36 protein-coding genes (1 of these 36 running past the window's edge) are annotated in these 45972 nt (G+C 42.7%); 10 read left to right on the top strand and 26 right to left on the bottom strand.

What is annotated here, in order from left to right:
* From HMPREF9189_RS03025 to HMPREF9189_RS02990, 7 genes are all read right to left on the bottom strand, one after another.
* A partial coding sequence (locus HMPREF9189_RS03025) for an isopeptide-forming domain-containing fimbrial protein (RefSeq protein ID WP_000597490.1) occupies positions 1–1611 on the bottom strand: 1611 nt, incomplete at its 3' end.
* Positions 1612–2201: 590 nt separating this feature from the next.
* A complete protein-coding gene (gene glnA, locus HMPREF9189_RS03020) occupies positions 2202–3548 on the bottom strand; it encodes a type I glutamate--ammonia ligase (RefSeq protein ID WP_001122895.1) in 1347 nt (448 codons plus the stop codon).
* A gap of 36 nt (positions 3549–3584) precedes the next feature.
* Entirely contained in the window at positions 3585–3941 is a 357-nt protein-coding gene (gene glnR, locus HMPREF9189_RS03015; protein WP_000664336.1) for a transcriptional repressor GlnR, read from the bottom strand.
* Positions 3942–4017: 76 nt separating this feature from the next.
* Complete coding sequence (locus tag HMPREF9189_RS03010; protein ID WP_000119889.1) at positions 4018–4545, bottom strand: aromatic acid exporter family protein; 528 nt, start codon at positions 4543–4545, stop codon at positions 4018–4020.
* A gap of 132 nt (positions 4546–4677) precedes the next feature.
* Positions 4678–9354, bottom strand: coding sequence for an antigen I/II family LPXTG-anchored adhesin (locus HMPREF9189_RS03005; protein ID WP_000791196.1), 4677 nt, complete (start codon positions 9352–9354; stop codon positions 4678–4680).
* A gap of 167 nt (positions 9355–9521) precedes the next feature.
* A complete protein-coding gene (gene pgk / locus HMPREF9189_RS03000; protein WP_001096767.1) occupies positions 9522–10721 on the bottom strand; it encodes a phosphoglycerate kinase in 1200 nt (399 codons plus the stop codon).
* A gap of 242 nt (positions 10722–10963) precedes the next feature.
* Positions 10964–15694, bottom strand: a complete 4731-nt coding sequence (locus HMPREF9189_RS02990) for a bacterial Ig-like domain-containing protein (RefSeq protein WP_000653738.1) — start codon at positions 15692–15694, stop codon at positions 10964–10966.
* A 308-nt stretch (positions 15695–16002) separates the two neighbouring features.
* Here HMPREF9189_RS02990 and HMPREF9189_RS02985 point away from each other — a divergent pair, with 308 nt between their 5' ends.
* The gene (locus HMPREF9189_RS02985; protein WP_000026623.1) at positions 16003–17634 is read left to right on the top strand and encodes a Na/Pi cotransporter family protein; all 1632 of its coding nucleotides are present in this window, start codon (positions 16003–16005) and stop codon (positions 17632–17634) included.
* Positions 17635–17730: 96 nt separating this feature from the next.
* Here the strand turns inward: HMPREF9189_RS02985 and HMPREF9189_RS02980 are convergent, their stop codons facing one another.
* Positions 17731–18027, bottom strand: a complete 297-nt coding sequence (locus HMPREF9189_RS02980; RefSeq protein WP_000840149.1) for a bacteriocin immunity protein — start codon at positions 18025–18027, stop codon at positions 17731–17733.
* Positions 18028–18047: 20 nt separating this feature from the next.
* Positions 18048–19112, bottom strand: coding sequence for a glutamyl aminopeptidase (gene pepA, locus HMPREF9189_RS02975; protein WP_000209164.1), 1065 nt, complete (start codon positions 19110–19112; stop codon positions 18048–18050).
* Between the two features lie 236 nt (positions 19113–19348).
* On the opposite strand from pepA, the gene HMPREF9189_RS02970 reads away from it, so the two are divergent.
* The 4 genes from HMPREF9189_RS02970 (at position 19349) to HMPREF9189_RS02955 (ending at position 23072) form a co-directional block, all read left to right on the top strand.
* Positions 19349–20308 (top strand): ABC transporter permease, encoded by a 960-nt coding sequence (locus HMPREF9189_RS02970; RefSeq protein ID WP_000777215.1) that lies wholly within the window; start codon positions 19349–19351, stop codon positions 20306–20308.
* Positions 20298–21254 (top strand): iron chelate uptake ABC transporter family permease subunit, encoded by a 957-nt coding sequence (locus HMPREF9189_RS02965; protein ID WP_001159835.1) that lies wholly within the window; start codon positions 20298–20300, stop codon positions 21252–21254. Before HMPREF9189_RS02970 ends, HMPREF9189_RS02965 begins: the two co-directional genes overlap by 11 nt.
* Complete coding sequence (locus tag HMPREF9189_RS02960; protein ID WP_000764287.1) at positions 21251–22003, top strand: ABC transporter ATP-binding protein; 753 nt, start codon at positions 21251–21253, stop codon at positions 22001–22003. The genes HMPREF9189_RS02965 and HMPREF9189_RS02960 overlap by 4 nt, the downstream gene beginning before the upstream one ends.
* Before the next feature lie 97 nt (positions 22004–22100).
* Positions 22101–23072 carry a siderophore ABC transporter substrate-binding protein gene (locus tag HMPREF9189_RS02955; RefSeq protein ID WP_000858271.1) on the top strand — a complete coding sequence of 324 codons (972 nt, stop codon included), beginning with the start codon at positions 22101–22103 and terminating at the stop codon, positions 23070–23072.
* 32 nt (positions 23073–23104) lie between these two features.
* On the opposite strand, the gene yidD is transcribed toward HMPREF9189_RS02955, so the two are convergent.
* The 12 genes from yidD to treP all read right to left on the bottom strand — a co-directional run bounded on the left by yidD (position 23105) and on the right by treP (position 33073).
* The gene (gene yidD / locus HMPREF9189_RS0101955; protein WP_000821635.1) at positions 23105–23347 is read right to left on the bottom strand and encodes a membrane protein insertion efficiency factor YidD; all 243 of its coding nucleotides are present in this window, start codon (positions 23345–23347) and stop codon (positions 23105–23107) included.
* On the bottom strand, positions 23347–24069 hold the full coding sequence (locus HMPREF9189_RS02950) for a pseudouridine synthase (RefSeq protein WP_001222211.1): 723 nt from the start codon (positions 24067–24069) through the stop codon (positions 23347–23349). Before HMPREF9189_RS02950 ends, yidD begins: the two co-directional genes overlap by 1 nt.
* Positions 24056–24625 carry an SMC-Scp complex subunit ScpB gene (scpB, locus tag HMPREF9189_RS02945; RefSeq protein WP_000105288.1) on the bottom strand — a complete coding sequence of 190 codons (570 nt, stop codon included), beginning with the start codon at positions 24623–24625 and terminating at the stop codon, positions 24056–24058. Before scpB ends, HMPREF9189_RS02950 begins: the two co-directional genes overlap by 14 nt.
* A gap of 18 nt (positions 24626–24643) precedes the next feature.
* On the bottom strand, positions 24644–25372 hold the full coding sequence (locus tag HMPREF9189_RS02940; protein ID WP_000351883.1) for a segregation/condensation protein A: 729 nt from the start codon (positions 25370–25372) through the stop codon (positions 24644–24646).
* On the bottom strand, positions 25372–26106 hold the full coding sequence (gene xerD, locus HMPREF9189_RS02935) for a site-specific tyrosine recombinase XerD (protein ID WP_303660075.1): 735 nt from the start codon (positions 26104–26106) through the stop codon (positions 25372–25374). Before xerD ends, HMPREF9189_RS02940 begins: the two co-directional genes overlap by 1 nt.
* Entirely contained in the window at positions 26103–26564 is a 462-nt protein-coding gene (gene cbpB / locus HMPREF9189_RS02930) for a cyclic-di-AMP-binding protein CbpB (RefSeq protein ID WP_000560730.1), read from the bottom strand. Before cbpB ends, xerD begins: the two co-directional genes overlap by 4 nt.
* Positions 26561–27082, bottom strand: a complete 522-nt coding sequence (locus HMPREF9189_RS02925) for a metallophosphoesterase (RefSeq protein ID WP_001118942.1) — start codon at positions 27080–27082, stop codon at positions 26561–26563. Before HMPREF9189_RS02925 ends, cbpB begins: the two co-directional genes overlap by 4 nt.
* Positions 27058–28029: a nucleoside-triphosphate diphosphatase gene (locus HMPREF9189_RS02920; protein ID WP_000182426.1), complete on the bottom strand. Its 972-nt coding sequence runs from the start codon at positions 28027–28029 to the stop codon at positions 27058–27060. The genes HMPREF9189_RS02925 and HMPREF9189_RS02920 overlap by 25 nt, the downstream gene beginning before the upstream one ends.
* On the bottom strand, positions 28026–28820 hold the full coding sequence (gene racE / locus HMPREF9189_RS02915; RefSeq protein WP_000370379.1) for a glutamate racemase: 795 nt from the start codon (positions 28818–28820) through the stop codon (positions 28026–28028). Before racE ends, HMPREF9189_RS02920 begins: the two co-directional genes overlap by 4 nt.
* A 206-nt stretch (positions 28821–29026) precedes the next feature.
* A complete protein-coding gene (locus HMPREF9189_RS02910; protein WP_000364986.1) occupies positions 29027–29272 on the bottom strand; it encodes a YneF family protein in 246 nt (81 codons plus the stop codon).
* Positions 29273–29416: 144 nt separating this feature from the next.
* Positions 29417–31042: an alpha,alpha-phosphotrehalase gene (treC, locus tag HMPREF9189_RS02905; RefSeq protein ID WP_000242139.1), complete on the bottom strand. Its 1626-nt coding sequence runs from the start codon at positions 31040–31042 to the stop codon at positions 29417–29419.
* Between the two features lie 63 nt (positions 31043–31105).
* Positions 31106–33073: a PTS system trehalose-specific EIIBC component gene (treP, locus tag HMPREF9189_RS02900; RefSeq protein WP_000514343.1), complete on the bottom strand. Its 1968-nt coding sequence runs from the start codon at positions 33071–33073 to the stop codon at positions 31106–31108.
* Positions 33074–33257: 184 nt separating this feature from the next.
* Between treP and treR the strand changes: the two genes are divergently transcribed.
* Together treR and HMPREF9189_RS11930 are read left to right on the top strand one after the other, a co-directional pair.
* Positions 33258–33971 carry a trehalose operon repressor gene (gene treR / locus HMPREF9189_RS02895; RefSeq protein ID WP_000760676.1) on the top strand — a complete coding sequence of 238 codons (714 nt, stop codon included), beginning with the start codon at positions 33258–33260 and terminating at the stop codon, positions 33969–33971.
* 246 nt (positions 33972–34217) lie between these two features.
* Positions 34218–39341: an SIALI-17 repeat-containing surface protein gene (locus HMPREF9189_RS11930; protein ID WP_000361158.1), complete on the top strand. Its 5124-nt coding sequence runs from the start codon at positions 34218–34220 to the stop codon at positions 39339–39341.
* A gap of 69 nt (positions 39342–39410) precedes the next feature.
* On the opposite strand, the gene mraY is transcribed toward HMPREF9189_RS11930, so the two are convergent.
* From mraY to rsmH, 4 genes are read right to left on the bottom strand one after another with little or no spacing between them, the layout of a single operon-like run.
* Positions 39411–40391, bottom strand: a complete 981-nt coding sequence (gene mraY, locus HMPREF9189_RS02890) for a phospho-N-acetylmuramoyl-pentapeptide-transferase (RefSeq protein ID WP_000625779.1) — start codon at positions 40389–40391, stop codon at positions 39411–39413.
* Position 40392: 1 nt separating this feature from the next.
* On the bottom strand, positions 40393–42648 hold the full coding sequence (gene pbp2X / locus HMPREF9189_RS02885) for a penicillin-binding protein PBP2X (protein WP_000816031.1): 2256 nt from the start codon (positions 42646–42648) through the stop codon (positions 40393–40395).
* 3 nt (positions 42649–42651) lie between these two features.
* Positions 42652–42969: a cell division protein FtsL gene (gene ftsL / locus HMPREF9189_RS02880; protein ID WP_000840799.1), complete on the bottom strand. Its 318-nt coding sequence runs from the start codon at positions 42967–42969 to the stop codon at positions 42652–42654.
* Positions 42970–42979: 10 nt separating this feature from the next.
* Positions 42980–43930 (bottom strand): 16S rRNA (cytosine(1402)-N(4))-methyltransferase RsmH, encoded by a 951-nt coding sequence (rsmH, locus tag HMPREF9189_RS02875; protein ID WP_000159389.1) that lies wholly within the window; start codon positions 43928–43930, stop codon positions 42980–42982.
* Positions 43931–44093: 163 nt separating this feature from the next.
* On the opposite strand from rsmH, the gene HMPREF9189_RS02870 reads away from it, so the two are divergent.
* Genes HMPREF9189_RS02870 through HMPREF9189_RS02860 form a run of 3 tightly spaced genes read left to right on the top strand, consistent with a single transcriptional unit; the run spans position 44094 to position 45192 of the window.
* On the top strand, positions 44094–44288 hold the full coding sequence (locus HMPREF9189_RS02870) for a helix-turn-helix transcriptional regulator (RefSeq protein WP_001082467.1): 195 nt from the start codon (positions 44094–44096) through the stop codon (positions 44286–44288).
* Positions 44289–44303: 15 nt separating this feature from the next.
* Positions 44304–44846, top strand: coding sequence for a DUF3278 domain-containing protein (locus HMPREF9189_RS11925; protein ID WP_000712407.1), 543 nt, complete (start codon positions 44304–44306; stop codon positions 44844–44846).
* 10 nt (positions 44847–44856) lie between these two features.
* A complete protein-coding gene (locus tag HMPREF9189_RS02860) occupies positions 44857–45192 on the top strand; it encodes a hypothetical protein (RefSeq protein ID WP_000838122.1) in 336 nt (111 codons plus the stop codon).
* A gap of 110 nt (positions 45193–45302) precedes the next feature.
* On the opposite strand, the gene HMPREF9189_RS02855 is transcribed toward HMPREF9189_RS02860, so the two are convergent.
* A protein-coding gene (locus HMPREF9189_RS02855; protein WP_000412460.1) for a LacI family DNA-binding transcriptional regulator crosses the window boundary here: on the bottom strand, positions 45303–45972 show its 3' portion. Its footprint extends 332 nt past the window's final position; 670 of the gene's 1002 nt are visible here — the last part of the coding sequence; its start codon lies off the right edge, out of view; its stop codon occupies positions 45303–45305.

Genomic DNA, 45972 nt, shown 5'->3' with positions numbered 1-45972 from the left:
CGCTGGAGTGAATTCCCATTTACCGATGAATTTCACATCTCCATTTTCAACAACTTCTGAATCCTTGTCGTAACCTTTGAATACCCAGTTACCTTCTGGAACAGATACTTTGGTAGTTGTTGGTTGAGTAGGATTTACAGTCGTTCCATTTGCAAGACCTGATACTTTAGCTGGTAACAAGTTTGTAACTTCTTGTGGAAGGGTCTTACCAGGTGTACCGCTCTCAAATTCATGAATCTTGTTGTAAAGTAAGGTCGTTGTTACCTTGTTTGATGCGAAATAAAGGTTATCGGGTTGCATAGCTACAATGTTTTCGATAGGTCCTGAAGCTTTGTCACCAACCTTATTATTTGTTACTGTATTATAAGTAATACGAATAGGTGTTCCGGCCTTATCTTTGTTCAAGTAGGCAGCAGCCATCTTGACAGTTACTTTTTGACCTGACTTCTCAACAGTATAGTCTGTATCCTTTGCCAACACAACACCATCTGCATCAACTGTAAGATCTTTGAAATCTAAACGATCATCAAAGGTATCAACGAAATCAAGGCTTGATAAAGCTGCAATGATTTCTTTACCTGGTTTTGGAATCTTGAAAAGAGTTTTATAAGTAACTGCCTCTCCTGCTTGTGCTGGGATTTGAGCTGGATCTACCTCCTTTTCTGGGGCAAACTGTACTTGTTCCATGTAAAGAGAGAAAGTTGCAGAGGCATAGTTCGCTGAACGGTAACCAAAGTTCATGGTGTTGTTAACTGAGCGTAGGGCTAAACCGGAAATATTATTTTCGGCCTCCGCACCACTTGTACCACCACCTGGGCCTGCATTCCAAACAGTTTTATCACCTTCTTGAACCGCTTCCAAATTATTGCGGTTGTTCATCACTCGCTTGTCAACGCTAGTGTTGTAATTGGTAACATAGAAAGCTTCCTTGGTATTCCATAGACCATTTGCATCAATATCAGTTGGTTTCATCACCAATTTCATGTCAGGTTCTGAACCATCTGAATACTTAAGTTCTGCTGTTATATCTGCATCAACCGTAAAGGTATTTTTCATGACATCGTCATGTGCCTCATCAACATATGCGATATTCCCAATTTCAAATTGGTTTGCTCCCCATAAATTAGAAACGTTGAAAAAGTTAACTGTTTTCTTATTAACATCAGCCATTTGAGCCGGAGCTTCTGAGTTGTTGATATAATGAAGAGTAACTTTATTAATCGTTAAATAAGCATCTACTTGCTTACCATTGACTGTTCCAGCATTGGTAAATTTCAAAGACAAAGGTTTATCAAAGGTTTGATCTTCCTTTTTGGTTTTATCTACCTTGAGGGTGAAATTTTCCATTGGATAACCAGGATATTTATGTTGTAGATCTCCAAAACCTGGAGCATCCATATGGTATTGCTGCACGGCAGATGACTTAGATACAACACTCATGTTATCCGTAGTTAACTGAAACTGGTAAAGACTTAGTGCAGAAAGATCTGTGTCATCCTTTATTTCTTGCGGTGCCGCAAAAAGGCCTTGAAACGGCAGTAAGAAAAACGCTAAAACAAAGGTTATCATTCCAACGATTGTCTTTTTAAGCCTGTTTTTCGACTTTATCATTCTTTTTCTCCTTATTAAATTTCTTTTTACTTTTTATGATTACACATAAAAAGAAATTTATTGCCATTCTCCATATGGTAAGAACTCCGTTATTAGTACCCAAATTAGTAGTTTTCCCAGCTAACCTACCAATTCTTATCAAAAGAGCTTGTCAATAAATGCTTTTTAGTTTAGCACTCAAAGTAAAAGTTAAAGACAAGAGTTATAGCTCTCAGAGAGACTAGTAACCCACACTCAATTATATCATTAATCAAGCATTTTGGGCAAGCACTTCATTAAATTTTTCTTAAACAAAAAAAGGTCAATTAAAAGCAGATATAAAAAATATTTACTTTTTTTGTAGTGTTACAATAGATGTGAGACAAAGTAGAAAATCGCCATTAAATACCATCGTTATAAAGAAAATCTAAACATAAACTTGATATCGCTTTCTGATATTTGTCAGAATATTCCCATTCTGATGCATAATTGTAAGCTAGATAAAAAATATGAATTACCTATATTTTCTATACTAAAATCTGTATCAAAATACATTTATAACTTTGCAAACGAAAAAAGATTGCCCATTCGGACAACCTCTTTTCTACTATTTAATACAAATCTAGATAATTATCAACTTCCCATTGCGACACAAAGGTTGCATAGCTAGCCCACTCGATACGTTTGGCTTCAAGGAAGCTCGTATAGATGTGCTCACCTAGGGCAGCCTTGACTACTTCGTCCTCAGTCAAAGCTTTCAAAGCGTTATGAAGCGTTGATGGAAGGTCTGTGATTCCAGCTTCCTTACGTTCATCAGCTGTCATGATGTAGATGTTTTCTTCGATCGGAGCTGGTGCTTCGATTTTGTTTTCAATACCGTGCAAACCAACTTCCAGAAGAACTGCCATCGCGATGTATGGGTTTGCCATTGGGTCTACCGAGCGCAATTCAAGGCGAGTTCCCATACCACGTGAAGCAGGTACGCGCACAAGCGGTGAACGATTACGTCCAGCCCATGCAATATAAACTGGCGCTTCATAACCAGGAACCAAACGTTTGTAGGAGTTAACAGTTGGGTTCATGATGGCAGTATAGTTGTAGGCATGCTTGATCAAACCACCAAGGAAATGATAGGCCGTTTCAGACAACTGCATTCCTTTTGGATCATTTGGATCAAAGAAGGCATTGTTTCCTTCTGCATCAAACAAGGACATATTACAGTGCATACCTGATCCAGCAATACCAAATTTTGGTTTCGCCATAAAGGTTGCGTACAAACCGTGTTTACGAGCAATCGTTTTAACAACGAGTTTAAAGATTTGAATCTTATCACAAGCGCGAAGCACTTCATCATACTTGAAATCAATTTCATGTTGTCCAACCGCAACCTCGTGGTGACTTGCTTCTACTTCAAATCCCATTTTGGTCAAGACATTCACAATCTCACGACGCGTATTGTCTGCAAGGTCAGTAGGCGCCAAATCAAAGTAGCCACCTTTGTCATTTACCTCAAGAGTCGGATCCCCATTTTCATCTAGCTTAAATAGGAAGAATTCTGGCTCTGGTCCAAGGTTGAAGGATTTGAATCCTACTTCTTCCATATGGCGAAGAGCACGTTTCAAATTGCCACGAGGGTCACCTGCAAATGGTTTACCTTCTGTTGTATAGACATCACAGATCAAACCTGCAACACTTCCGTTTTCATCTCCCCAAGGGAAGACTGTCCATGTATCCAAGTCTGGGTACAAGTACATATCTGACTCATTGATACGTACAAAACCTTCAATAGAAGATCCATCAAACATAGCCTTGTTTGACAAGACTTTATCTAACTGTTCATCTGTAGCAGGAATTTCGACGTTTTTCATCGTTCCCAAAATATCTGAGAACATGAGACGAATAAAGGTAACATTTTTTTCCTTGACTTCACGACGAATATCTGCAGCTGTGATTGGCATGGTTTTTCTCCTTAATATATGACTACTTGCGGTTGCCTAACCGCGACCAAAAGGTGACCGTACTGAAGCAAAGCGACCTTGTTGGAGGAGTTCATTATGAAGTGCGCGACGCACCTCCGTCTGACTCACCACTTTCTTGGACTTCGCCTCACGTTCAGCATATTTTTTCTTAATGGCAGCGATATTGTAGCCTTCAGAGATATAATCTTTGATCTCAAGCAAACGATCCATGTCATTCAACGAATACATGCGACGGTTTCCTTCGTTTCGATCAGGTTTAATCAACTCTTGATCTTCATAATAACGAATCTGACGCGCTGATAGATCGGTCAACTTCATCACACTACCGATAGGAAAAACAGCCATATTTCGGCGAAATTCTCTTTCCTTCATTTACAATTTCCTTCTTTCTGTCTATTATAGTCTAAAAAAATACATACGTCAATCGATAATGTTATAAAATGTAACATTATTTTTCTTTTTTCTCTAAAAAGAGATGAATACGATCAATATCATAATTTACGAGAATTGCGACAAAAACTCCCATGAAAGTTTCCGATACACGCGCAAACACGTACAAAATTGTTTCACCGCTCGGTATTGAGAGGGTAATGATTAACATAGCTGCTACACCACCAATAACCCCCGATTTATTATTCATGGCCACATTTGTCATAATGGTTAACATAGTGCAGATTGGAACAACCACCAAGGTCACCCAAAAGGCTCCGTGAAATAAGGTATTTAAGAGAAAAAAGATAAGGGCGTAGAAACCACCGATACTATTTCCTAGAATACGTGAAGTCCCAAAATGAACACTCTTATCAAAACTCTCCCTCAGACTAAAAACCGCTGTCAGAGCGCCGATTTGAAGACCTTTCCAGCCAAAAAAGTCAAAAATCAAAAGAACTAAAAAAACGGCAATTCCCGTTTTAAAAGTCCGCATACCAAGTTTGAACTGTGACTTATCAAATTTATATTTTTTAAAATAACTCATAATCTCAACTTTCTACTACCATTTTAACATAAATTAGTTGATTTTATGAGCCAAAATCAATAGGAAACGTTTTTAATTTAGGCTATAAAAAAGAGGAAGCAGAGTTCCTCTTTTCTATTTAACTTCCAGAAATTAGTTGCTTTCGTCTTCTTTTCGTTTCAACTGACCAAGTCCTAAAACTCCTACTAAAGCTGCTAAACCAAGATACGGCATGTAGCTTGAATCATTTGTACCTGTTTGAGGTAGAGTAGGGTTTCCTTTTGGATTTGGATTAGAATTAGGGGTTGTTGGCTCCTCTGGTTTCTTAGGTTCTGGTGTTGTCGTGCGAACTGTATTTGAAGCGTAAGCGACTTTGTTCACAGTATTTACATAGGTATTTTCAAAGGTTCCAACAGCAATTCGTTTCATTTGAATATAAGTCTCAGCCTGGAATGGAGAATCCAACTGAATCTCTTGAAGGAATTCTTCCTTGAAGCGAATTGTAATCATTCCCTTATCTTGATCATGTTCAACCTGTGTTTCAGCTGTTAAGTCTGTTCCTGCCTTAATAACACGACCGTCTTTCAATCGGATATCAACCTTAGCAAGAACTTTATAGTTTCCAGTGTATTGATCACCTTTTTGGTCATAATCATCTACAAAACTATAGTCATTCAAGTCCTCAGAATGATTTTGTGGAATCAAACCTCCGATTAAACGATAATTGAAGTATTGGTTCAACGGAATTGTTTGGCCATCTATATTGTCACTGCTTGGATCCATACTGATTGTCACATCTTTTTTCGGTGTGATTTTCGGTACGTTGTTGACAACTACTTCTGTAGCATAGCCATTTCCAAAATCAATTTGGTAGGCTTTGTTTTCATACTTACCACCCGTTTGACCAAATTCAGGTTTAACTGTCATCGGATCTGTGATTAGCAATGATTTTCCTGCTGCCACATAGTTCTTGTAGAATTCGGCTGGATTATCAGCTGAGAAGAGTTGGAAAGCACCTTTAACAGTGATGTTTGCTTTCTTCAACAGCTCTTGAACCTTCTTAGGCGCAGCTTCTAAACTATCAAATTGTTGAACACTGATACCTGATACAAGATTGCCCTCTAGATCACGAATCTTAACCAATTCTGGTTGAAGGGTTAAGGCTTCTTCTGGATAATCATCCACATAGTAGAAACCATTTTGAATTGCTTCTTTAGAAGATTTATCTCCCTTGTATTGGTCCAAATCCCATGTGAGTTCATAGTAGTTGGTTGAACCAGCTAGAACTTCTTTGCCATCAATATTCACACCTTGCTTGTTCTTGTTAACTTTCAAAGGCTTGATGTAGTTGTTGTTTGGATTGTCAGGATCATTTGGTTTACCTGGAGTCGTTACACGAACAATATTTGACTTAACACCGTAGGCATCGTTAACTGTCAATGTAAAGTTATTTGTATAAGTTGCCCCATCATTCAAGACACGACCAACAACCGTTGGATAAAGAGTTTCAACAGGTTTAGTTAAATCAGCATTGTATGTTGCCAATGTCTCATCAGTCGCCTTAAAGGTTACAGTGTGACTAGCTTTGTCATAGCTTGTTTCAAAACCTTTGCTTGCAGCCTTGGTCGCTTCTAAATCAAACTGATAGCCAGTTGGAAGTGGATCTACCAATACAAACGAAGTTGTTTTTGGACGCCCTGCAGTTAAAGCTTCCGTTTTCAGCTCAAACTTCACTACAGACTGCTTAGCAACTAGAGTACGATCGATATCTACTCCATCTTCATTCTTAATTTCTTTATTAATCTGAGGTTGTGCAAATAGACGATTGTAATGGAAGTGAACTGTTGGCACCGCTGGTGGTGTCGGCAACTGCTTAGGAGTTGGTGCTACAGGCGGAGTTGGCAATGGATCATAATTTGGCTCTTCTGGTTTTGATGGCTCTGGTTGATCTGGAGTCTTAACTGGTGGAGTTGGCTCATTTTCATAGCTTGGTGCTACTGGAGCTGGTTCCAATGGTTTCTCTGTCTCATATGTTGGCTCTTCTGGTTTTGATGGCTCTGGTTGATCTGGAGTTTTTACCGGTGGTGTTGGCTCATTTTCATAGCTTGGCGCTACTGGAGCTGGTTCCAATGGTTTCTCCGTCTCATATGTTGGCTCTTCCGGTTTTGATGGTTCCGGTTGATCTGGAGTTTTTACCGGTGGTGTTGGCTCATTTTCATAGCTTGGTGCTACTGGAGCAGGATCCAATGGTTTCTCTGTCTCATAAGTAGGAGCTTGTGGTGCAGTTGGTGCTACCGGTGGAGTTGGTTTTTCTTTTGTAATTTTCGGAACGTTAACGGCACGAATCTTACCATTGAGTGAGTACCAGATGTTTGGTCTTTTACCTGTATCAACCGCCATAACTGGATCAGAAGGAACTACTAAAGTAGCTGAAATGGCACCGACAGTAACACGGTTAGTTGAACCAGACATGCTAATTGCTCCTGCACCATACCAAGAGTTTGGAGCATCTGATGAATCCCAACCTGAACCAGGTTGACTATTTTTATACATGGTCCAACGAGATCCACCTTGGCCTTGTTTAAAGTTCAAGGTTTCAGTAGCATAAATCTTTCCGTCTTTTTCTCCAACAGAGGAACCAGAAATTTTAATAAAGTTACCAGTGTAATCCTTGGCCATCTCAATAGAATTATTTTCTCTATTTAGAGATGCTACTGAAAGAAGGGCATTGTCGAAATTAATTGGTTGGTCATTTTCATCATAGAAGGTAAATTCATTTTTAATGAAAATTGAAGTCCCTTTTTCAACATCACCAGTGTAAGCAGAAGCAAAGACTCCCAAAGTTGGATCACTAAAGATTCCCAACCAAACTTTCCCACTAGGATTTTGGAATTTTGAAGATGGATCTACAGTATATTTGTAAACAATCTTCGAAATCTTTTTACCATTGTAGTAGGAATTTTGAAGGTTGGTATAAGTTGCAGTTACGCTTTGTCCACGTTCTAGAAGAACTGAGCCCCATTTAACTTCAGTTTTATTCCCTACATTGGTGGTCCAGTCAGATTTGTCTCCAATATTACCATACAATTCCACTGAAGAAGTAGTCGCACCGTTCTCCAAGTTCTTGACATTGAGATTGTCTAACTGAAGATTTTTCTTGCCATATTTTACTGTGTCTTTCTTAAAGGCTTCATCAACTGCTGCTGCTGTAAGAAGTTTTCCTTCTGTTTTAAGGTCCAGTTGAGCTTTCGATTCTAAATCATAAACCAAGCTCTGAGCAGATGGCTTAGACAAGTACCCGTCCTGATCCTTGTTTTTTTCAAGTTCTACAAGGGCCGCCTTAATTTTGGCCTGCTCATCTTCATACGCCTTTAATTTAGCCGGATACTCTGCCAACTCTTTCCTATACTTGGCAAGATCTGCTTCATATTTTGCTAATTTAGCTTCATAATCTGTTTTAGCCGTGGCATTACGTTGCTTGATTTCTTCGTTTTCAGCTTTAAGCGCAGCATTTTTTGCCTTGTTGTCTTCAACTGCCTTCTCATAAGCTGCTTTTGCATCGGCATTCGCTTTTTGAACGCGAGCTAGTTCTGTCTGGTATTTGGCTAGCTTAGCTTGGTAGTCAGCTTCACTGTCTTCGTTGGCTTTCTTTACTACTGCCAAATCTGCTTCATATTGCTTCAATGCTGCTTCATAAGTCGCTTTAGCTGTCTCATTACGTTGCTTAATGGCTTCATTTTCAGCTTGAATTGCTGTGTTTTTAGCTGTGTTGTCTTCAACGGCCTTTTCATAGGCTGCCTTAGCATCAGCATTAGCTTTTTGTACTCGAGCTAATTCTGTCTGGTAAGTTGCTAATTTAGCCTGATAATCAGCATCATTATCTTCGTTGGCTTTCTTAATAGCTGCAAGATCTGCTTCATACTGCTTCATCGCTGCGTCATAGTTTGCTTTGGCAGTTTCATTACGTTGCTTAATCGCTTCATTTTCAGCTTGGAGTGCAGCATTTTTAGCAGTATTTTCCTTTACTGCTTTTTCATAAGCATTTTTAGCAGTATTTTCCTTTACTGCTTTTTCATAAGCTTCTTTAGCATCAGCATTTGCCTTTTGTACTCGAGCTAATTCTGTCTGGTAAGCTGAAAGTTTATTTTGATAATCCTGTTGGCTATCTTCATTTGCTTTTTTGACAGTTGCTAAATCTTTTTGATATTGTGCTAGCTTAGCCTCATATTCTGCTTTAGCTGTTGCATTGGCAGTGTTGATTTTTTCAACTTCTTCTTGATGATTTTTTAGATCTTTTTGATACTTGTCATCCGCTGCTTTGTTTTCAGCATTGATTTTATCTGTTTCTGCCTGATGAGCTGCGACTTCTTTTTTATATGCTTCAGTTGTTGTCTTTATTTCTTTAGCCCGTTTAGCATAGTCGCTTTTGATCTCATCTTGTTTTTGAGCATTCTCTGTAGCAGTTGTGGCTGTTCCTTTGTCTTTTGTTTCATCTTGAACTACCTTAACTCCTGCAGATTTTGCATCGGCAACTGTTTTATCCAAATCAGCTGATGATACTTCTACTGGCAAAGCTGAGTCTTTAGAACCAGCCTTAGCTTGGCTCTCTTTAGCAACTTGGCTCATTTCACCCTGAGCTTCAGGTAGATTTGTGGCTGGGTTTCCTGTAGTAGCCACCTCAACTGTACTTGTGCTCTTCGTCTCTGTGACTTCATCAGCAAAAACTGCCTGATCTGCAAAAGCAATCAAAGCAGTTCCTAAAACAGCACCACACAAAGTTTTCGCAACTTTGCTTTTACGAAATCCATAGACTTCTTTTTTATTTTTCATTATAAGCCATTTCCTTATCTAAATTTAGTCGTTACTTCCTATACTAACATTTTACAAGGAAAGATGCAAATATTTGCTCTACCCCCTTCATTTATCGATAAATCTAACATATTTATAAATGAAATTAAAAAGAAGATGGTTAAACCATCTTCTTTTAGTTAAACTATTTATTTTTCAGTCAAGGCTGCAAGTCCTGGAAGAACTTTACCTTCGAGGAGCTCCATTGAAGCTCCACCACCAGTAGAGATCCATGAGAACTTGTCTGCACGTCCAAGGTTGATCGCTGCGGCAGCTGAGTCACCACCACCGATGATTGATTTCACACCTGGTTGTTTCACGATAGCATCCATGACACCGATTGTACCAGCTTGGAAGTCTGGGTTTTCAAACACACCCATAGGTCCGTTCCATACAACTGTTTTGGCACCAGTCAATTCTTGATCGAATTTAGCGATAGATTTTGGACCGATATCCAAACCAAGGAAACCTGGATCTACTGCTTCACCTTCAGTGTCTTTCACTTCAGTGTAGTCAGCAAATGCGTTTGCTTCTTTTGAGTCAACTGGCAAGATCAATTTGCCGTTTGCTTTTTCAAGAAGAGCTTTAGCGACATCCAATTTGTCTTCTTCTACAAGTGAGTTACCGATTTCGATACCTTGAGCTTTGTAGAATGTGTAAGTCATCCCACCACCGATAAGAACTTTATCAGCTTTTTCAAGCAAGTTTTCGATAACACCGATCTTGTCTGAAACTTTTGAACCGCCAAGAATCGCTACGAATGGACGTTCTGGAGCTTCAACAGCTTCTTGGATGTAAGCAATTTCGTTTTCAAGAAGGAAACCAGCAACAGCTTTTTCAACGTTTGCTGAGATACCAACGTTAGATGCGTGTGCACGGTGAGCTGTACCGAATGCATCGTTTACGAAGATACCATCTCCAAGTGATGCCCAGTATTTACCAAGTTCAGGATCATTTTTAGATTCTTTCTTGCCATCAACATCTTCGAAACGAGTGTTTTCAACCAAGAGAACTTGTCCATCTTCAAGAGCGTTGATTGCTGCTTCCAATTCAGCACCACGTGTAACACCCGGGATAAATTTAACTTCTTGTCCCAATTTAGCAGCCAAGTCAGCAGCTACAGGAGCGAGTGATTTACCTTCTTTGTCTGCTTCTTCTTTTACACGTCCAAGGTGAGAGAAGAGGATTGCACGTCCACCTTGTTCAAGGATGTACTTGATAGTTGGAAGAGCTGCAGTGATACGGTTGTCATTAGTAATCACGCCATCTTTAACAGGTACGTTGAAGTCAACACGAACGAGAACTTTTTTCCCTTTCAAGTCAACGTCTTTAACAGTCAATTTTGCCATTAGATATGACTCCTTCTTTTTTTATACGTGTTAATTATATCACAAAATCAACAAAAGAGATAGAAAAACCCTAAACTTTTCTTGTTCTTTCTTATAATTAAAACTAGCATTTTTTAAAATCAAATCTAGAAAAACCTTATCAAATAAGTAATCAATGCGAGATAAAATAATCAAAACAAGGTTTGACTGCAGCCAAACCTTGTTTTTAGTTTTTATGAGGAAATCCAAGAATTCTAAATCGATTAGTCTTCTTTCTTCTTTCTAGCAAGCAAGCCATAACCACTCATTGCTCCGAGAAGTCCCAGAGCTACTAGACTGGCATCTGTTTCTACACCAGTATTTGGAAGTTGATTTGTTGCCTTTTCTGCTTTGACTGGTGTTTCCACCATTGAATTGTCTGTACTTGGTACTAGCTGTTCAACTTTTTCCTTGGTACCAATTTCAACAATTTCTGGGACAGCTTCCTTGAGAACTTCAGTCGAAAGAAGAGTCCGTTTGCCCTGACCATCAACTTCTACAAAGCGACGAACTTGACCTTCCACACCTGCTTGGATTAGCTGGCGTTGACCTTTTAGAAGGCTTGCATTTGGTCGCTCTTGACGATCGAAGGCCACTGTGTCCTCTTCAATTTCTAGTTTCGGAATTTCTAAAACTAGGTCTTTTACTCCCTCAGCTGGTTGGTTGCTTGATAGAACTTTTGTTCCAACTTCTGTGATTTCTGGGATTGCTTCCTTGACTACCTCAGTCGAACGAAGAGTGCGTTTGCCTTGGGCATCTACTTCTACTAGACGACGATTTTGCCCTTCTTCTCCTTTTTGGACAAGTTGACGTTGACCTTTCAGAAGATCCATATTTTGTCTCTCTTGACGTTCATAGGCTGTTGTTTCAGTTTCAACAACTAGTTCAGGGAGGGCTTCAACTGTTGGGGCTACTTCACTTGGATTCATGCTTCCAACGTGGTGACTTTCTTCTGCAGGGGCTAGTTTCTTATTCAGCTTTTCTTTCATGTCCGCAAAAGCTTGTGGAGTTGGTGTTTGTGAAGACAATAAAGCTTCAGCTTGGGCAATCAACTCATCTTGAGAATCTTTTTCACGGACGGATTCGAGCAAGCCTTCCAATTCTTCTCTAGCAGTTTGGTAACGCTGAGTACCATCCAAGTCCGCACCCGCTTGTTTCAACTCATTCAAGGCTTTGTTGACTTCTTCTTGACTGGCATCATGGTTTTCTACAACAGCTTTCGCAGCATTGAGCTTCTCTACTAACGCTCCTTGTTTGTCCTCACTTGAGAAGGTATAGGCGAGGGTTGACTGACGACCTTGGGCAGCAGTAATTTCTTGTTTGAGGTACTCATCATTGACTGCAGCCTTTGGAGAAACCAAGACATCAAACTCAGCTGTGTGCCCCTTGTAATGCAAGGTCAAGGTTTGACGGCCGGTCTTTTGAGCATCGTAGCCCGTAATTTCAACACCTTTATCAGTAAAGCCGTGAGTCTCTTCTGTCTCATCATCATAGAGAACTCCAAAGCGACCTTCAGAGAGTTCCAGTTGATCTCCTACCAAATAGTCTGTTTTTGGTTTCTGAGTAAGGTACAAGCCTGCTACTTCCTTTGGTTTTCCTTCATCTTGACCAGTCACTTGTACCTTCAAGTCACCAGTAACTGGAAGTCCAAGGTAGCTGACTGTGAGCTTTTGTTCCCCTTTTTGATGAGCGTCGTAGCCAGATACTGTCACACCTGAGTGAGTAAGGTTGATCAGCTCATCGGCTTGCCCCCCTTCGTATTGAACACGGAGGGTTCCGCCTCTGAGGTCGAGATTTTCACCTTCTTTATAAACTGTCTTCTTAGGTCCTTTTTCAAGGCTAACTGCAGCAATTTTTCTTTCATCCTGCGGAATCGCTACTGCCAAGGTGTTACTGATTTCTTTGCCAGGTAGTTGGGTACGATAATAGAGGAGATTTGGTTGCTTGTCAAAGGCCAATGGTGCAGTTGCCAGGTCGCCACCAGTTTCAGTCTTCAAGGTTGCAATTGGTGTTTGTGAATCTGCCCTGTCGTAAACGGTGATGGTTGCGCCTGCTGGAACATCAGAGAAGCCTAGTTGAACTTGGTGGTTTCCAAGTGAACGAGCAGCTACCTTAGCCATTGAAATATTTTGACTTTCTGTGTCCAAGGTTTCGTACATCTTCCAGTTGTAGATACGAATGGCTTTCCAAGGTGTTCCGTTATCAGATGTGATAACTTTTAGACGCCAGTCTTGAGCGGTGATTGGTTTATCAAGGGTGATATCCGTCACGTGCGCTTTATTGCCACGAACTTCCTTAGCTAGCTTCCACTCACCATCTGTATCCTTGTAGTAAAGATCAAAGTCCTTGGTGTTCATCAAACCATCGTTAACAGACTCACCTCCAGCTCCTGCATGATCCATGACCCATCTAACAACACGGCGTGGTTGGGTCAAGCGAATATCCACACTACCGCTCAACTGAGCTGAAGACCACTTATCTGACAAGCTAGTAATGGTACCGTTCAACATACCTTCAATGCCTTCTCCACCTTCAGTATTTGGGAAAGTGCTACCAATAACCGTTGCCCCTGGAACAATATTTTCAGCCAAAGGTCTTGGGAGAGTTGTATCCTGAACTGTCATCCCCCAGTTGAAGGATGCCGTCCCCGCTTCAGAACGAAGGCCATTTTTACCAACTGTAACGACTTTCAATTCCTGAGTCGTACCAGTCGCATTAGCAGAGCGGCTAACTTTTGGCAAGTAGATAGTGGAAGCAGATGATCCTGTCAATAAGCGCCAGTTATCTCCATCTTTTTCGTAGACTTCATAGAAATCTGCATCTTGGTTACCCGCAAACTGGACCACTGCTTCAGCTTCTTGGGCATTCTTAAGAGATTGCTTCACCACAGAGAGACCTGTAGGTGCTTGTGGCGCTTGGTGATTGTCCGTGATAGTTAATTGTCCTAGGTTGAACTGATAATCTTTTACAGCACCTCCATGTTCGAAGAAGAGTTTAACTGCATAGATGGTTTTACCTGCTAGTGAGCTAAGGTCAATTTCTTCATTTGTCCAGTTGTCAGAAAGAGTCAGTTCTTTCCATGCCTCCGCATCCTCAAATTTGTAGTCTGGAGTCGTAGAGAAGGCCATATAAACTTTGGAGCCTTTTCCTCCCTTGTGGGCAACCCGAAGTTTGGTTTTCTCCGTTACTTCTAGTTTAGTAGAATACAAATTCACATCCTGGTCCGTCTTACCAGCTACATCACCTGAGAATTTAAGAGAATTTCCGCCATTGTAGGCATCTGTAAAGTCATATTCTGCACGAAGTTTCCCCCCCGTTGAAGTCTGCCACCAACGCCATGTTGGTAAAACACCTGAAACAGAACGGTAGTTCCATTCAGAATCCTTAGAAACTTTGCCGTCTACAAACCACTTTCTACCATGACCTGTATTAAAAGAGGTAGTGAAGGTGCGTCCTACTGCTGGTGTGCGGTCCGCAACTAAATTGGCAATTCCATACCACTCTTTATCACCTGGTTTTTGAGCCGTTGGATCTCCTTGGTAACCTGTGAAAAAGATGTCTTCGTTCTTGTGGTAGTCTTCACCCGTTTTTCCTAGACTGGTAATCGTATCTGGCGCAAAAAGTCCAAGAGACAAGCGCAACTTGCCATTTTCATCTAAAAGAGCATCCCAGTTGACTTTGGTCTTATAAGAACCACCTTGTTGCAATTCCAAACCTGCAAAGACATCATATTGGCTACGTTCTAGCCATTTTGCCATCTCTACGGAGTGGTCATTCTTTTCCTTGTTCCAGTTGAAATTGGCAAAGAATTGATCCGCAGGTACCTTGTCTCCTTCTTTTTGCATGAACTGGTAGTTGTAATCGCCTAGACCATCTTCGTGGTAACGGCCATATTTGTAGGTCATAGCATCGTACCAAGCATACTTGATTGGGTGGTTGACCTTAGCCGCGTATTCTTTTGTATAGAGCATGAATTGGCGCATTTTTTCACCAAGAGGTGCTACCAATTCCCCTGTTGTTTCTTGGTTGATGAAATAGCCATCAAAGCCATAGTATTTAGCGAGATCAACGAGTTTGCGTGCAATTGGGAAAGTGCCATCCTCATCTTGTTTCAAGGCAGCGGCAAATTTCTCTTGGTCGGCAATACTGTTTGACCAGTTGAAAAAGAGGGTTCCATAAACGGGAACTCCGTTGCGGTGGCCTGCATCAATGACATCTGGAGTAGGGACTAGACCTTCCCAGAAGACCATTGAATCTAAGTATTGCCAGTAGTCAAAGGCGTAAGCCTTGAATTCTTCTCCACCAACAGAAGCGTGGTCTTTAGCTTTCGAGTTGGTGTTTGCTAGCGCCTGAACCTTGGCTCTTCTGCTTGCTTTTTCGTTAACCAACTGGCCCCTATGGCGCTTGGCGAGTTCAACTGATGAACGGTTAATGGGATCATCCTCACGCGCACCCGGTTCCCATTTCAACAAATCTTCCCATGTATCAAATTTGATTTCTTTTGGTCGGAGACTCTTTTCTTCATTTTTAGGAACGTCTGCTAGAGTCGGTTTGTTCGCTTTCTTTTCAGCTACTTGAGGAGCTTCCTCTGATTTGACTTCTTCTTTATCAGTTGGTTGAGCAGGTTTTTCAGCTTTATCTGCCGGAGCGGGTTTTGCTTCTTCTTTTTCATTAACCAGATCCGTTATTGCTGGAGGGTTTTCTGAAATAGGTTGCTCAGCTACTTTGTTTTCAGTTTCCGATAATTGTTTTTCGAGAGCTGTTGTGTCTGGATTAGCAGTTTCACTCGCACTTGTCGCTTGAGCTCTCGTGTTTGCGGCTGTTTCAGGGACAGCGACCTGTTCGGCAAGAGCTGGGCTTGCGAATAGAGCTGAACCAATCATCAAGGAACAAGCTCCGATTGACAGCTTTCGAATACTGTAACGGCAACGTTTTTCAAAAAATAGATCTTTCATCTTATCCTCCTAATAGAACAAAAAAAGTAACTGTTCTCAGTGCACAACACCAGAACAGGATCATCTTCATTTTATCTAACATGAAAGCGTTGTCAATATACTTGACACAAAAACTATAACTAGGATAATAATCAGTAAAATTTGGACACAATCCTCTAAATCGACTATCTCAAAGGGAATCTATCTCTCATTTTAAAAGAAAGTTCTTGTTTCTTATGAAAACTTCAGCTAAACACTTGTGAGATTTACTTTTATCCTTTAAAATAGAATAGGAGAAATTCCGCGATTATTTTTCGGAGGAAAAAGAAATGTCCATTAATTGGCAGGAAATTTTATTTCACTTTTTAGGTGGTCTGGGGCTATTCTTATATAGTATCAAGACCATGGGGGACGGTTTGCAACAAGCTGCTGGAGATCGCCTTCGTTTTTACATTGACAAATATACCAGCAATCCCTTCTTTGGTGTGCTGGTTGGTATCGGTATGACGGCGCTGATTCAATCAAGTTCTGGTGTTACAGTCATTACAGTAGGACTAGTCAGTGCAGGACTATTGACCTTGCGTCAGGCTATCGGTATTGTCATGGGTGCCAATATTGGAACCACCGTTACATCCTTTATCATCGGTTTTAAGCTAGGAGATTACGCCTTACCTATGCTCTTTATCGGAGCGGTCTGTCTTTTCTTCACCAAGAATCGCTCCATCAATAACATCGGACGGATTATCTTTGGTGTAGGAGGTATCTTCTTCGCTCTCAATCTTATGAGCGGTGCAATGGAACCCCTAAAAGACCTGCAAGTCTTTAGAGACTACATGGTTGAACTAAGTAAGAGTCCTATTCTAGGTGTCTTTGTCGGAACTGGACTGACCCTACTCATTCAAGCTTCATCCGCAACTATCGGTATCTTACAGAACTTATACGCAAGTGGTTTGATTGACCTACAAGGTGCCCTACCGGTCTTGTTTGGTGATAATATCGGAACGACCATTACAGCCATCATTGCTTCTCTTGGAGCCAATATCGCTGCCAAACGTGTTGCCGGTGCCCACGTTGCCTTTAATGTGATTGGTACGGTTATCTGTATTGTCTTCCTTGTACCTTTCACTGGCTTGATTCAATGGTTTGAATCTGCACTCAATCTAGCTCCAGAAATGACCATTGCCTTTGCCCACGGAACCTTTAATATTACAAATACCATTATCCAGTTCCCATTCATCGGCGCCTTGGCTTACATTGTGACCAAGCTCATTCCTGGTGAAGATGAAGTTGTTAAATACGAGGCTCTCTACTTGGATGAACAACTCATCAAACAGGCGCCTTCTATCGCTCTAGGAAATGCCAAAAAAGAACTTCTTCACTTGGGGAACTATGCTGCAAAAGCTTTTGACCTTTCCTACGACTACATCGTCAATCTAGATGAAAAACTAGCTGAGAAAGGCCATAAGACTGAGGAAGCAATTAACACAATTGACGAAAAACTCACTCGTTACCTGATTAGCCTTTCAAGCGAATCCTTGAGTCAAAAGGAAAGTGAAATTTTAACCAATATTCTTGACTCATCACGTGATTTGGAACGGATTGGAGACCACGCAGAAGGGTTAATCAACCTAACAGACTATCTCCAACGCAAGAATGTTCAGTTCTCTGAGGCCGCTTTGGAAGAGCTAGCTGAGATTTATCACGCTACCACTGAGTTCATCAAAGATGCTCTTGATAGTGTGGAAAACAATGATATTGAAAAAGCTCAAAGGCTGATTGAACGTCATAAAGAAATCAACAATATGGAACGCGTTCTCAGAAAGACCCACATCAAACGCCTTAACAAGGGTGAGTGTTCTACACAAGCTGGAGTCAACTTCATCGACATTATTTCCCACTATACTCGTGTATCTGACCACGCTATGAATCTAGCTGAAAAGGTTATCGCTGAACAAATCTAATAAACAAGAAGCTATCCTGAATGGGATGGCTTTTTTCGTCTCCTCATTAAGAATTTCTTTTGGAGCATATAAAAAATACTTTGATTCACAATGGAATCAAAGCATCTTAAAGAGTTCTCCAAACATGATAGCAGAAACTGCAGTGCCTCTGTACTTGGCCTCTTCTCTTTTGATAAAGCGCGCCAAGTTGAGCAACTCAGGTGCTGGGTGTTTGGGATTGGTGAGCAATTCACGGGTGACCAGTCCTGAGAGTCGGACTGCTAGTAATTGCTCATTTGTAGTAGGTAGTTTTTTAGCAGTCTCTAGGAGAGCAGCAACTAAATCTTCACTCAAACCCTGACGAGCATGGTTGTAGAGATCTCTTATAAGGCTTTCTAGGTTTGGTTCTGCCATCCTGACCACCTCCCTTATGTTTAATAATTTTTAATCAAATCAACCGTTGAACGGTCCAATTTTTTCACCAAGGCTTGCAAGAAAGCTTGAGCTTCTAGGAAGTCATCCATCGCGTAGAGAGTTTGGTGAGAATGGATATAACGAGCACAGACACCGATAGTTGTAGATGGGACACCACCATTTTTCAGATGAGCTGCTCCAGCGTCTGTTCCGCCTTTTCCACAGTAGTATTGGTACTTGATGCCAGCTTCTTCAGCCGTTGTCAAAAGGAAATCCTTCATACCTGGGAGGAGCAAGTGACCTGGATCGTAGAAGCGAATCAAGGTTCCATCCCCAATCTTACCTTGGCCACCGTAGACATCACCAGCAGGTGAACAGTCAACTGCTAGGAAGACTTCTGGGTCAAACTTAGTTGTAGAAGTATGAGCGCCACGAAGACCAACCTCTTCTTGGACATTGGCACCAAGATAGAGTTCATTTCCGAGTTTTTGACCTGAAAGGGCTTCTGCTAGCTCACTTACCATGAGGACACCGTAGCGGTTGTCCCAGGCTTTTGAAATGATATTCTTTTCATTTGCTGTAAGAATTGCGCTACTATCAGGGACAATCGTGTCACCAGGACGGATGCCAAAACTTTCTGCCTCAGCCTTGTCTGCAAAACCACCATCAAAGACGATATCTGCGATAGCAAGCATGGTTGGTCCACCTGTTCCACGTGTCAAATGTGGAGGGACAGAACCTGAAATCACAGGAATTTCACGACCGTCACGAGTAAAGAGTTTGAAACGTTGGCTGCTGACCACCATTGGATTCCAGCCACCGATTTCAACGACACGGAAGGTACCATCTGGCTTAATCTCGCTGACCATAAAACCAACTTCGTCCATATGAGAAGCGACCAAAACACGGGGCGCATCGGCAGCTTCTGAATGCTTGATACCAAAAATACCACCCAAGCCATCTGTCACCACTTCATCCACATGCGGAGTCAACTTCTCACGAAGATAGGCACGGACAGGCGCTTCATGTCCTGAGATTGCAGCAAGCTCTGTTACTTCTTTGATTTTTGAAAATAATGTTGTCATATCAGTTCCTTCCTTCTGTCCTCCATTTTACCACTTTTTATAGGAGAAGGATAGTGGGAAGGTAGATTGGTTTTTACTCAGTTTTCCAATAAAAGAGAGGGCCAGATGTAATTTCAGGAATTTTTCTTTCTTTTTACATTAAATTGTCAGAAAATTTATTGACAGATTAAAGAAATCATGTTACATTTATATCCGCAGGTATCTTTCGGTACCAAATCTACACGAAAGGACGGGGTATGAAACTCTCTCATATTTTAACAGGCTTACTTCTACTCCTAGTCTTTCTCTCCATTACCATTGGAACCAGTGATTTTTCTTGGGAAAAATTCTTTGCTTTTGACCAACAGACTTGGCTTCTCTTTCAAGAGTCGCGTCTTCCAAGAACCATCAGTATTCTGCTTGCAGCCTCTAGTATGAGCATGGCAGGGCTCCTCATGCAGACCATTACCCAAAATCAGTTTGCTGCTCCGAGTACAGTCGGAACGACCGAAGCCGCCAAACTGGGAATGGTGTTGAGCCTCTTTGTCTTTCCATCTGCGAGTCTGACCCAAAAGATGCTCTTTGCTTTTGGCTCATCTATTTTATTTACCCTCTTCTTCCTGGCCTTTATAACTATTTTTTCTATAAAGGAAAGGTGGATGTTGCCCTTGATCGGGATCATCTATAGTGGGATTATCGGTTCTATCACAGAAGTTATCGCCTATCGTTTCAATCTGGTTCAGAGTATGACTGCTTGGACCCAGGGCTCCTTCTCCATGATTCAGACCCATCAGTATGAGTGGCTCTTCTTAGGCCTCATCATCCTGATAGCCGTTTGGAAATTGTCCCAAACTTTTACCATCATGAATCTAGGGAAAGAAACCAGTGAAAGTTTGGGGATTTCTTATTCCCTACTGGAAAAACTGGCCCTCTTTCTGGTGGCGCTAACGACAAGCGTCACCATGATTACCGTGGGTGCCTTGCCTTTTCTCGGGGTCATCGTTCCCAATCTGGTCCGCAAGCGCTATGGAGATAACCTGAGCCAAACCAAACTCATCGTCGCACTGGTCGGAGCCAATCTGGTTCTGGCCTGCGATATCCTCTCTCGAGTTCTCATTCGGCCCTATGAGCTGTCTGTCAGTCTCTTGCTAGGAATCATCGGTAGCCTCGTCTTTATTCTACTTCTCTGGAGAGGGGGACGAAAAGATGCAGTTTAAAAGCAAACATACCAAGCTCTTCTGCCTTCTCATTATTCTGGCCATCGGAGCTTGTCTCCTCTACTTTTGGCCTATTAGTCACCTATCTGTCTTTGCTTGGAAACTTCGTTCTCAAAAGATTGTCGTTTATCTCTTGGTAGCTATCGCGACAGGAATTTCGACCATTAGTTTTCAAACCCTGACGGAAAATCGCTTCCTAACGCCAAGTATTTTGGGAATCGAATCCTTCTATGTCTTGCTACAGACCCTGCTACTGGTTTTTGAAAGCAAATTTCTACAGCTTGAAAAGTCTCCTATCTTAGAATTTCTAGTCTTGCTTCTGCTTCAATCCCTCTTCTTTCTTGCCTTACAAGGCTACTTGAAGACACTGATGAAACAAGACCTGGTCTTCATCCTGCTAATCTGTCTAGCACTCGGAAGTCTCTTTCGAAATATCAGTACCTTCCTCCAAGTCCTGATGAATCCAAATGAATACGATAAACTACAGAACAGTCTCTTCGCCTCCTTTCAGCATCTCAACACTTCCATCCTAGCCATCGGTTCTCTGATCATCCTCGCTTTGACAATCTTTTTCTTTCGAAAAGCAGTTATTCTGGATGTCCTACACCTGCAAAGAGAAACGGCTCAGATACTGGGACTCGATGTTGAAAAAGAACAGAGAGAGCTCCTTTGGGGCATCGTGCTTTTGACCTCAACAGCCACTGCCTTGGTAGGGCCTATGGCTTTCTTCGGCTTTATGCTTGCTAACCTCACCTACCTAATCATCAAAGATTATCGGCACAAGTTGCTCTTTATCGTAGCCATTCTGATTGGATTTATTAGTTTGACCTTGGGGCAAGCCCTAATCGAACGAGTCTTTGCGCTGGAAATTCGCATCAGTATGATCATCGAGAGTGTGGGTGGCTTCTTATTCTTTATCTTACTTTATAGGAGGGCGCGTCGGTGAAACTGGAAAACATTGACAAATCCATTCAAAAACAGGATATTTTGCAAGACATTTCGCTTGAAGTCAGTCCTCAGAAACTGACAGCCTTTATTGGTCCAAATGGTGCTGGAAAATCAACTCTCCTCTCCATTATGAGCAGACTAACCAAGAAGGATCAGGGAATTCTCAGTATCAAAGGTCGTGAAATTGAAAGTTGGAATTCGCAAGAACTGGCTCGAGAGCTTACCATCCTAAAGCAGAAGATCAATTACCAAGCCAAATTGACTGTAGAAGAACTGGTCAGTTTTGGACGTTTTCCCTACAGCCGTGGTCGACTGAAGGCAGAAGACTGGGAAAAAATCCGAGAAACTCTGGACTATCTGGAACTGACAAACTTAAAAGACCGCTACATCGATAGTCTGTCTGGTGGACAGCTCCAACGTGTCTTTATCGCCATGGTACTAGCCCAAGATACAGACTTTATCTTGCTAGACGAACCGCTCAATAATCTCGATATCAAGCAAAGTGTCAGCATGATGCAGATTCTCAAGCGACTGGTGGAGGAACTAGGGAAGACCGTTATCATCGTCCTACACGATATCAATATGGCTAGTCAGTATGCGGATGAAATTGTTGCCTTCAAGGACGGCCAAGTCTTTTGCAAGGGAACGACTGCTCAAATCATGCAGGCTGACCTGCTCAGTCAACTCTATGAGATCCCCATCACGCTAGCTGATATCAATGGCAAAAAGATCTGTATCTATAGCTAGCTATTCTGAATTCATGTTAGAGAACCCTCTGCCTCTTAGCTAACAAGCCTATCTAAGAGCCCCTTACATCGTTATCACATTTTAAAAAGGAAAAATCATGAAAACATCCCTTAAACTTTATTTCACTGCCCTAGTGGCCAGCTTCTTGCTCTTACTTGGTGCATGTAGTACAAATACAAACTCAAGCACTAGCCAGACAGATACAAGTAGCTCTGCTCCAACAGAGATAACCATTAAAAGTTCACTAGACGAGGTCAAACTTTCAAAGGTTCCTGAAAAGATTGTAACCTTTGACCTCGGTGCTGCGGACACTATTCGCGCTTTAGGTTTTGAAAAGAATATCGTCGGAATGCCTACAAAAACTGTTCCGACTTACCTAAAAGATCTTGCGGGAAATGTCAACAATGTGGGTTCCATGGTTGAGCCAGACCTAGAAGCCATTGCTGCTCTTGAACCGGATTTGATCATTGCCTCTCCACGTACCCAAAAATTCGTAGACAAGTTCAAAGAAATCGCGCCAACCGTTCTCTTCCAAGCAAGCAAGGACGACTACTGGACTTCTACCAAGGCTAACATCGAATCCCTTGCAAGTGCCTTCGGTGAAACTGGTACACAGAAAGCCAAAGAAGAATTAGCCAACCTAGACAAAAGCATCCAAGAAGTCGCTACTAAAAACGAAAGTTCTGACAAAAAAGCCCTTGCTATCCTCCTCAATGAAGGAAAAATGGCTGCCTTTGGTGCCCAATCTCGTTTCTCTTTCTTGTATCAAACCTTGAAATTCAAACCAACTGATACTCAATTTGAAGACTCTCGCCACGGACAAGAAGTCAGCTTTGAAAGTGTCAAAGAAATCAATCCTGACATCCTTTTTGTCATCAACCGTACCCTTGCCATCGGTGGGGACAACTCAAGCAACGATGGCGTCCTAGAAAATGCCCTTATCGCTGAAACTCCTGCTGCTAAAAATGGTAAAATTATTCAACTAACACCAGACCTCTGGTATCTAAGCGGTGGCGGTCTTGAATCAACCAAACTCATGATTGAAGACGCTCAAAAAGCTTTGAAATAAGCAAGAAAACCCAACATCACCTGATGTTGGGTTTATTTTTCTTCTTGATTTCGTTTGAGGGAAAAGTGGCCTGGGACGGGATCTTTTCCTATTGGCGACCAAGGATGGCAACGTAAAATTCGAGCCAAGCCCATCAGAACACCCTTGAAGCCATATTTTTCAATAGCCTGAATCATGTAGTTGGAACAAGTCGGCTCAAAGCGACAAGAGGGTGGAAAGGCCGGTGAGATAAAACGTTGGTAAAAGCGTACTGGCGCTATTAAGATTCGTTTCATTATTTCTTGGTTACAGCCATAGTGTGTAGTTGGCTGATTTCTTTTTTATTAAGGCGACGGGATTCTCCCGGACGAAGACCTGTCAAGTCTAGGTGCCCAAAACGTGTCCGCGACAACTTATCCACTTGAAGACCGACGGCTTCAAACATCTTTTTAACCTGATGATTACGCCCTTCGTGGATGGTCAACTGTACCACAGAGCGATTTTTAACTGGATCCACTTTGAGAATTTCATAAACAGCTGGCTTGGTTTTCTTGCCATCAATCTCAAGACCACGGGTCAAGGGACGGAGATTATCCTTATTGGCCACACCTTTAACACGCGCGACATAGACCTTGTCAATCTCATTACGGGGGTGAATCATTTCATCCGTAAAATCACCATCATTGGTCAAAATCAAGACACCAGATGTATCCCAGTCCAAACGACCTACTGGGTAGATTCGCTCTTTGACATTGGGCAAGAGGTCGACAACAGTCTTGCGACCCTTGTCGTCTGTCACACTGGAAATCACACCGCGTGGTTTGTTAAGCAGATAATAAACCTTTTCTTCATTGTAGATCGGCTGACCTTCAACTTCGACCTTGTCACCAGCCTTGATGGTCGTTGCGAGTTCACGTACCACTTGGCCGTTGACCGTCACCAAGCCTTGCTTGATCAACTCTTCTGCTTTTCTCCTACTGGCCACACCTGCGTGGGCAATATACTTATTGATTCTCATCTTCTTCTATCCTTTCACCAAATAATTGGCTTTCTTGCGCTTGAATCTCAAGCTCATCAATCACTGGTAATTCTTCTAAATGGTTAATTCCCATGTAATCTAGGAAATAATCCGTAGTAACATAGAGGTTGGGGCGACCCAACACTTCTTTTTTCCCGTCTTCTCGTATCAAATCAAATGCCTGCAACTTTGCCAAAGCCCCACTCGAATTGACCCCACGGATAGCATCAATTTCTATCCGCGTGATGGGTTGCTTGTAGGCAATGATGGACAAGGTCTCAAGGGCTGCCCGAGACAGACTCTGGTTGATGGGAGCTTTGGAGTATTCCTTTAAAATCGCTGCAAATTGAGGCTTGGTCACCAATCTGTAAGCGCCCCCTGTCTCAATCAGGGACAAGCTCGACTCTTGGTCTTTTTCATACTTTTGGGCTAATTTTTCTAAACTCTGCTGGATGCCTGTCGGAGGAAGCGATAGGAGTTCAGCCAACTGACGGACCCGAATCCCATCTTCACCTGCTACAAACAAGAGCGCTTCTATTTCTGCTAAAGTACTCATCTTTCCTCTCTATCAAGTCTAGCTTTGTGCCTCTTGACTTTCTTCCTTCTTTTCCATGAGATAGATATCTCCGAAACTCTCCTCTTGCACGAGGATCAGTTCCTGGGTTTTGATTAACTCTAAGGTCGCCAAAAAGAGGGTAATGACCTCTTGGACATTCTGGGCTTCCTTGAACAAATCCTGCAAACGCAACTGGTCTCGTCCAGTCAAGGATTCTTTTACGATACCCATCATGTCCTCAATCTTATACTCATCCCGCAAAATGGTCGTGTGGTTCTGAGCGAATTCCTCTTTTTTCTTGGCTAGAATATTTGAAAAAGCCAAAAAGAGGTCAATAGTCGTCTTGTCATGCACAAGCTCCGCATCCTCGTAAATCAACTCTGTTGGCGCTTTGGAATAGTACTGGGCCCGATCTTGGTGCTTAGCCTCCAAGTGCTCACCCAAGAGCTTGAACTTGCGGTATTCTTCGATTTGGGAGAGAAGATCCTGCTCTAGGTCATCCTCCAAGTCTGTCACTTCTGCTACCTTTGGCAAGAGCTTGCGACTCTTGATCAGCATGAGTTGACTGGCCATGACCATGTACTCGCCCGTCACTTCCAGACGCATGGCCTGCAGGGTTGAGACATAGGCTAGATACTGTTCGATGACTTCCGTAATGGGCACATCGTAAATATCCATCTGGTACTTAGAAACCAAGTGCAAGAGCAAGTCCAGAGGCCCTTCAAAATCTTTTAATTTAATATCCATTATCTATATTTTTCTAAGGTCAGGACTGTTTTTAATCCTAATTTTTTTGCAATTTCGTACAAATCGACCTTGTTTTCTATTTGTCTTAGAATGAACTGTTCCCGCAAGGCTTGGGCTGATAAGGTTGGGAAACCTTTCTCCTTGACAAAGGACTCCAGCTGACGAAAGGCCCACTGACGAGAATAGGCTTTCCCTCCCCTTTCAAAAAGATAGGTCTGCCCCATCAAGAGTTCCAATTCTGAAAGCAAGGTCGTGGGAATAGTGACAATCCTCTGTTGGGAAGCCTTGTTGATTCTCAAAACCTGAAAATCAAGATTGATATCCGCAACCTTGAGAGCTAAAATCTCACTAGGTAAGAGCCCCATTTCTAGGATTAAGAGTGCCAGCAAGCGCCCTTCTGGATACTCACTTTCCTGCCAAAAAGACTCCAGGTCTAACAGTTCTGGCTTTTCGGTCTTCTTTTCAGCTTGTTTGGCTAATTCCAAGCGGTAAAAACTGTCCAGCTCTCCTCTTTGATAGAGAAAGTAGAGAAATTGATTACAGGCCGAAAGTTTTCGCTTCTGGGCACTCATTTTTAGATTGGCTAGTTGGGCTTGGTAAATCTTGAGACTGGTCTCAGAGATTCGCTCCCCTACCATATCTAAAAATTGCTCCAAATCATACTTATAGGACTGCTTTGAATTGGCAGACAAGCCCTGCTTTTTCTCTAAAAAGGCTGAAATGCTATCTCTCATTTGCATCGAATCTCATATTCCTTACTAAAGTCATGCAAGAGGGCATTAACTGCCTTGAGGATGGACTTACGCGTGATGATTCCTTGGAAAATTCCTTCATCATCTACGACTGGCAAGAAGGGTTCATCCACCAGTTTATGGAGGACCTCTGTGATGTTATAGTCTGGAGCGACGACTGCTACATCCGTCTTGGTCATATTGACGATATCTGTCGTTGCCATCTGTTCATCTGTCAAACCTTGCTCCATTTGATAAGCCAAAATATCTCTCAGACCAATGGTTCCGACAAAGCGTTTGTCAAAGGTCACAACAGGGATACGGGTGTAGGTAATTTGACTCAGCACCAAAATTGCATGATCAGCGTTATGGGTATCAATCAAAGCTGCTAGATTGTCAGCAGGGGTAAGAAAAGTTTCTTCCTGCTCCAGTAAAAATACTTCAAATTCCTTGGCAATCATCGAGCAAACTCCTTGGACAATCCTGGATAAATCTCATGATCACGTGTCAAAAAGTCTACTTTAAAATAGCTGTCATCAATCTCCACACGGGCATAGAGGCATTCTCTAATAGTGCCTCGTGGTTGGCTGATGGAACCTGGATTGAGAAATAGCGTCTTTCCTTCCATCCAAGCGCTTGGCACATGCAAATGACCATAGAGACAGATATCGGCATCTTCTTCCTGAGCCCAGTAGTCCAACTTTTGAAAGTTGAAATTGATATCAAACAAGTGTCCATGGGTCTGGATGATCTTGGTTGGACCAAGTTGAGTTACCAAACGCTCTGGATAGCCAGCATAAAAATCCATATTTCCTTTGACGACATGGATGCCTTCCCAGAGCGGAGAGTCTGGACGGAGTTCTGAGTCACCATCGTGAAAAATGGCATCAACTTTACCCAGATAGCGGTCACGAATTTCTTCGACAATCAAGCTATCGCCATGGGAGTCACTCATTACAATGATGGTTTGCTTTGCCATGATGGAAATACCTCCAAAAGTTTCTTAACGGCTAAGGCACGGTGGGATTGGCTATTTTTTTCTTCAAGGGTTAATTCTGCTGATGATTTACCTGTCTCTCCTACCAGGAAGAGAGGATCATAGCCAAAACCATTTTCACCCTTGGGTTCAAAGTTGATATAACCTGGCCAGTCAGCTTCAACAACCAAGCTTTCCTTGTTTGGACTGGCTACAACTAGGGTCGTATGGAACTGAGCCGAACGGTCCTTGAGATCAAAGACCATGGCCAATTCGTGTAAGAGTTTGGCATTGTTTTCACGGTCAGTCGCTCCCACTCCTGCAAAACGGGCTGACCAAACACCTGGCAAGCCACCGAGGACATCTACTTTGAGACCAGAATCATCTGCCAAAACCATCTTGCCTGTTAACTGTGAAATGGTTTCTGCCTTGAGGCGGGCATTTTCTTCAAAGGTCATACCTGTTTCAGCTACTTCAGGTAGGTCAGGGTAATCATTGAGATTTTCGACATCATAGCCTAACTTGTCAAAGATAGCTCGGAATTCCTTGGTCTTACCTTCGTTTCGAGTCGCAATCAACAAGGTTTCTCTAACCTTACTAGTTTCAAAGAAAGCTTCCACATCAACACCTTCTTTAGGCAGTTCGACATGCCAAAGCTGTCCATTTTCAATTAAAAGTAAGGCTCCCTGACGTTGGATGACTTCCAAATTACGTCCTGCTTCTGCATTTAAAATCTCAACGATAAAAGAGAGTAAACGGAAGTTAGAAGACCAGCGCATCACCGTTATCGTAATCGGAAAGCCATTTTCCTCGTCACGAAAAATCCGCGCCAAATCCATAAAATCAAGCTCGATAGGATCTTTGATAAGGCTATAGATGCCTCCATAGACATCCCAGACACCGACATACCAGTCCTGGTCATCCTTGTATTCATAAATTTTGTTTGTCATAAAGTTACATGCTCCACATGAATCTCTTTTTCCAGCCATTCTGCTCCTATTTGGGCAAAACTTTGGCTATTGGCTGTTGTGTAAAAACGATGTTGAAGAGGCCCCGCATCTCGGCTACGATTGATTTCAAAATAATTGAGTAAGACTGAGATATCCCGTACACACTCTGCCCCACTATCGATCAGCTGAACCTTTGGTCCCATGACATTCTGGATGATGGGGCGAAGGAGTGGGTAATGGGTACAACCCAGAATCAAGCTATCCACCTTGCCTACCAAGGGACGCAGGGTTTCATAAACTACTTTCTTGGTGACACTGGTCGACAGGGCACCAGACTCCACCAAGGGGGCAAACTTGGGACAGGCCAAACTTTCAACCTGTAAGTCCGGATCCAAATCATGGATTTTCTGACGGTAGATGTCTGATTGGACCGTCATGGGAGTTCCAATCACTCCGATTTTCCCACCTTGACTGGACTTGATGGCTGCCGAAGCTCCCGGCAAAATCACGCCTAGGACAGGAATATCTAGTTGAGCCTTGATTTCTTCCCAGACGACCGCAGTCGCAGTATTACATGCAATGACAATCATCTTGACATCTTTGGTCAAGAGAAAGTTGACCAACTGCCAAGTATATTCACGAATTTGCTCAGCAGGACGGGGACCATAGGGCGCCCGTGCTGAATCTCCAATATAGACGATTTCTTCATGGGGAAGCTGGCGCATGAGCTCACGAACAACGGTCAAGCCCCCGACACCCGAATCCAAAAAACCAATTGGTCGATTATCCATACAGTCTTCTTTCTAGTCTTCTTTTTCTGATTGATAGTTCATCATGATTCCTTGTCCTGAAGGAACTAACGACAGCTTGATAGAATGTCAACTGCCTCTCTCTTAATCATAATCAAATATCAATAGAATGCAAGGAAAAAGTCTTATCCTTGAGAACTATTGAACATAGTGAGAAGTCTGGAACTTTCATCCCAGACTTTTCCTATTTATTTCTTTTTATTGTTAGCAAGAGCTGCTTTTTGTTGACGGATAATTTGGTGGTAAACTTGTTGTACCTTGGCTTCGCTTGGTTTTTGACCATTTGCGCTCAAAAGAGCACGAACTGCCTCAGCATTCAAACGTGGGTTGTCAGCAAATTCTTTTTCAATTTGCTTACGCACCAAATACATACCTCCAAGAGCTCCTCCTAGAAAAGCTAGCACAATCAAGACAATTGCTAAAAGTAAATCCATTCTTTTTCTCCTGTTTCTTTTTGAGTCTTCTATATTATACCATAAAGTGACTTTCCTGACTAGTTTGTTTTACGCTTTCAAGAAGGGCAATAGGCGACAAAAAAGGAGCCCTACATTTCAATGAAAGAGAGCTCCTTGCTGCGTTTAATTTACATAAATAGCAAGTGTTTGATACGGTTTCAGAAGAATTTTTTCTGATAATTCTACATCTTTATAGTTTGAAATCAGAATCTGTCCATTTTGGTAGGCTGCTGGTAGCTCAATTTCTATTTCTGTGGCATAAAAGTTATTGAGGACCAGTAACTTTTCATCCTCATACTGACGTTCAAAAGCATAGACTTGCTTGCTGTCTTGAAAGGCTGGTTTGTAGCTTCCTTCTGAAATAATCGGCATTTCCTTACGAAGTCGAATCAAGTTTTGGTAGAAGGCAAAAATTGGGCCTTTGATTTCATTTTCTACGTTGATCTGAGGGTAGGTTTTTCCTGCCTTGAGCCAAGGAGTACCTCTTGTGAAACCTGCATTTTCCGAATCATCCCACTGCATGGGAATTCGTGAGTTATCACGCGACTTTGCCTGAATAATCTGGAAAGCTTCTTGCTCACTTTTTCCTTCTTTTAAGAGCATCTGATAAGCATTGATGGACTCGACATCCACATAGTCAGCCATGGAATCATAGTCTGGGTCAACCATTCCGATTTCCTCGCCCATGTAGATATAAGGTGTCCCACGTGACAGATGAATGCTGGCCGCCAGCATGGTCGCCCCTTCCTTGCGAAAATGTTGAATATCGACAAAACGGTTCAAGGCACGTGGTTGGTCGTGATTATTCCAGAAGAGGGCGCTCCAGCCGTTTTTGTCACTCATTTCCTTGCCCCAGCTATGGTAAAGACTTTTCAACTCTTCAAAATCAAAGGGAGCCAAGGTCCACTTTTGCCCGTCCTTGTAATCTACCTTGAGATGATGGAAATTAAAGGTCATGGATAATTCCTGACGGTCAGGCGACGAATAAAGGACACAATTTTCCATGGTTGTAGAGGACATTTCCCCAACTGTCATAAAGCTATCCTCTGTTCCAAAAGTGGCCTGGTTCATCATGCGCAAATAGTCATGGACGATGGGTTTATCCGTGTAAGCTGGCTTTCCTTCATTTTCAGGGCAATCCACTAAGACCTCATCCTTGCCAATCAAATTGATCACATCAAATCGGAAACCTTTGACACCCTTGTCGCGCCAGAAATTGACCACTTTGAACAACTCTTTGCGGACATTGGGATTTTGCCAGTTAAGGTCAGCCTGGGTTTCATCAAAGAGGTGGAGATAGTATTTCCCTGTCTCCCCGAAAGGCGCCCAGGCAGAACCACCAAATTTAGACTGCCAGTCTGTCGGTTGATCTTGGATGAAGAAAAAGTCTTGGTAGTACTGGTCGCCAGCTAGGGCTTTCTGAAACCATACGTGTTCTGTCGAACAATGATTGAGCACCATATCTAGCATAAAGTCAATCTTGTGCTCCTTACCGACACGCACCATTTCCTCAAAATCAGCCATATCACCAAAAAGAGGATCCACTGCCATATAATCTGAAATATCGTAACCATTATCCCGTTGAGGACTTGGATAGAATGGATTGAGCCAGACCATATCCACACCTAGTTTGGCTAGATAGGGGATTTTTTCGATAATCCCACGGAAATCCCCTATGCCATTTCCAGTGGTGTCTTTATATGATTTTGGATAGATTTGATAGACTACTTTTCGTTTATCAAGTACCATCTGTTTCTCCTTTTCCGATAAAAGGGAGGAACCTCTGTTCCTTCCCTGTTTGTGCTATTTTAATTAGATCCGTGTTGCAAGCATGAGCGGTTGACCAGCTTGAATTATCGTCGGATAAGTTCCAGTGATAGTCGCTGTATAAGCATCTTGGTTAGTGATGATAATAGGAGTTTCTGTTACGAGACCCGCAGCCTTGATAGCATCTATATCAAAGCTAATTAGTCTCTGACCAACTGTGACGTGGGCTCCTTGGGCTACATGACTTTCAAATCCTTTGCCATCAAGACCTACTGTATCCATACCGATGTGGATGAGTAATTCCACTCCCTCATCAGAGACAATACCGATGGCATGCTTGGTAGGGAAAAGAACCGTCACTGTCCCATTGACAGGAGAAGTTAACTCACCTTGGCTTGGCTCAATGACTAGACCTTGTCCCATGACACCTGATGCAAAAACAGGGTCCGTCGCTTGACTCAATTCTTTCACTCGACCAGCAAGTGGGCTGACAATTTCTACTGGAGCATGGGTTACTGGCTCGTGAGTCACAAATTCTGCTTCTTCTTGGGCAACGAATTCTGCTTGCAAGGCTGTATCGTCCTCTGTTTTTGTAAAGAAGCCTGCCTTACGGAAGAAGAAAGTCAAGAGCATTGGAACAACAATCGCGACTAGCATAGTTCCTGCAAATGGAAGCATGTATTGTGGTTGAATAGAGAGGATACCTGGCAGACCGCCAATACCAATAGAAGCCGCCGTTACATTGAAAGTAACGGACAACATGCCTGCAAGGGCCGAACCAATCATCCCAGCTACAAATGGATAAATGTATTTGACATTGACCCCAAAGAGGGCTGGTTCTGTAACACCGAGATAGGCTGAAATGGTTGCAGGAAGTGAAATCTGAGCCTCACGCTCATCATGACGATGCATGAAATAATAGGCAAATACGGCAGAACCTTGAGCAATATTAGAAAGAGCAATCATTGGCCAGAGGGCAGTTCCGCCAGCATCCGCAATCAATTGTGTATCGATGGCATTGGTCATATGGTGCAAACCGGTGATGACAAATGGAGCGTAGAGAGCACCAAAAATTGCACCGAAGAGCCATTTAACTGGACCAGTCAAACCTGCCAAGACAACTGCGGAGAGTCCTTGCCCAATTGTCCAACCGATTGGTCCCAAGACAGTGTGAGCCAAAATCAAAGCTGGAATCAATGACAAGAAAGGTACAAAAATCATGGAAATGACTTCTGGGATATGCTTGCGCCAGAAAATTTCAAGATAAGACAGACTCAAACCTGCAAGCAAGGCTGGGATAACTTGAGCCTGATAACCAATACGATTAACAGTAAAGTAGCCAAAATTCCAAACCCAGTTGGCAGCAATTTCTTCTGTTGGAGTACCAGCTACCAGATAGGCATTGAGCAACTGAGGTGAAACCAAACAGATTCCGAGAACAATCCCCAAGATTTGGCTGGTTCCCATCTTACGAGAGACAGACCAGGTAATCCCTACTGGCAAGAACTGGAAGATCGCTTCACCAGGCAACCAGAGGAAGTGATTGACACCTGCCCAAAACTGAGAGGATTCTGTGATAGTCTTGCCATCCAACATTGACCAATGCACACCTTCCAAGACATTACGGAAACCGAGGATCAATCCTCCGACTATCAAGGCTGGAATAATCGGTGTAAAGATTTCCGCCAGAGTGGTCATAACACGTTGAAGTACATTTTGATTACTCTTAGCTGCGGACTTGGCTGCTTCTTTGGAAACACCTTCAATACCTGAAACAGCTGTAAAATCATTATAAAAAATCGGTACATCATTCCCGATAATCACCTGAAATTGACCTGCATTTGTAAAGGTCCCTTTGACGGCTGGAATCGACTCGATAGCCTTGACGTTGGCCTTCTTTTCGTCACCGAGAACAAAGCGCATCCGTGTCGCACAGTGGGTGACAGCAGTGACATTCTCCTTACCTCCGATCGCCTGAAGCAGATCTTTGGCTTCTTGTTCAAATTTTCCCATTTGATTCTCCTTATACTCGTCAAAGCAAGTTTTATTTGATAGTTCTATTGTAAACGATACCAAACTTGTAGGCAACTTGTTTGTTGTAAAAAGAGGATATTTTTGTAAATTTTCTAGCACTTGTATGGTAAAATAGATACAAGTTTGTATAGAATAAAACTCAAAACCTATTTAAGGAAGCAAGATGAAGAAATACCAACAATTATTTAAGCAAATCCAAAAAACTATTCAAAACGAGACTTACGCTGTCGGAGATTTCCTCCCTAGCGAGCACGATCTCATGAATCAGTATCAGGTGAGCCGTGACACCGTTCGAAAAGCTCTGTCCCTCCTCCAAGAGGAAGGATTGATTAAGAAGATAAGGGGGCAAGGTTCTCAAGTCGTCAAAGAAGAAATCGTCAATTTCCCCGTCTCTAACCTAACCAGCTACCAAGAACTGGTTCAAGAACTTGGACTGCGTTCTAAAACCAATGTGGTCAGTCTGGATAAAATCATTATCGATAAAAAATCCTCACTGATAACCGGCTTTCCAGAGTTTCGGATGGTTTGGAAGGTGGTCCGCCAACGTGTAGTGGATGACCTGGTATCGGTTCTGGATACGGACTATCTGGATATGGAACTGATCCCAAATCTCACTCGCCAAATCGCTGAGCAGTCTATCTACTCGTATATAGAGGACGTCCTCAAACTCCATATTGATTATGCTCAAAAGGAAATAACCATTGACCACACGGGTGACCGAGACAAGATTCTCATGGACATTGGGAAAGACCCTTATGTCGTTTCGATTAAGTCAAAAGTCTATCTCCAAGACGGTCGCCAATTCCAGTTCACTGAAAGTCGGCATAAGCTAGAAAAATTTCACTTTGTTGACTTTGCCAAAAGACATCCGAAATAAACACTTACAGTTGGGGATACTCTCAACTGTTTTTTTAGTAGTAAATGATCTAGTTGAGAGTTGGAAAAGAGGAGCTGCTTGCTACTTATTCTACTATTTTAAGAAAAAACAACAGCAAATATGTATCTTGTTAAAAAACTCTTGACAAATGCTAAACGACCAGTAGAATGGGATTTAAATAGAAACAAAAATATAGGGATTTGTTTTACAAAATGTAAACGGTTCCAAACTCTAAAGGAGATTTCTATGGATAAAAGATTTTGGGAGAAATCCTGTCGCTATAGCATTCGCAAACTGACGGTTGGGACTGCTTCTGTTTTGCTGGGAGCTGTTTTTCTAGTCAACCACACTGTAGCCGCAGACAGTGTTGAGGTCAAGCAAACTGAACCAACCTCTGTCGAAGCTATCACTAAGCCTGATAGTGGACCCAAAGCAGCTGAAGCTACTGAAACTACAAATCCGTCTCTAGCAGAAAGTCCAGTAGTTTCCGAAAGCAAGCTAGCCGAAGAGACTCAGACAACAAATCGTCAAGCTAGTGAAGAAGCCATTGTAGAAGCTAAAGAAAATAAGGAACCTGAAAAAGCAGAGCAGCCTGTGACAAAGCAAGAAAACTATCAACTCAACTACGATCAGCCAACAGCTCCCTCCTATGATGGATGGGAAAAACAAGCCCTTCCTGTCGGAAATGGAGAGATGGGAGCCAAGGTTTTCGGTCTCATTGGGGAAGAGAGAATCCAGTACAACGAAAAGACCCTCTGGTCAGGAGGTCCCCAACCCGACAGTACCGACTATAATGGAGGGAACTACAAGGATCGCTACAAGGTCTTAGCAGAGATTCGTAAAGCCCTCGAAGCTGGTGACCGCCAAAAAGCAAAACAGCTAGCTGAACAAAATCTAGTCGGACCAAACAACGCCCAGTATGGACGTTACCTAGCCTTTGGAGATATCTTCATGGTCTTTAATAACCAGAAGAAAGGACTAGATACTGTAACTGATTATCACCGTAATCTGGATATCACAGAGGCTACTACGACCACTTCTTACACCCAAGATGGGACGACCTTCAAACGCGAAACCTTCTCCAGCTATCCTGATGATGTCACCGTGACCCACTTGACCAAAAAAGGAAACAAGACGCTTGACTTTACCCTTTGGAACAGCTTGACAGAAGACTTGCTTGCTAATGGCAACTACTCTTGGGAATATTCCCACTATAAGAATGGTCATGTCACTACAGATGCAAACGGAATCCTTCTAAAGGGAACTGTCAAAGATAACGGCCTCAAATTTGCATCCTATCTAGGAATTAAAACAGATGGAAAGGTGGCTGTTCAGGACGAAACACTGACCGTTACAGGCGCAAGTTATGCGACCCTCTATCTCAGTGCCAAGACTAACTTTGCTCAAAATCCTAAAACCAACTATCGAAAAGACATTGACCTCGAAAATACGGTTAAAGGGATTGTAGAAGCAGCTAAGGCCAAGGACTACGAAACACTTAAGCAAGACCATATCAAGGATTATCAAAGTCTCTTTAATCGCGTCAAACTAAATCTAGGTGGAAGCAAGACTGCTCAAACGACAAAAGAAGCCCTTCAAAGCTATAACCCAGAAAAAGGGCAAAAATTGGAAGAACTCTTCTTCCAATATGGCCGATATCTACTCATCAGTTCGTCTCGTGATCGGACAGATGCCCTTCCTGCCAACCTACAAGGAGTCTGGAATGCCGTAGACAATCCACCTTGGAACGCTGACTACCACCTCAATGTCAATTTGCAAATGAACTATTGGCCAGCCTACATGAGCAATCTGTCTGAAACAGCCAAGCCAATGATCAATTACATTGACGATATGCGTTACTATGGCCGTATCGCTGCCAAAGAATACGCTGGTATCGAATCCAAAGACGGACAAGAAAATGGTTGGCTGGTCCACACTCAGGCGACACCATTTGGCTGGACTACTCCAGGCTGGAATTACTACTGGGGTTGGTCTCCGGCCGCTAACGCCTGGATGATGCAGAATGTCTATGACTACTATAAGTTCACCAAGGATGAGACCTATCTCAAAGAAAAGATTTATCCAATGCTCAAGGAAACCGCTAAGTTCTGGAACTCCTTCTTGCACTATGACAAGGTCAGTGACCGTTGGGTGTCTTCTCCATCCTACTCACCAGAACATGGTACCATCACCATCGGAAACACCTTTGACCAGTCGCTAGTCTGGCAGCTATTCCACGACTACATGGAAGTTGCCAACCATCTGAATGTCGACCAAGACTTAGTTACAGAGGTCAAGGCAAAATTTGACAAACTAAAACCCCTTCACATCAACAATGAGGGACGCATCAAGGAATGGTACGAAGAGGACAGCCCGCAATTCACCAATGAAGGGATTGAAAACAACCACCGCCACGTTTCCCATCTAGTTGGGCTCTTCCCTGGTACGCTCTTTAGCAAGGACCAGGCTGAATACCTAGAGGCTGCGCGTGCTACTTTAAACCACCGTGGAGATGGTGGTACTGGTTGGTCTAAGGCAAATAAAATCAACCTCTGGGCTCGTCTACTGGACGGTAACCGTGCTCATCGCTTGCTCGCTGAACAGCTCAAGTATTCAACCCTAGAAAATCTTTGGGATACCCACGCGCCTTTCCAAATCGACGGCAACTTTGGAGCAACCAGTGGGATGGCAGAAATGCTCCTTCAATCTCATACTGGCTATATTGCACCATTACCAGCTCTTCCAGATGCCTGGAAAGACGGTCAAGTTTCTGGCTTGGTTGCTCGAGGAAACTTTGAAGTTAACATGAAGTGGAAAGATAAAAACCTGCAAAGCTTGTCCTTCCTGTCAAATGTCGGCGGAGACCTGGTTGTAGACTATCCAAACATCGAAGCTAGTCAGATCAAGGTCAATGGCAAACCAGTCAAGGCAACCGTCCTCAAAGATAATCGTATCCAGCTTGCAACACAAAAAGGTGACGTCATTACCTTTGAACATTTCCCTGGTCGCATAACCAGTCTGACAGCAGTTCGACAAAATGGAGTCACTGCCGAACTCACCTTCAATCAGGTAGAAGGCGCTACCCACTATGTCATCCAAAGACAAGTAAAAGACGAATCTGGACAAACCTCTGCAACTAGAGAATTTGTAACCAATCAAACCCACTTTATTGACCGATCACTGGATCCTCAACATGCCTACACTTATACCGTCAAGGCTATGCTGGGCGAACTTTCCACACAAGTTTCTGAACAGGCCACTGTTGAAACATACAGCGAGTTGATGGACGACCGAGATAGCCGTATCCAGTACGGAGCTGCCTTTGGAAACTGGGCAGATTCAGAATTATTTGGAGGAACAGAGAAATTTGCTGACCTTTCAAAAGGAGACTACACAGACGAAGACATCACTGCAACCATTCCTTTCACTGGCGTTGGTATCGAAATCTATGGACTAAAATCGTCTGAACTAGGTCTTGCTACTGCTAAAATTGATGGCAAAGAGGTCGGCGAACTTGACTTCCATACTGCTGGGGCAACTGAAAAAGGTAGCCTCATCGGCCGCTTCACAGGATTGTCAGAAGGACCTCATACATTGACTCTTTCTGTTAAACGCGAGAACAAGGGACGTGGAAATGAACGCTCGAAAATTTCCTTAGACTACTTCAAGGTCCTATCTGGAAAAGGAAGCACAATTGAAAAAATGGATGACCGTGATTCGCGCATCCAGTATGGTTCCCAGTTTAAGGACTGGTCTGACCCTGAACTCTACGGAGGTACGGAAAAATACGCTGACATCAACAGCAGCGACTCTAGTGCAGCTTCAGAAGCTCAGGCAACTATTTCCTTTACTGGTACAGGTATTCGTATCTATGGCTTGAAAACTACCGAGCTAGGTAAAGCACTTGTGACACTGGATGGAAAAGAAATGCCTGCTTTGGATTTCTATACGTCAGGCGCAACTGAAAAGAGAGCCTTTATTGGCGAATTTACAAATCTCACTGACGGTCCGCACACCCTGACATTACGTGTTGACCCAGATTCACCAGAAGGTCGCAAGAAAATTTCTCTGGACTCTTTTGACATCATCAAAGCCCCAGCTGTTGGTATAGATAGTCCAAGTATCGCGCCTCTTAAGGAAAATGACAAAACCATTTCCTTAAGCCTACCATCTGGAGACTGGGAAGCCATCGCTGTAACCTTCCCAGGTGTCAAAGATCCTCTGGTATTGCGCAAAGTGGACGAAACGCATCTGGTTACAAGTAGAGATCAGACTATCCTACCAGTCCAAGACAATCAAGTTCAAATCCCAATCCCTGAGGCTACTGATCGACAAACTGGAAATGCCATTGAAGCTTATACCATTCAAGGAAATACCACAAGCAGCCCTATCGTAGCCGTCTTTACTAAAAAGGATGAAAAGAAAGTTGATGAGAAGCAACCAACTACAAGCAAGGGAGAGGAACCAGCTCCTACTGTTGAAAAACCTGAGTACACTGATCCTATCGGGACTGCAGGGCAAGAAGTACCGCCCACTGTAGAAAAGCCTGAATACACCGAACCCATCGGAACGGCGGGGCAAGAGGAAGCGCCTACTGTTGAAATTCCTGAATACACTGGGCCTGTCGGGACTGCAGGGCAAGAAGTACCGCCCACTGTAGAAAAACCTGAATACACTGAGCCTATCGGGACTGCAGGGCAAGAGGAGGCCCCTACCGTAGAAAAACCTGAATACACTAAACCTATCGGGACTAGCGGGGATCAGACCGCTCCAACCCTTAGACTTCCTGACTATCCAGTTCAAGTCTTGAAAGATAAGGAAACTGGAGTAGAAATCATCGGTGGAGCCAACGACTTAGAAGGAATTTCTCACGTTTCTAGCCGACGTGTCCTAGCTCAAGAACTCTTTGGCAAGACCTATGATGCTTATGACCTACAACTTAAAAATCCAACCGATCATAGCTTGCAGCCAAAAGGCTCTGTCTTGGTTCGCTTGCCTATTTCAGCTAACGTAGAAAACATCTACTACATCACTCCGACCAAGGAGTTGCAAGCCCTTGATTTCACCGTTCGAGACGGAAAAGTAGAATTCATCACTAATCATTTCAGTACCTATGCTGTCGTCTATCAAGCAACTGGAACAAGCTCTAACACAGAGGAAAAACCAAGTGCTTCAGATATAGAAACCTTAGCACACGGCGTTGAAGACCTTTCAGCCAGTCCTAGCCTTGCGAAAGCTGGAAATCATTCTCCTAAAGAACAACTTCCAGCAACAGGGGAAGCATCTAACCCACTCCTCTTCTTGGCAGGCCTCAGCCTAGCCCTTACAGCCACTTTTATGTTAAATGGAAGAAAGGATGAATCCAACTAACTTTTAACATCACAAAAACAGGATGAAGAACAACTTCATCCTGTTTTATTTTTGAATCAAAGGTTATTATTACAGCAGGTATAAAAAGGCTAGGGTCAAGAGACTTGCTAGAAGCCCAACTCCCCAAAAGAAGAAGTCAACCTTCCACTCACTCCAAGGATTGCCCTTGCCTGAGAATCCTCCAAGTTCAAAATGGTGGTGGACAGGTGTCATACGGAAAATACGCTTCCCACCACTAAGTTTGAAGTAGGTGACCTGCATCATAACAGAGCTTGTCTCAAAGACATAGATAATCCCAATCAACAAAAGGGTCCATTCTTGGTGGAGAGCCATAGAAATAGCTGCCAGCATCCCACCAAGAGCCAAACTTCCCACATCTCCCATGAAGACCTTGGCAGGCTTGTGGTTAAAGACGAAGAAGCCTAACAAACCACCAATCATGGCAAGAATAACAAGAAGAATATCCAGTTGATTTTGCATATAAGCAATCACACCATAGGCCGACAAGCTAATCACCACGGAAATACTCGCTAAGCCGTCGATCCCGTCAGTCAGATTCACCGCATTTGAAAAGCCAACTAGCCAGAAAAGGGCAAAGAAGATATAGAAAATACCCAGATGAACTTGGTAGCCAAAAACTGAAAGCATGTCGCCACCACGCTCATAAAAGAGGTAGAAAATCACTCCTCCAAGCAACTGGAGAGCAAGCTTTTGCTTAGGATTCAATCCTTCGTTGATCTTACGGAAAATTTTGAGGAAATCATCCAAAAAACCTACCAAACCATACAAAACCAAGATAAACAAAATCATGCCTACATTGTTAGTCAATTGTTGGGTAAAGAGAGCGACAAGGAAGCTCACTACTACTGCAACGATCAGGAAGACAAGACCTCCCATGGTTGGAGTCCCAGCTTTAGCTTGGTGTTGCTTGACATCCTCGTGCATCTGCTGTCCTGTAATCTGTGCTTTTCGATAAAATCGGATAAAGGCTGGAATACCTATCAAGGTCAATAGAAAGGCTAGAACTCCAGCATTAATGGAACTAATCATGTTAATCTCCTAAAGTTATTTTCATTTTTTTAAGGTCTTTGAGAGCTGTATTGGCACGGACACTTTGTTTCTTGACCGTTTTGCCACTACCTTCCCACTCAACTTCTATATTTAGCCATTTGGCAAATGTTTGCACATTTTCATCTGTCCAGCCATACATATCAGGCATTTCTTCGACCTTATCTGACAGGATCAAGATTTGCTGATTGGCTTCCAAATTATCTCCTTCAGAAACCGAGAGCTCCTTGATCTTTGTTCCTGTTCCGATAACGATTGGTTGGACAAGGTTACGACGCAATTCCTCTGCTAGGTCACCCGGAGTAAAGTCCTTGGTAGCTGGCATAGCATAGCTGGTCGTCTTGCTGACCTGATCCAAGCTCTTGGCAGTTGACTGAAGATTGAGGGATTCTTTCATAGCAGAAGCTCGCTCAAGGATTGGGTTGGCAAACTCCCCAAGCTGAACGCCCGAATAATGCTCTGGCTGTTGCACCGTCACATAGAGGATAAAGTCAGGATTTTCTGCAGGATGCATTGACACAACAGAGAAGATATAGTTGGTTTCACCTGTCAGGTAACCTCCATTCTTCTCATCGGCAATCTGAGCAGTCCCTGATTTCAGGGCAACATTCTGACCTGGAACATTGACATTTGGTTTTCCTGTACTGTGGTTGTACATGGTACCGTAGACAGGATCTGTTCCGACCATGACCATGTGCTCCCGAGTAGAGGACGCTGCAGCTTTTGACACAGGATTTCCGACAATTTCCTTTTGAGACTTACGGACAGACTGGTCATTTGGATCATAGAGGGCACTGATAAATTTCGGCTCCAACATAACCCCATCGTTGGCAATGGCTGTAAAGGCACGAAGCATCTGGGTCTGGGTGACAGAGATCCCTTGTCCAAATGCACTCATGGCAATATTGACAATATTATCCGCAGGTAATTGACCTGTGTACTCATCTGTCAGACCAAAACGAGTTGGCACCCCAAACTTAAAGCGATTGAGATAGTCCAGCCAGGTTGCATCCCCCATCTTTTGCTCAAGTAAGGTCATCCCGATATTACTTGAGTGGGCAAATCCTTGAGAGAAAGTCATGGTGCCACCACTGGTCAATCCTTCATTGACGTCCCAGTCTCGAATGGTCGCATCAGCTATTTTCAATTCACTACTGTTAAAGTATTCCCCACCAGGGAAGGTATTGTTATCAATAGCTGAGGCCAACATCATCACCTTCATGGTCGATCCTGGCTCGTAGTTACTTTGATAGAGGATATCTCGCCAGACAAAGTCTTTTGTGATGCCATCCTTGGTATCTGCGTTAAAGGTCGGTCGTTGAGTTGTAGCGAGGATTTCCCCTGTTTTAGCGCTGACCAAGGTAGCCGTCATATACTTGCCTTTTACCTTTTCCTGGAAGGCATCCATCTGCGTTTCCATAAAGGATTGCAAGGGACTAGAAAGGGTTGTGTAGACATCCTTTCCATCTACCGTTTGTTGGGAAGCTTGATCTGTACCCGGAACGATGTTTCCCAGACGATCCTTCTCATAAGTGATAATCCCATCTGTACCTGCCAGAATGCTATTTAAAGAACTCTCCAAACCAGATGTTCCAATCAAGCTCTTGGTACCATCCTCATTTTCATGAAGTTGCGCTAAACCGATAAAGGAAGAAGCAAACTGTCCATTGGGATAACTACGGTTAGGGCTTGTTGTAAAGTCAACCCCCTCAACGCCAGCAGTTTTGAGGTCATTTTTAATAGCCATCATATTGGCATAGGTGATCCCATTTCCCTTGGTACCAAAAGATACCTGTTTTAGATCTGGCTGAGAAAGCTGTTCTTTGACATAGGACTCCTCCATATCCAGATACTTATGGAAAATTTCAGCTACCTTATTAAATTGAGAATCCTCTACATAGAGAATTTTGCCTGTTGCTGACTTGTAGGTCTTGTCAATAACGGCATAGATATTATACGAAGTCGCATCCTCAGCAATAGGCGTACCATTACGATCATAGATGGTTCCCCGTTTTGCAGGAATCGTCTTGGTTGTTTGGTGAACCTTTTTGGCCTCTTTGACCAAGTCCTTCCCAAATTTTTTACCCGTTCCGATAATGACCGCAAAGTTGACCAAAAAGACAGCGAAGAGTATGACAGCCAATAAACTTATGCTTTTCCCTACTCTTCTGCGGTTTTCTTCTGGAGATTTACGATTACGAACGGCATAACGGATGATTTTTTCTTTCCACTGTTTCATTTCTTACTCCGTTGCTCGGATATTTTCGTTATTCAGCTGCAAATTCTTAGAGTTTGCAATTTCTTTCAAACGTTCTGAACGAATCAATTCATTGACCTCTTGCTTGGCATCGTCGAGCTCTGTTTTCTTTTCTTCGATTTGAGCATTGACCTTGGTCAATTCATTCTGAACTTGTAATAGCTTGGTCTGCATAAACACAACGCTAACTGCCAGGATAATCATTGTTGCAGCAATCGAAACATAGAAGGCCTTTTCCACACGTGAAAAACCTTTAAACTTCGTTTGCAATAACTGGCTTGTTTTTTCAATTCTTTCTGCCATGTTTTTCCTCTTACTTGTGAATTTTTCTGGCCACGCGCAACTTGGCTGAATGCGAACGATTGTTGGCTACTAGCTCTTCGGCACTTGGCAAGATTGGCTTACGGGATACCAATTCCATCTTAGGCTTAAGATCATCTGGAATGAAGGGCAAGCCTTTTGGAACTTCCACTGTAGAAGCCTCCTTAAACAACTGCTTGGTCAAGCGGTCTTCCAGCGAATGGAAGGTAATGACCGAGATTCTACCATCCAGAGCCAGCATGTCCATGGCCTGCTGGATAGACTCATCTGCTGCCCCCAGCTCATCATTGACTTCGATTCGGATAGCCTGGAAAATCTGCTTGGCAGGATGACCCTTTTTCTTGAGCTCCTTGGCAGGCTTTGCCGACTTGATAATCTCTGCCAACTCAGTCGTCGTCTCAATTGGTTTCACCTCACGCGCTTGCTCAATCTTGCGGGCAATCTGTTTAGAAAACTTATCCTCACCATACTTAAAAAAGATCCGAACCAAGTCATGATAGTCATAATGATTGACCACCTCATAGGCCGTCAGACTAGCTTCCTGATTCATCCGCATATCCAGTGGCGCATCCTTTTTATAAGAAAAGCCACGCTCACGCTGATCCAGCTGAGGACTGGACACTCCCAAGTCATAACAAATTCCATCAATTTCCTGGACACCAGCCTCTTGCAAACGTGCCTGCAAATGACGGAAGTTATCCTTGATAAAGGTTACCATCCCCTTTTCGATATAGGGTGCCAACCGTTTTTGCGCATTGTCAATAGCATTCTGGTCCTGGTCAAAGGCATAGAGATGCCCTTTTTCGCTCAATTTACTTAATAAATATTCGCTATGGCCCGCTCCGCCCAAAGTCGCATCAACGTAGATACCGTCAGGTTTTACGTCAAGCATATCAATCGTTTCATGAAGCAAGACCGTTACATGATGAAATTCTTTTGTCATATCTTATCTATTTTACCACAAATCCGACCAGCTTGCACTTGTCAGACAAGGCTAAGTTTCTTCGAAAAAAATTCTCAAAAATATGTCATATATACTTGACATCTTACCCCCAAAAAGAATATAATATAGTCAAATATATGCGACATATCAAAAAGGAGACCCTATGAATCGTGTCAAAGAATTCCGCAAGGAACTGGGCATTTCTCAGCTCGATCTCGCCAAAGATATCGGTGTCTCGAGACAGACCATCAACATGATTGAAAACGACAAGTACAATCCAACCCTGGAACTCTGTCTCAATCTCGCCCGCAGCCTCCAAACTGACCTTAATAGTCTCTTTTGGGAAGACGATTTTTAAAAAAGGAGCAAACAAATGAAAAAAGAAACTCTCACTGACAAACTTATCAAACGCATATACGGTATTTCTGGTCCCCTTGACGAACACAAACGGCGCGAAGCCGATCGTATCGGGAATCAGGTCTTTATTGTCCTCTTTTATCTGATGACATTTGGCAATCTCATTCCCTTTGTCCTTGCTTATAAATACCCGCAAATTGTCGCTATTGGTTATCCTCTCGTGGTGTTTGGCATTTCGATGATGGCTGCCCTCTATGTGGTCTCCCAAACCAAGAAAACGGGCATCACAGCTATTGATACCGAAATGTTAAGCCAAAAAGAAAGTAAACAGCTACATTTTCCTGGTCTAAGAGTCGGTCTGATCTATGGCATAGCGATATTTTTTATAGTGCCACTCATCGATACTCTAACAAGTGAAAATCCAAATTTCATCAGTTCTCTTCTGAATTCAAAACATATTTTAAAAACTATACTGGGAGCGTTCTTTTTTGGACTGATGATGCAAATTGTTGTCTCTCTTCGCATTCAAAAGGCAAAGAAAGACCAAGAAGACGACTAGGAGGTGCCTTATGAAATCACTAGCTAGACTACTGATCATTCATGTTTTTATCAGTATTTTCCTTTCCTTCGCTCTTATTTCAGGAGCTGTTTCTCATACAGTTTTAATACTATTACTCCTCTTTCTTCCTGTACTCAATAAAGGACTTGAGAAAATGCAATCAAAACGGGTACCTATCCTCAACGCTGCCCTCTTCTTCCTCCTTATATCCTTTCCACAACTTTTAACCAACCCTGTCCAATGGAAATTTTCAATATTCCTAGTCATAACCATTATTTCAAGTTTGGCCTACTTCTATAACTTTTATCAAGTAGTTAAAGAAGGAGATCGAAAACAGTTGATTTAGGAGATTACTCCCATAATTTCTCATTTTATAGACAAATAATCCCATCCAGCTCATGCTAGATGGGATTATTTTATTTCTTAACAGAGGTTGCAAGTCATTTCCCTTTCATCTTAGAAAGTCGACTCTTTCCAACTCACACTACAATCCAAGACTTGTTGCCTTTCTTCTTGATTGCGGCCTTCAATCTGGTCAATCAAAATCTTTGTAGCCTGTTGTCCTTCTTCAAAGGCGGGCTGAACCAACGTCGAAACACTTGGAGAAGAAAAGCAAGTCCACTCCGTATTGTCGAAACCAATCAACCCAACTTGTGGCAAGTTATAATTCAACTCTTTGATAACGGTAAAGACTAGAGGTAGGGCCCAACAGTTAGGGACAAATACCAGAGTTTTTTCATCGGGATTGATTTCTTTTTGTAAAAATTCCTTAATTTGTTCCAAATTCGTATGCTTATCTTCAATGGTTAGACTAGCGTGGCGCATGTTAGCATCTGTTAAAGCATCCACAAAACCACTTGCCCGCTCAATCCGAGTACTCAAACGACTCGTATCCGCTGTAATCAAGAGAAAATGCTCATAACCTTTTTCGATACAGGACTGGGTCATGTCATAAACGGCATCATAGTTATTGGTTTTGACCCAGCTAGTCCGGTGTTCATAGAGCTGACTATCAAAAAAGACCATTTTCTTCTTTTTCTCATCGATAATACGAGAATATTTTCGGAAATTAGAGGTCGGCTGAATAATAAAGCCGTCTACTCCCAAGAGAAGCATGCTTTCAATA

Source organism: Streptococcus sp. oral taxon 071 str. 73H25AP (genome assembly GCF_000146755.1).
Taxonomy (GTDB): domain Bacteria; phylum Bacillota; class Bacilli; order Lactobacillales; family Streptococcaceae; genus Streptococcus; species Streptococcus oralis_T.
The sequence above is the reverse complement of the archived record's forward strand: the minus strand, read 5'-3'. Positions and strand labels throughout refer to the sequence as shown.

Excerpts from the sequence above, each read along its gene's own strand:
- HMPREF9189_RS02980 (WP_000840149.1), bottom strand. The coding sequence starts at position 18,027 with ATGGCAGAACCAAACCTAGAAAGCCTTATAAGAGATCTCTACAACCAT.
- HMPREF9189_RS03005 (WP_000791196.1), bottom strand. The coding sequence starts at position 9,354 with ATGAAAAATAAAAAAGAAGTCTATGGATTTCGTAAAAGCAAAGTTGCG.
- glnR (WP_000664336.1), bottom strand. The coding sequence starts at position 3,941 with ATGAAGGAAAGAGAATTTCGCCGAAATATGGCTGTTTTTCCTATCGGT.
- HMPREF9189_RS02910 (WP_000364986.1), bottom strand. The coding sequence starts at position 29,272 with ATGGATTTACTTTTAGCAATTGTCTTGATTGTGCTAGCTTTTCTAGGA.
- pgk (WP_001096767.1), bottom strand. The coding sequence starts at position 10,721 with ATGGCAAAATTGACTGTTAAAGACGTTGACTTGAAAGGGAAAAAAGTT.
- treR (WP_000760676.1), top strand. The coding sequence starts at position 33,258 with ATGAAGAAATACCAACAATTATTTAAGCAAATCCAAAAAACTATTCAA.
- racE (WP_000370379.1), bottom strand. The coding sequence starts at position 28,820 with ATGGATAATCGACCAATTGGTTTTTTGGATTCGGGTGTCGGGGGCTTG.
- pepA (WP_000209164.1), bottom strand. The coding sequence starts at position 19,112 with ATGACAACATTATTTTCAAAAATCAAAGAAGTAACAGAGCTTGCTGCA.
- yidD (WP_000821635.1), bottom strand. The coding sequence starts at position 23,347 with ATGAAACGAATCTTAATAGCGCCAGTACGCTTTTACCAACGTTTTATC.
- pbp2X (WP_000816031.1), bottom strand. The coding sequence starts at position 42,648 with ATGAAACAGTGGAAAGAAAAAATCATCCGTTATGCCGTTCGTAATCGT.
- treP (WP_000514343.1), bottom strand. The coding sequence starts at position 33,073 with ATGGGAAAATTTGAACAAGAAGCCAAAGATCTGCTTCAGGCGATCGGA.
- mraY (WP_000625779.1), bottom strand. The coding sequence starts at position 40,391 with ATGATTAGTTCCATTAATGCTGGAGTTCTAGCCTTTCTATTGACCTTG.
- HMPREF9189_RS03010 (WP_000119889.1), bottom strand. The coding sequence starts at position 4,545 with ATGAGTTATTTTAAAAAATATAAATTTGATAAGTCACAGTTCAAACTT.
- xerD (WP_303660075.1), bottom strand. The coding sequence starts at position 26,106 with ATGAGAGATAGCATTTCAGCCTTTTTAGAGAAAAAGCAGGGCTTGTCT.
- cbpB (WP_000560730.1), bottom strand. The coding sequence starts at position 26,564 with ATGATTGCCAAGGAATTTGAAGTATTTTTACTGGAGCAGGAAGAAACT.
- HMPREF9189_RS02970 (WP_000777215.1), top strand. The coding sequence starts at position 19,349 with ATGAAACTCTCTCATATTTTAACAGGCTTACTTCTACTCCTAGTCTTT.
- HMPREF9189_RS02920 (WP_000182426.1), bottom strand. The coding sequence starts at position 28,029 with ATGACAAACAAAATTTATGAATACAAGGATGACCAGGACTGGTATGTC.
- HMPREF9189_RS02925 (WP_001118942.1), bottom strand. The coding sequence starts at position 27,082 with ATGGCAAAGCAAACCATCATTGTAATGAGTGACTCCCATGGCGATAGC.
- HMPREF9189_RS02955 (WP_000858271.1), top strand. The coding sequence starts at position 22,101 with ATGAAAACATCCCTTAAACTTTATTTCACTGCCCTAGTGGCCAGCTTC.
- rsmH (WP_000159389.1), bottom strand. The coding sequence starts at position 43,930 with ATGACAAAAGAATTTCATCATGTAACGGTCTTGCTTCATGAAACGATT.
- HMPREF9189_RS02940 (WP_000351883.1), bottom strand. The coding sequence starts at position 25,372 with ATGGATATTAAATTAAAAGATTTTGAAGGGCCTCTGGACTTGCTCTTG.
- HMPREF9189_RS02860 (WP_000838122.1), top strand. The coding sequence starts at position 44,857 with ATGAAATCACTAGCTAGACTACTGATCATTCATGTTTTTATCAGTATT.
- HMPREF9189_RS11930 (WP_000361158.1), top strand. The coding sequence starts at position 34,218 with ATGGATAAAAGATTTTGGGAGAAATCCTGTCGCTATAGCATTCGCAAA.
- HMPREF9189_RS11925 (WP_000712407.1), top strand. The coding sequence starts at position 44,304 with ATGAAAAAAGAAACTCTCACTGACAAACTTATCAAACGCATATACGGT.
- ftsL (WP_000840799.1), bottom strand. The coding sequence starts at position 42,969 with ATGGCAGAAAGAATTGAAAAAACAAGCCAGTTATTGCAAACGAAGTTT.
- HMPREF9189_RS02990 (WP_000653738.1), bottom strand. The coding sequence starts at position 15,694 with ATGAAAGATCTATTTTTTGAAAAACGTTGCCGTTACAGTATTCGAAAG.
- HMPREF9189_RS02965 (WP_001159835.1), top strand. The coding sequence starts at position 20,298 with ATGCAGTTTAAAAGCAAACATACCAAGCTCTTCTGCCTTCTCATTATT.
- HMPREF9189_RS02985 (WP_000026623.1), top strand. The coding sequence starts at position 16,003 with ATGTCCATTAATTGGCAGGAAATTTTATTTCACTTTTTAGGTGGTCTG.
- glnA (WP_001122895.1), bottom strand. The coding sequence starts at position 3,548 with ATGCCAATCACAGCTGCAGATATTCGTCGTGAAGTCAAGGAAAAAAAT.
- HMPREF9189_RS02950 (WP_001222211.1), bottom strand. The coding sequence starts at position 24,069 with ATGAGAATCAATAAGTATATTGCCCACGCAGGTGTGGCCAGTAGGAGA.
- treC (WP_000242139.1), bottom strand. The coding sequence starts at position 31,042 with ATGGTACTTGATAAACGAAAAGTAGTCTATCAAATCTATCCAAAATCA.
- scpB (WP_000105288.1), bottom strand. The coding sequence starts at position 24,625 with ATGAGTACTTTAGCAGAAATAGAAGCGCTCTTGTTTGTAGCAGGTGAA.
- HMPREF9189_RS02870 (WP_001082467.1), top strand. The coding sequence starts at position 44,094 with ATGAATCGTGTCAAAGAATTCCGCAAGGAACTGGGCATTTCTCAGCTC.